59 protein-coding genes, 1 tRNA gene and 2 riboswitches (2 of these 62 only partly in view) are annotated in these 54,667 nt (G+C 61.8%); of the genes, 28 read left to right on the forward strand and 32 right to left on the reverse strand.

Features of this window, described 5'->3' with window-relative positions; all coding sequences use genetic code 11:
- A protein-coding gene (gene ade, locus ACMHLQ_RS10590) for an adenine deaminase (protein ID WP_415404747.1) crosses the window boundary here: on the reverse strand, window positions 1–303 show its 5' end (the start). The gene continues 1,500 nt to the left of window position 1, outside the view; 303 of the gene's 1,803 nt are visible here — the first part of the coding sequence; the start codon lies at window positions 301–303; the stop codon falls past the left edge of the window.
- A 115-nt stretch (window positions 304–418) separates the two neighbouring features.
- Between ade and ACMHLQ_RS10595 the strand changes: the two genes are divergently transcribed.
- The gene (locus tag ACMHLQ_RS10595) at window positions 419–850 is read left to right on the forward strand and encodes a glyoxalase (RefSeq protein ID WP_415404748.1); all 432 of its coding nucleotides are present in this window, start codon (window positions 419–421) and stop codon (window positions 848–850) included.
- 142 nt (window positions 851–992) lie between these two features.
- Window positions 993–1,721, forward strand: coding sequence for a class II aldolase and adducin N-terminal domain-containing protein (locus ACMHLQ_RS10600; RefSeq protein WP_415405268.1), 729 nt, complete (start codon window positions 993–995; stop codon window positions 1,719–1,721).
- A gap of 39 nt (window positions 1,722–1,760) precedes the next feature.
- On the opposite strand, the gene ACMHLQ_RS10605 is transcribed toward ACMHLQ_RS10600, so the two are convergent.
- On the reverse strand, window positions 1,761–2,387 hold the full coding sequence (locus ACMHLQ_RS10605) for a class I SAM-dependent DNA methyltransferase (RefSeq protein WP_415404749.1): 627 nt from the start codon (window positions 2,385–2,387) through the stop codon (window positions 1,761–1,763).
- Window positions 2,388–2,462: 75 nt separating this feature from the next.
- On the opposite strand from ACMHLQ_RS10605, the gene ACMHLQ_RS10610 reads away from it, so the two are divergent.
- Both ACMHLQ_RS10610 and ACMHLQ_RS10615 read left to right on the forward strand, forming a co-directional pair.
- Entirely contained in the window at window positions 2,463–3,314 is an 852-nt protein-coding gene (locus tag ACMHLQ_RS10610; RefSeq protein WP_415404750.1) for an SDR family oxidoreductase, read from the forward strand.
- On the forward strand, window positions 3,301–3,891 hold the full coding sequence (locus tag ACMHLQ_RS10615) for an exopolysaccharide biosynthesis protein (RefSeq protein ID WP_415404751.1): 591 nt from the start codon (window positions 3,301–3,303) through the stop codon (window positions 3,889–3,891). The genes ACMHLQ_RS10610 and ACMHLQ_RS10615 overlap by 14 nt, the downstream gene beginning before the upstream one ends.
- On the opposite strand, the gene ACMHLQ_RS10620 is transcribed toward ACMHLQ_RS10615, so the two are convergent.
- The 7 genes from ACMHLQ_RS10620 to ACMHLQ_RS10650 form a co-directional block, all read right to left on the reverse strand.
- Window positions 3,879–4,535, reverse strand: coding sequence for a hypothetical protein (locus tag ACMHLQ_RS10620; protein WP_415404752.1), 657 nt, complete (start codon window positions 4,533–4,535; stop codon window positions 3,879–3,881). The genes ACMHLQ_RS10615 and ACMHLQ_RS10620 overlap by 13 nt on opposite strands.
- Before the next feature lie 73 nt (window positions 4,536–4,608).
- Complete coding sequence (dxs, locus tag ACMHLQ_RS10625) at window positions 4,609–6,537, reverse strand: 1-deoxy-D-xylulose-5-phosphate synthase (protein WP_415404753.1); 1,929 nt, start codon at window positions 6,535–6,537, stop codon at window positions 4,609–4,611.
- Between the two features lie 7 nt (window positions 6,538–6,544).
- Window positions 6,545–7,411, reverse strand: a complete 867-nt coding sequence (locus tag ACMHLQ_RS10630) for a polyprenyl synthetase family protein (RefSeq protein WP_415404754.1) — start codon at window positions 7,409–7,411, stop codon at window positions 6,545–6,547.
- Window positions 7,412–7,413: 2 nt separating this feature from the next.
- Window positions 7,414–7,656, reverse strand: coding sequence for an exodeoxyribonuclease VII small subunit (locus ACMHLQ_RS10635; RefSeq protein WP_415404755.1), 243 nt, complete (start codon window positions 7,654–7,656; stop codon window positions 7,414–7,416).
- Window positions 7,653–8,591 (reverse strand): histone deacetylase family protein, encoded by a 939-nt coding sequence (locus ACMHLQ_RS10640; RefSeq protein WP_415404756.1) that lies wholly within the window; start codon window positions 8,589–8,591, stop codon window positions 7,653–7,655. The genes ACMHLQ_RS10635 and ACMHLQ_RS10640 overlap by 4 nt, the downstream gene beginning before the upstream one ends.
- Before the next feature lie 37 nt (window positions 8,592–8,628).
- The gene (locus tag ACMHLQ_RS10645; RefSeq protein WP_415404757.1) at window positions 8,629–9,330 is read right to left on the reverse strand and encodes a response regulator; all 702 of its coding nucleotides are present in this window, start codon (window positions 9,328–9,330) and stop codon (window positions 8,629–8,631) included.
- Window positions 9,327–9,839, reverse strand: coding sequence for a MarR family winged helix-turn-helix transcriptional regulator (locus ACMHLQ_RS10650; RefSeq protein WP_415404758.1), 513 nt, complete (start codon window positions 9,837–9,839; stop codon window positions 9,327–9,329). The genes ACMHLQ_RS10645 and ACMHLQ_RS10650 overlap by 4 nt, the downstream gene beginning before the upstream one ends.
- A 149-nt stretch (window positions 9,840–9,988) precedes the next feature.
- Here ACMHLQ_RS10650 and ACMHLQ_RS10655 point away from each other — a divergent pair, with 149 nt between their 5' ends.
- The 3 genes from ACMHLQ_RS10655 to ACMHLQ_RS10665 all read left to right on the forward strand — a co-directional run bounded on the left by ACMHLQ_RS10655 (window position 9,989) and on the right by ACMHLQ_RS10665 (window position 12,872).
- Entirely contained in the window at window positions 9,989–10,855 is an 867-nt protein-coding gene (locus ACMHLQ_RS10655) for a branched-chain amino acid aminotransferase (RefSeq protein WP_415404759.1), read from the forward strand.
- Between the two features lies 1 nt (window position 10,856).
- The gene (locus tag ACMHLQ_RS10660; RefSeq protein WP_415404760.1) at window positions 10,857–11,204 is read left to right on the forward strand and encodes a nuclear transport factor 2 family protein; all 348 of its coding nucleotides are present in this window, start codon (window positions 10,857–10,859) and stop codon (window positions 11,202–11,204) included.
- A 111-nt stretch (window positions 11,205–11,315) separates the two neighbouring features.
- Window positions 11,316–12,872 (forward strand): alkaline phosphatase D family protein, encoded by a 1,557-nt coding sequence (locus tag ACMHLQ_RS10665; protein WP_415404761.1) that lies wholly within the window; start codon window positions 11,316–11,318, stop codon window positions 12,870–12,872.
- A 31-nt stretch (window positions 12,873–12,903) separates the two neighbouring features.
- Here ACMHLQ_RS10665 and ACMHLQ_RS10670 read toward each other — a convergent pair whose 3' ends face one another.
- On the reverse strand, window positions 12,904–13,839 hold the full coding sequence (locus tag ACMHLQ_RS10670; RefSeq protein WP_415404762.1) for a DMT family transporter: 936 nt from the start codon (window positions 13,837–13,839) through the stop codon (window positions 12,904–12,906).
- Window positions 13,840–13,881: 42 nt separating this feature from the next.
- Entirely contained in the window at window positions 13,882–14,277 is a 396-nt protein-coding gene (locus tag ACMHLQ_RS10675) for a DM13 domain-containing protein (RefSeq protein ID WP_415404763.1), read from the reverse strand.
- 187 nt (window positions 14,278–14,464) lie between these two features.
- Here ACMHLQ_RS10675 and ACMHLQ_RS10680 point away from each other — a divergent pair, with 187 nt between their 5' ends.
- A complete protein-coding gene (locus ACMHLQ_RS10680; RefSeq protein ID WP_415404764.1) occupies window positions 14,465–14,998 on the forward strand; it encodes a TetR/AcrR family transcriptional regulator in 534 nt (177 codons plus the stop codon).
- On the opposite strand, the gene aroC is transcribed toward ACMHLQ_RS10680, so the two are convergent.
- Window positions 14,995–16,095: a chorismate synthase gene (gene aroC, locus ACMHLQ_RS10685; RefSeq protein WP_415404766.1), complete on the reverse strand. Its 1,101-nt coding sequence runs from the start codon at window positions 16,093–16,095 to the stop codon at window positions 14,995–14,997. The two genes, ACMHLQ_RS10680 and aroC, sit on opposite strands and share 4 nt — an antisense overlap.
- 54 nt (window positions 16,096–16,149) lie before the next feature.
- Complete coding sequence (locus tag ACMHLQ_RS10690; protein ID WP_415404767.1) at window positions 16,150–16,533, reverse strand: VOC family protein; 384 nt, start codon at window positions 16,531–16,533, stop codon at window positions 16,150–16,152.
- A gap of 86 nt (window positions 16,534–16,619) precedes the next feature.
- Window positions 16,620–16,720, forward strand: a riboswitch (TPP riboswitch).
- 40 nt (window positions 16,721–16,760) lie between these two features.
- Between ACMHLQ_RS10690 and ACMHLQ_RS10695 the strand changes: the two genes are divergently transcribed.
- The 3 genes from ACMHLQ_RS10695 to ACMHLQ_RS10705 are packed head-to-tail and all read left to right on the forward strand — an operon-like array spanning window position 16,761 to window position 19,952.
- Window positions 16,761–17,741, forward strand: a complete 981-nt coding sequence (locus ACMHLQ_RS10695; protein ID WP_415404768.1) for a thiamine ABC transporter substrate-binding protein — start codon at window positions 16,761–16,763, stop codon at window positions 17,739–17,741.
- Window positions 17,717–19,273, forward strand: a complete 1,557-nt coding sequence (locus tag ACMHLQ_RS10700) for a thiamine/thiamine pyrophosphate ABC transporter permease ThiP (protein ID WP_415404769.1) — start codon at window positions 17,717–17,719, stop codon at window positions 19,271–19,273. Before ACMHLQ_RS10695 ends, ACMHLQ_RS10700 begins: the two co-directional genes overlap by 25 nt.
- The gene (locus tag ACMHLQ_RS10705; protein WP_415404770.1) at window positions 19,260–19,952 is read left to right on the forward strand and encodes an ATP-binding cassette domain-containing protein; all 693 of its coding nucleotides are present in this window, start codon (window positions 19,260–19,262) and stop codon (window positions 19,950–19,952) included. Before ACMHLQ_RS10700 ends, ACMHLQ_RS10705 begins: the two co-directional genes overlap by 14 nt.
- Here ACMHLQ_RS10705 and ACMHLQ_RS10710 read toward each other — a convergent pair.
- The gene (locus ACMHLQ_RS10710) at window positions 19,941–20,381 is read right to left on the reverse strand and encodes a 6,7-dimethyl-8-ribityllumazine synthase (protein WP_415404772.1); all 441 of its coding nucleotides are present in this window, start codon (window positions 20,379–20,381) and stop codon (window positions 19,941–19,943) included. The genes ACMHLQ_RS10705 and ACMHLQ_RS10710 overlap by 12 nt on opposite strands.
- A 78-nt stretch (window positions 20,382–20,459) precedes the next feature.
- A riboswitch (FMN riboswitch) is annotated at window positions 20,460–20,606 on the reverse strand.
- Between the two features lie 66 nt (window positions 20,607–20,672).
- Between ACMHLQ_RS10710 and ACMHLQ_RS10715 the strand changes: the two genes are divergently transcribed.
- From ACMHLQ_RS10715 to ACMHLQ_RS10740, 6 genes are all read left to right on the forward strand, one after another.
- The gene (locus ACMHLQ_RS10715) at window positions 20,673–21,287 is read left to right on the forward strand and encodes an FMN-binding negative transcriptional regulator (protein ID WP_415404773.1); all 615 of its coding nucleotides are present in this window, start codon (window positions 20,673–20,675) and stop codon (window positions 21,285–21,287) included.
- 30 nt (window positions 21,288–21,317) lie between these two features.
- Window positions 21,318–21,920 (forward strand): glutathione S-transferase, encoded by a 603-nt coding sequence (locus ACMHLQ_RS10720; protein WP_415404774.1) that lies wholly within the window; start codon window positions 21,318–21,320, stop codon window positions 21,918–21,920.
- A gap of 332 nt (window positions 21,921–22,252) precedes the next feature.
- Complete coding sequence (gene petA, locus ACMHLQ_RS10725; protein WP_415404775.1) at window positions 22,253–22,816, forward strand: ubiquinol-cytochrome c reductase iron-sulfur subunit; 564 nt, start codon at window positions 22,253–22,255, stop codon at window positions 22,814–22,816.
- A gap of 15 nt (window positions 22,817–22,831) precedes the next feature.
- Window positions 22,832–24,175 (forward strand): cytochrome b, encoded by a 1,344-nt coding sequence (petB, locus tag ACMHLQ_RS10730; RefSeq protein ID WP_415404776.1) that lies wholly within the window; start codon window positions 22,832–22,834, stop codon window positions 24,173–24,175.
- A 13-nt stretch (window positions 24,176–24,188) separates the two neighbouring features.
- The gene (locus ACMHLQ_RS10735) at window positions 24,189–24,980 is read left to right on the forward strand and encodes a cytochrome c1 (protein ID WP_415404777.1); all 792 of its coding nucleotides are present in this window, start codon (window positions 24,189–24,191) and stop codon (window positions 24,978–24,980) included.
- 119 nt (window positions 24,981–25,099) lie between these two features.
- Complete coding sequence (locus ACMHLQ_RS10740) at window positions 25,100–25,468, forward strand: DUF1304 domain-containing protein (RefSeq protein WP_415404778.1); 369 nt, start codon at window positions 25,100–25,102, stop codon at window positions 25,466–25,468.
- Here ACMHLQ_RS10740 and mtaB read toward each other — a convergent pair.
- Window positions 25,465–26,715: a tRNA (N(6)-L-threonylcarbamoyladenosine(37)-C(2))-methylthiotransferase MtaB gene (gene mtaB, locus ACMHLQ_RS10745; RefSeq protein WP_415404779.1), complete on the reverse strand. Its 1,251-nt coding sequence runs from the start codon at window positions 26,713–26,715 to the stop codon at window positions 25,465–25,467. The two genes, ACMHLQ_RS10740 and mtaB, sit on opposite strands and share 4 nt — an antisense overlap.
- Window positions 26,712–27,551: a diaminopimelate epimerase gene (dapF, locus tag ACMHLQ_RS10750; RefSeq protein WP_415404780.1), complete on the reverse strand. Its 840-nt coding sequence runs from the start codon at window positions 27,549–27,551 to the stop codon at window positions 26,712–26,714. The genes mtaB and dapF overlap by 4 nt, the downstream gene beginning before the upstream one ends.
- 97 nt (window positions 27,552–27,648) lie before the next feature.
- On the opposite strand from dapF, the gene ACMHLQ_RS10755 reads away from it, so the two are divergent.
- Window positions 27,649–27,724 (forward strand) — tRNA-Lys (locus ACMHLQ_RS10755).
- Between the two features lie 300 nt (window positions 27,725–28,024).
- Here the strand turns inward: ACMHLQ_RS10755 and ACMHLQ_RS10760 are convergent.
- The 5 genes from ACMHLQ_RS10760 to ACMHLQ_RS10780 form a co-directional block, all read right to left on the reverse strand.
- Window positions 28,025–28,471 (reverse strand): DUF6691 family protein, encoded by a 447-nt coding sequence (locus ACMHLQ_RS10760; RefSeq protein WP_415404781.1) that lies wholly within the window; start codon window positions 28,469–28,471, stop codon window positions 28,025–28,027.
- 3 nt (window positions 28,472–28,474) lie between these two features.
- The gene (locus ACMHLQ_RS10765) at window positions 28,475–28,906 is read right to left on the reverse strand and encodes a YeeE/YedE family protein (RefSeq protein ID WP_415404782.1); all 432 of its coding nucleotides are present in this window, start codon (window positions 28,904–28,906) and stop codon (window positions 28,475–28,477) included.
- Between the two features lie 3 nt (window positions 28,907–28,909).
- Entirely contained in the window at window positions 28,910–29,137 is a 228-nt protein-coding gene (locus ACMHLQ_RS10770) for a DUF2892 domain-containing protein (RefSeq protein WP_415404783.1), read from the reverse strand.
- Between the two features lie 68 nt (window positions 29,138–29,205).
- Window positions 29,206–29,802 carry a Crp/Fnr family transcriptional regulator gene (locus ACMHLQ_RS10775; RefSeq protein ID WP_415404784.1) on the reverse strand — a complete coding sequence of 199 codons (597 nt, stop codon included), beginning with the start codon at window positions 29,800–29,802 and terminating at the stop codon, window positions 29,206–29,208.
- Between the two features lie 817 nt (window positions 29,803–30,619).
- A complete protein-coding gene (locus ACMHLQ_RS10780; protein ID WP_415404785.1) occupies window positions 30,620–31,243 on the reverse strand; it encodes a TetR/AcrR family transcriptional regulator in 624 nt (207 codons plus the stop codon).
- A gap of 68 nt (window positions 31,244–31,311) precedes the next feature.
- Between ACMHLQ_RS10780 and ACMHLQ_RS10785 the strand changes: the two genes are divergently transcribed.
- From ACMHLQ_RS10785 to ACMHLQ_RS10810, 6 genes are all read left to right on the forward strand, one after another.
- Window positions 31,312–32,538, forward strand: a complete 1,227-nt coding sequence (locus ACMHLQ_RS10785; RefSeq protein WP_415404786.1) for an HlyD family efflux transporter periplasmic adaptor subunit — start codon at window positions 31,312–31,314, stop codon at window positions 32,536–32,538.
- Entirely contained in the window at window positions 32,535–33,710 is a 1,176-nt protein-coding gene (gene devC, locus ACMHLQ_RS10790) for an ABC transporter permease DevC (RefSeq protein WP_415404787.1), read from the forward strand. The genes ACMHLQ_RS10785 and devC overlap by 4 nt, the downstream gene beginning before the upstream one ends.
- Window positions 33,710–34,441, forward strand: coding sequence for an ATP-binding cassette domain-containing protein (locus ACMHLQ_RS10795; RefSeq protein WP_415404789.1), 732 nt, complete (start codon window positions 33,710–33,712; stop codon window positions 34,439–34,441). Before devC ends, ACMHLQ_RS10795 begins: the two co-directional genes overlap by 1 nt.
- A gap of 302 nt (window positions 34,442–34,743) precedes the next feature.
- Window positions 34,744–35,463, forward strand: a complete 720-nt coding sequence (locus ACMHLQ_RS10800; protein WP_415404790.1) for a response regulator — start codon at window positions 34,744–34,746, stop codon at window positions 35,461–35,463.
- A complete protein-coding gene (locus ACMHLQ_RS10805) occupies window positions 35,460–36,812 on the forward strand; it encodes an ATP-binding protein (protein WP_415404791.1) in 1,353 nt (450 codons plus the stop codon). The genes ACMHLQ_RS10800 and ACMHLQ_RS10805 overlap by 4 nt, the downstream gene beginning before the upstream one ends.
- Window positions 36,813–36,998: 186 nt before the next feature.
- Window positions 36,999–37,304 (forward strand): hypothetical protein, encoded by a 306-nt coding sequence (locus ACMHLQ_RS10810; protein WP_415404792.1) that lies wholly within the window; start codon window positions 36,999–37,001, stop codon window positions 37,302–37,304.
- 148 nt (window positions 37,305–37,452) lie between these two features.
- On the opposite strand, the gene ACMHLQ_RS10815 is transcribed toward ACMHLQ_RS10810, so the two are convergent.
- The 6 genes from ACMHLQ_RS10815 to ACMHLQ_RS10840 are packed head-to-tail and all read right to left on the reverse strand — an operon-like array spanning window position 37,453 to window position 43,403.
- A complete protein-coding gene (locus ACMHLQ_RS10815; RefSeq protein WP_415404793.1) occupies window positions 37,453–37,842 on the reverse strand; it encodes a Na+/H+ antiporter subunit G in 390 nt (129 codons plus the stop codon).
- Complete coding sequence (locus tag ACMHLQ_RS10820) at window positions 37,839–38,126, reverse strand: K+/H+ antiporter subunit F (RefSeq protein WP_415404794.1); 288 nt, start codon at window positions 38,124–38,126, stop codon at window positions 37,839–37,841. Before ACMHLQ_RS10820 ends, ACMHLQ_RS10815 begins: the two co-directional genes overlap by 4 nt.
- Window positions 38,123–38,623 carry a Na+/H+ antiporter subunit E gene (locus ACMHLQ_RS10825; protein WP_415404795.1) on the reverse strand — a complete coding sequence of 167 codons (501 nt, stop codon included), beginning with the start codon at window positions 38,621–38,623 and terminating at the stop codon, window positions 38,123–38,125. Before ACMHLQ_RS10825 ends, ACMHLQ_RS10820 begins: the two co-directional genes overlap by 4 nt.
- A gap of 1 nt (window position 38,624) precedes the next feature.
- Window positions 38,625–40,175 carry a monovalent cation/H+ antiporter subunit D gene (locus ACMHLQ_RS10830; protein ID WP_415404796.1) on the reverse strand — a complete coding sequence of 517 codons (1,551 nt, stop codon included), beginning with the start codon at window positions 40,173–40,175 and terminating at the stop codon, window positions 38,625–38,627.
- On the reverse strand, window positions 40,172–40,528 hold the full coding sequence (locus ACMHLQ_RS10835) for a Na+/H+ antiporter subunit C (RefSeq protein WP_415404797.1): 357 nt from the start codon (window positions 40,526–40,528) through the stop codon (window positions 40,172–40,174). Before ACMHLQ_RS10835 ends, ACMHLQ_RS10830 begins: the two co-directional genes overlap by 4 nt.
- 1 nt (window position 40,529) lies before the next feature.
- On the reverse strand, window positions 40,530–43,403 hold the full coding sequence (locus tag ACMHLQ_RS10840; protein WP_415404798.1) for a monovalent cation/H+ antiporter subunit A: 2,874 nt from the start codon (window positions 43,401–43,403) through the stop codon (window positions 40,530–40,532).
- 303 nt (window positions 43,404–43,706) lie between these two features.
- On the opposite strand from ACMHLQ_RS10840, the gene gltS reads away from it, so the two are divergent.
- Window positions 43,707–44,912 (forward strand): sodium/glutamate symporter, encoded by a 1,206-nt coding sequence (gene gltS, locus ACMHLQ_RS10845; protein ID WP_415404799.1) that lies wholly within the window; start codon window positions 43,707–43,709, stop codon window positions 44,910–44,912.
- Here gltS and ACMHLQ_RS10850 read toward each other — a convergent pair.
- The 3 genes from ACMHLQ_RS10850 to ACMHLQ_RS10860 all read right to left on the reverse strand — a co-directional run bounded on the left by ACMHLQ_RS10850 (window position 44,909) and on the right by ACMHLQ_RS10860 (window position 49,587).
- Window positions 44,909–47,950, reverse strand: coding sequence for an efflux RND transporter permease subunit (locus tag ACMHLQ_RS10850; protein ID WP_415404800.1), 3,042 nt, complete (start codon window positions 47,948–47,950; stop codon window positions 44,909–44,911). The genes gltS and ACMHLQ_RS10850 overlap by 4 nt on opposite strands.
- Window positions 47,951–47,953: 3 nt before the next feature.
- Window positions 47,954–49,105, reverse strand: a complete 1,152-nt coding sequence (locus tag ACMHLQ_RS10855) for an efflux RND transporter periplasmic adaptor subunit (protein ID WP_415404801.1) — start codon at window positions 49,103–49,105, stop codon at window positions 47,954–47,956.
- Between the two features lie 113 nt (window positions 49,106–49,218).
- The gene (locus ACMHLQ_RS10860; protein WP_415404802.1) at window positions 49,219–49,587 is read right to left on the reverse strand and encodes a hypothetical protein; all 369 of its coding nucleotides are present in this window, start codon (window positions 49,585–49,587) and stop codon (window positions 49,219–49,221) included.
- Between the two features lie 230 nt (window positions 49,588–49,817).
- Between ACMHLQ_RS10860 and ACMHLQ_RS10865 the strand changes: the two genes are divergently transcribed.
- The 3 genes from ACMHLQ_RS10865 to cueR all read left to right on the forward strand — a co-directional run bounded on the left by ACMHLQ_RS10865 (window position 49,818) and on the right by cueR (window position 53,100).
- On the forward strand, window positions 49,818–50,294 hold the full coding sequence (locus tag ACMHLQ_RS10865; RefSeq protein WP_415405269.1) for a L,D-transpeptidase: 477 nt from the start codon (window positions 49,818–49,820) through the stop codon (window positions 50,292–50,294).
- A 107-nt stretch (window positions 50,295–50,401) separates the two neighbouring features.
- Window positions 50,402–52,696, forward strand: coding sequence for a heavy metal translocating P-type ATPase (locus ACMHLQ_RS10870; protein WP_415404803.1), 2,295 nt, complete (start codon window positions 50,402–50,404; stop codon window positions 52,694–52,696).
- Window positions 52,697–52,707: 11 nt separating this feature from the next.
- Window positions 52,708–53,100 carry a Cu(I)-responsive transcriptional regulator gene (gene cueR / locus ACMHLQ_RS10875; protein WP_415404804.1) on the forward strand — a complete coding sequence of 131 codons (393 nt, stop codon included), beginning with the start codon at window positions 52,708–52,710 and terminating at the stop codon, window positions 53,098–53,100.
- Here cueR and pobA read toward each other — a convergent pair.
- Window positions 53,094–54,263 carry a 4-hydroxybenzoate 3-monooxygenase gene (pobA, locus tag ACMHLQ_RS10880; protein WP_415404805.1) on the reverse strand — a complete coding sequence of 390 codons (1,170 nt, stop codon included), beginning with the start codon at window positions 54,261–54,263 and terminating at the stop codon, window positions 53,094–53,096. The genes cueR and pobA overlap by 7 nt on opposite strands.
- Before the next feature lie 85 nt (window positions 54,264–54,348).
- A protein-coding gene (locus tag ACMHLQ_RS10885; protein WP_415404806.1) for a TetR/AcrR family transcriptional regulator crosses the window boundary here: on the reverse strand, window positions 54,349–54,667 show its end. The gene runs 341 nt beyond the window's last position; only the last 319 of its 660 coding nucleotides appear in the window; the start codon falls outside the window, past its right edge — the gene reads right to left on this strand; its stop codon occupies window positions 54,349–54,351.

The raw sequence follows: 54,667 nt of genomic DNA on the forward strand, positions 1-54,667 counted from the left end.
TTCCGCCGGGGTCAACATGCCGGATTCGATATGCATGTGACCATCACACAGGCCGGGAATCATGTAGCGCCCATCGGCTTCGATCACCTCGGTATCGGGGCCGATGCAATGGCTGGCATCCGGCACAACGCAGGCGATACGGCCCTGTTTGATGGCGATGTCGTGGTCTGGCAGCGCTTCGCGCGTGTGCACATTCACCCAGATTCCACCGCGAACAACGGTGTCGGCTAACGCGCGACCCGCGGCAACATTCACAAGATCTGGGGCAACATCGGGCCAGGACGGGAAAAGGTCATGTTCCATGTCCCGTTGGATCAAGTTTCGCGGGAAGGTGCAAGAGGGCGCATTGGCATGTCGTGAAACTGTCACCTTATCCGCCGAACTTGACGGATGCGAATAGATCAGCAAGGCTGACCTTATGGATTACGAAACAATAGACGCAGACAGTTTTGGCCGTGCCCTTCGGGGGATCGGGTTGAACCTGTTGGTGCGGGATGTCGCGGCCGAGGTCGCCTTTCTTAAAAATGTCTTTGAAATGAAGGCACACCAGCCGACCGCGGATTTCGCAATCATGACCTATGGCGATCAGGTGTTTCAGTTGCACAGCGACGGGACGTACCATTCACACCCGCTTTTGGGACTGTTGCCCGAGAACCCGCCGCGCGGTGCCGGGCTGGAGATTCACCTGTATGACACCGACCCGGATGAGGCGGTCAAACGTGCGACGGCACAGGGTGCCACCATCCTCGCCGAACCGTTGGACAAGCCGCACGGCCTGCGCGAAGCCTACATTCTGTGCGAAAACGGCTATGCATGGGTGCCCTCGCGGGCAAAGGACGCCATCGGTTAGTGTGCGGTCATGGTGTCCGGTTTGCCTGAGCGACCTGATACCGCGTCATGGTTTTGAGTTGATCAGACGACAGGATCGCAGGCAGACTGTGCAGGACAGCAGGGAGCCCGCATCATGTCCGTCACCGAGATCTCGCCCAAACATCGACCATTGGCAGGAACGTGTCGACTTGGCAGCAGCCTTTCGCTGGACCGTGCGGCTGAACATGCACGAGGCGGTGGCCAATCACTTTTCCCTCGCCATCAACGATGACGGCACTCAGTTTCTCATGAACCCGAACCAGATGCATTTTTCGCGCATCAAGGCGTCGGACCTGATCGTGGTCGATGCCAACGACCCGGCCAGCATGGAAGGCCCCGATGCGCCCGACCCGACCGCGTGGGGACTGCATGGCGGAATGCACAAATTCTGCGCCCATGCCCGCTGCGCAATGCATGTGCATTCGCCTTATGCGACGGCGCTTGCGGCGCTGGCCGACAGCCGGTTGCCACCTGTGGATCAGAATGGCTGCATGTTCTTTGACCGCGTCGTCGTTGATGAAAATTACGGCGGTCTGGCCTTCGAGGAAGAGGGCGAACGCTGTGCCAAGCTGTTCGACGACCCCCGCAAGAAGGTCATGGTGATGGGCAACCACGGCATCATGGTGCTGGGCGACACCGTGGCCGATACGTTCAACCGGATGTTCTATTTTGAACGGGCGTGCCAGACCTACCTGCTGGCGCTGCAAAGCGGCAAACCCTTGCGCCTAATCCCGGATGATGTCGCGGAAAAGACGGCGCGGGAAATCGAGGAGTATCCCGAGCAGGACGAGCGGCATTTGTCAGAGCTGAAGGCGATCCTGGATGAAGAAGGGTCAAACTACGCCAGCTGATGCAGATTTCTACCTGTCTGCGCGACGCGTTCTCGGGGATCAAGCCTTGCGAAATGCCAACAGCAGCGCGGTGTCTTGGGCGTGGGGGCCCTGCGCGTCGGGGCCATAGATCGCCACCTCGGTCTGGCTGACATCGGTTATCTCACCGTCCAGTTGCGCAACCCTGTCGGCAAATCCTGCCGCTTGGTGGTGCGCTGCGTTCACGGACAAGACGATCCAGCCGCCCGGTCGCACAGCGTCCATAACCGGATCAATGCCGCCCGGGCCGACATGCCCGTGCGTGAAAGTCCCCGAACTCACCAGCCCCTGATAGGGGCCGTCGGGCAAGGTTAGCCCATCGAGCAGGTTGCCGGGAAAGAGGTGACGGTAGGCGGCCTTGCCTTTGGCGACCGACAGCATTTCGGGCGAGATATCGGTGCCATCGACGGGCTCAATGCCCCGCGCCCTGAGGGCTATGCCGCACAATCCCGTGCCCGCACCAACATCCAGCACCGGGCCAAAGCCGCCCATCGTTACGTAGTGGCGCGCCACCTCTTCGTGCAGGACGTAGCCAGACGCATCGGCAAAATCGGCGTCATAGCTCTGCGCCCAGTCACGATAGAGGCGCACAGAGTCTTCGGGCGTCTTGAGCGCGTAGGCGCTGTCCAGATCAGGATCGTTGCTCATGTGCGGATTAGGCAAGGACGCGGCAAAGTTGGCAAGGCTCTTGTCCCGCCGCGCGGCAAGGTTCACCTATAGCGCATGAGCAAAACACTTCTTTCTTTCGGGCATGGATACTCCGCGAAAGCGCTGAGCGCGCTGTTGCTGCCGCAGGGGTGGCGCATCATCGGCACCACGCGCAGCGCGGAAAAGGCTGCAACCCTTGCCGAGACCGGGATCGAACCGCTGGTCTTTCCCGGCACCGATCTGTCGCAGGCCATTGATGCGGCGACACATCTGCTGATCTCGGCCGGGCCGGATGCGGACGGCGATCCGGTTCTGCGCGCCGTGGGCGACCAGATCGCACGCAGTACGTTCGAATGGGCCGGGTATCTGTCAACGACGGGCGTGTATGGCGACCATCAAGGCGGGTGGGTCGATGAGGACAGTGCCCTCACCCCCTCGACCCGCCGGGGCCAATGGCGGGTCGAGGCCGAGGCCGCGTGGCAAGCCATCCCTGATTTGCCGCTGCATATCTTTCGCCTTGCGGGCATCTACGGGCCCGGGCGCGGCCCCTTTGCCAAGGTGCGCGCAGGAACCGCGCGGCGGATCATCAAGGAAGGTCAGGTGTTTTCCCGCATCCATGTCGAGGATATTGGACAGATCGTTGCCGCCTCAATCGCGCGGCCCAATCCCGGGGCCGTTTACAATCTGTGCGACGACGACCCGGCCCCGCCACAGGATGTGATTGGCCACGCAGCCGAGTTGCTGGGGCTGCCCCTGCCCCCAGCCGAGGATTTCGAAAGCGCCGACATGACCCCGATGGCCCGCAGCTTTTATGCCGAAAGCAAGCGGGTCAGAAACGACCGCATCAAGGACGAGTTGGGCGTCACACTGCTTTACCCCTCTTACCGGGACGGGCTGGCCGCCCTCTTGGCCGATGACCACGACTGAACCGAACAGCCTGGGCGATCTGCTCGATAGTCTCGAGGCCGCCGCCAAAGCGGACACGGTCACGGTGCAGGGTGTGCTGGATGAGATCGGGGATCGCTCCATCACGCCCATCGTGCTGGCCATATCGCTGATCCTGGTCTCGCCCCTCTCGGGGATACCCGGTTTGCCCACCCTGTCCGCCGCGATCATCCTGCTGATTATGGCGCAGGCCTTCTTGCCAAACCGACACCTGTGGTTGCCCGCCTTGCTGCGCAACCGATCGGTCCGGTCGGATCGGTTGCAAAGGGCGGTCGCTCGGATGCGCCGCCCCGCCGCCTGGATCGACCGTCATTCACATCCGCGCTTGCGCATCCTCACGTCCGGGCCGCTGCGGTGGCTGACATTGCTGGCCTGCCTGCTTGTGCCGATGGTCTGGCCGTTTCTCGAACTGTTGCCCTTTGTCACATCCATTGGCGCGGGCGCGGTGGCGCTCATGTCGTTCGGACTGCTGACGCGCGACGGGCTGTACGTCTTGTTCGGCTATGGGGTGATCGGCGGCATGGCTGCGTTGATCCTGTGGCTGGTTCAGGCGACCTGAGGGCGCATCACCCGGTATAGAACAGCGCCAATGACCCCAAACACGACCAACAGGCCAAGCGCCGTGCCCGCGTTGATCGCGTAGAAAACGGCCCGTTCGGGCCATTCCATCGAATTCAGGAACGGGTATGGCAACCCGCTGGTCACGTTGCCCGTCGGCTTGTCATTGAACCGCTGCACGAACAATTCGGCCCAGACCACATAGGCCCCTATGATCAGCATCAGCGGCGCGATGCCGCGCCACACGCGGCGGAACACACGCCCGACAAACAGGGCGTCGATGATCTGCAGCGCCGGTCCCAATCCGTGCAGATAGTATTCTAGGTACCAGATGATCTGGCCATTGCCGTTCACCAGTTTCGGATCGGTAAAATAGAGCCGCCAGTAGAGGAACACGACCATCACGTTCAGCACCGCCGCGCACATGGCCGTCACCTCGTGCCTGCGGGTGATGCGGTGTTCGGTCAGGGCGAGCATGCGGCTGGCGGCATAGAACGACAGGAACAACGCCCAGACGGTCAGATAGCGAAATGGCCCGCCGGGTCCTCCCCAATTGCCAAACAGCATCTGGTAGAGGCAATAGCCCGCGGCCAGCAGGAACACGGCCCAGCGATAGATGTGGATCGGGCGGCTGTGGATGTTCATCGCGGGATCACCGGTGTTGCGCGCGCTACAGTCATCCCCGCAACCTGTCGCACCCTTGGCCCTGACACAAGCGTTACGCGCGGGCCTCGCCCAATGACGCAATGCCAAGCACGTTCAGCACCTTGGCCTCGATATGTTCGGCGTTCATGCCTGCAACCGCGTACATGTCCGCCGGGTTGGCTTGGTCGATGAAGATGTCTGGCAGGACCATGGAGCGGTATTTGAGCCCGGTATCGAACACGCCTTCCTCGGCCAGCAGTTGTGCGACATGGCTGCCAAAGCCGCCGATGGCGCCCTCTTCGATGGTGATCAGCGCCTCGTGCCTCGTGGCCAGATCAAGGATCAGATCACGGTCCAGCGGCTTGGCAAAGCGGGCATCAGCGATGGTGGGTGTAATCCCCTTGGCGGCCAGGTTTTCGGCCGCCTTTTGCACCTCGCTCAACCGGGTGCCAAAGCTGAGGATGGCCACGCCCTTGCCCTCCTGGATCATGCGCCCCTTGCCGATCTCAAGCGGGGTGCCGCGTTCCGGCATCTCGACGCCCGTGCCCTCGCCACGTGGGAAACGGAATGCGATGGGGCCGCTATCATGCGCCGCAGCCGTCGCAACCATGTGGACCAGCTCAGCCTCGTCCGCCGCGGCCATGACCGTGAAACCGGGCAGGTTGGACAAGTACGCCACATCAAACGCGCCCGCATGTGTCGCCCCATCCGCCCCCACCAATCCGGCGCGGTCGATGGCAAAGCGCACGGGCAACCGCTGGATGGCCACATCGTGCACAACCTGGTCATAGCCGCGCTGAAGGAAGGTTGAGTACATCGTGCAGAACGGTTTCATCCCGCCCGCCGCCAGCGCGGCAGAAAAGGTCACGCCATGCTGTTCGGCGATGCCCACATCAAAACAGCGGCTGGGGTAGCGTTCGGCGAACATGTTGAGGCCCGTGCCGTCCGGCATCGCCGCCGTCACCGCGCAAATCTTGTCATCCGCCTGTGCCTGCTTGATCAACGCCTCGGCAAAGACCTTGGTGTAGCTGGGCGCGTTCGAGGGGGCCTTCTTCTGCTCGCCCGTGATCACGTCGAACTTGGCCGTTGCGTGCCCCTTGTCGCGGGCGCTCTCGGCGGGTGCGTAGCCTTTGCCCTTTTTCGTCAGGACGTGGATCAGGATTGGGCCGGTCGCGCGTTCCTTAACGGTGCGCAAAACAGGAAGCAACTGGGTCATGTCATGCCCGTCGATGGGGCCGAGATAGGAAAACCCCAACTCTTCGAACAGGGTGCCGCCCACAGCCATGCCTTTCAGCATTTCCTTGGCCCGCTTGGCCCCTTCGCGGAAGGGTTCAGGCAGCAGGCTGACCGCGCCCTTGGCGGCGGCCTTGAAATCCTGGAACGGGTTTTGCGCATAGAGGCGCGACAGGTAGGACGACATCGCGCCCACAGGCGGGGCAATCGACATCTCGTTGTCGTTCAGGATCACGATCAGGCGCTTGCCAAGGTGACCGGCATTGTTCATCGCCTCATAGGCCATGCCCGCACTCATCGATCCGTCACCGATCACGGCAATCGCATCGCCCGCACCGACCGGGTCGGCTCCACCCAGATCGCGGGCCACGGCAAAGCCAAGCGCGGCACTGATCGAGGTCGAGGAATGTGCCGCGCCAAACGGGTCGTAGGGCGACTCGCTGCGCTTGGTGAACCCGCTCAGCCCGTCCTTCATCCGCAGGGTGCGGATGCGGTCGCGCCGTTCGGTCAGGATCTTGTGGGGGTAGCACTGGTGACCGACATCCCAGACCAGCTTGTCCCGGGGCGTGTCAAAGACTGCGTGCAGCGCCACAGTCAGTTCCACCACACCCAGACCAGCGCCCAGATGCCCGCCCGTGACGGAAACGGCTGACACCGTTTCGGCCCGCACCTCATCCGCGATTTGCCGCAGTTGTGCATCTGAAAACCGTTTCAGATCGGCGGGGCGCTGGACCGTATCCAGCAGCGGGGTTTTGGGGCGATCACTCATGGCAGTCTCACGTCTTGCGGGCGACGACAAAACGGGCGGCATCCCGCAAAACGTCTGCCTCGGCTCCGTATACATGTAAGGCATCGCAGGCCTCGGTCACCAGCGCATCTGCGCGGCGTTTCGCCTCGTCCAGCCCCAGAAGGGAGACAAAGGTGGCCTTGCCCGCCTCTGCATCCTTGCCCGTGGCCTTGCCCATCGTGGCGGCATCGCTGGTCACATCCAGCACGTCGTCGGCAATCTGGAAGGCAAGGCCGAGCGCGCGCGCATAGGTTTGGAGCGGGCTGATATCGGCCTGCGCCATGCGCGCACCGGCCGTGGCCGACCATTCGATCAGCGCGCCGGTCTTGCCCCGTTGCAGGGTGGTGATTTCATCGAGGGTCAGGGGTGCATCCGCCGTTTCCGCGGCGATGTCGAGGGCCTGGCCCAGCACCATGCCCTGCGCGCCGGAGGCAATGGCAAGCGATGCGGCAAGGTCGGCCCGCACATCGCCCGATCCGACCTCGGGCCGCGTCACCAGCTCGAACGCGAGCGTTTGCAGCGCATCCCCGGCCAGAACGGCAGTCGCCTCATCCCATTTCACGTGCACGGTGGGTTCGCCGCGCCGCAGATCGTCGTCATCCATGCACGGCAGATCGTCGTGGACCAGCGAATAGGCATGCAGCGCCTCGATCCCCGTCGCTGGCCAGATGGCGGCCTGCCCGTCGATCCCGTGCAGCCGCGCGCCCATCAGAACCATGAACCCGCGCAGGCGTTTGCCGCCCCGGGTCGCGTGCGCCATCGCCTGCACCACCGGCAACGGATCGCGTGCGCCCAGCACGGCATCAAACTGCGCCTGAATGGCGCGGCCTGCGTCCTTCAGTCGGTCATGGAACACGTTCAGAGATCGCCCGTCGCTTTCAACCCGGTCGGGTTGCCATCGCTGTCCGTAGTGATCGCGGCGACCTTTTCCTCGGCCTCGCGCAGCTTGGTCTCGCAGCGGGTCTTGAGCGCGGCACCGCGTTCATAGAGCGTGATGGAGGCATCCAGCGCCACGTCGCCCCGCTCCAACTGGCCCAGCACCTGTTCCAGCTCGGCCATCGCTTCTTCAAAGCTCATCTCGTCAACGGGGCGGTCAGTCATGGGGCGGCCTTTATCAGCGATTGCACGTGGGCGCGGGCACACAGCGCCAGCGCGTCCAGATCATAGCCGCCTTCCAGCACCGATACCACCCGGCCTTTGCACAGCGTTTGTGCAGTTTCGGTGATGAGATCGGTGAGGCGGGTATAGGTGTCGACCGTCCAGTTCAACTGCGCCAGCGGGTCGTCCTGATGGGCGTCGAAGCCAGCGGAGACGAGGATAAGGTTGGGCTGATGTTTGATGAGCGCAGGGATCACCTCGCGCTCGTATGCGGCGATTGCATGATCCCCGTCGGTGCCGGGTGCCAAGGGCAGGTTCAGCACTGTACCGTGTGGCCCACGATCCGTCGCCGCGCCCGTGCCGGGCCAAAGCGGCATCTGCTGGCTGGTCACCACCAGCGCACGGGGGTCGTCTTGCAACAGCGCCTGGGTGCCGTTGCCGTGATGCACGTCGAAATCGACCACGGCGACACGTTCCAGCCCGTGCACCTCGAGCGCGTGCTTGGCCGCGATGGCGACGTTGCCAAAGATACAGAACCCCATGGGCAGGGACTGTTCTGCGTGATGTCCGGGCGGGCGCATGGCGACAAAGGCGTTGGTCACTTCCTCGTCCAGCACCATGTCCACGGCTTTGACCGCGCCCCCGGCAGCGCGCCATATGGCATTGTAAGAGGTGGGCGAGAGGAAGGTTTCAGCGTCGGTTTCCCGGTCGAGACCGGCAAAGCCATCACTCGGGATCTTGGAGCGAACGAAATCAATGTAGTCCTGCGGGTGGCACAGCGCGATCGACGCGTCATCAGCCAAGGGCGGATCGACGCGGACCAAATCGAGGTCCGCCAGCGCGCGCTGGATATAGTCAAGCCGCGCGACCTGTTCCGGCATACCGTGCGGCGTGACGTGCAAGAGGCCGTCGGCGTGGGTCAGCAGGGCGGTGCTCATGGCTTCATTGTTCCAAAAATATGCAAATTCCGAAGGGTCAGTCAGGCGCCAGCATGTATCCGGCACCCCGCACCGTTTGCAGATAGCGCGGCTGTTTGGGGTCGCTTTCGATCTTGCGCCGCAGGCGGGTGATCTGGACATCCACGGCGCGTTCCTGCGCTTGCCCACGGTCCCGGCCCAGATCCTCGACCAATTGCGCCCGGCTGATGGCCTCGCCGGGCTTGGCGGAAAACAGCTTCATCAACTGCATCTCGGTCGCAGTCAGGCGGACAAGATCGGGGCCTTGCCACATCTCGCCCCGCTCCATGTCATAGCGGATGGGACCGAGGGTCAGGATTTTCGGCGCGGCCTCGTCTGCGGCGACATCCGGCACACGGCGCAGGATCGCGTTGATGCGCAACAGCAGTTCCTTGGGCTCGAACGGTTTGGGCAGGTAGTCGTCAGCGCCCGCCTCCAGCCCCTCGATCCGGTTTTCGGTGTCGCCCTTGGCCGTCAGCAGCAGGATCGGGGTGGAATGTGTTTCGCGCAAGGACCGGCACAGGCTCAGCCCATCCTCGCCCGGCATCATCACATCCAGCACGATCATATCGAAATCGAGGCCCGCAAGGATACGGCGCGCGTGTTCGGCATCGCGGCCAGCCGTCACCAGAAACCCGTTCCGCATCAGGAACTTCTGCAACAACGTACGGATGCGTTCATCGTCATCGACGATCAACAGATGGGCATCAAAGTCACTCATGCGCCGCTCTCCTTCAGTCTTGTGTAGGTGCGTTGCATTTCCGTGTCCATCATCGCCTCGAGCACAGTGCGAAAGCCCGCCACGGCCTCGGGGCCTGCATCGCGGAACGCGGCGCGCATGCGGGCGCGTTGCGCATCCGACAACCGCCCTTCGAGCGCGCGTCCATCTTCGGTCAGGTACAGGTGACGTTCGCGCTTGTCCGTTTGGCCGACGCGCGATTCGACCAGCCCGTCCTCGATCAGCGTCCTTAGCACGCGGTTGAGCGACTGTTTGGTCACGCCCAGAATGTTGAGCAGGTTGTTCACCGTCGTGCCCGGAGCGCGGTTGATGAAGTGGATGGCACGGTGATGCGCGCGCCCATAGGCCATGTCAGACAGGATGCGATCAGGATCGGCCGTGAATCCGCGATAGGCGAAAAACATCGCCTCGATCCCCTGGCGCAATTGCTCGTCCGTGAGAAACAGCAGGTTTTCCCCGCTGATCGCGGCACTTGGGCGTCCGTCAGCCATACTGTCCTCGTATCAACTCTTGTTTTGACGCCAGTTTATGTCAGCCTTGTTGACATTCCAAGGGCGAAGGGCTATCGAATCGCAGGTTTTGCGCAACTTTATGTCCGCATCGGACATATTCACGCAATAAATGTAAAATGGAGGGCGCCATGGCTGGCTATGATGATCGCAATGGGAAAATCTGGATGGACGGCCAGATGGTCGACTGGCGCAGTGCGAATGTCCACATTCTGTCCCACGCCATGCACTATGCCTCGTCCGTGTTCGAGGGCGAGCGGGCCTATAACGGCAAGATCTTCCTCAGCCGTAAACACTCCGAGCGCTTGCATTTTTCCGCCAGCCAGCTCGACTTTGACATCCCCTACACCGTGGATGAGATCGAAGCCGCCAAGCAGCAGGTGCTGACCGCCAATGGCCACACTGACGCCTATGTGCGCGCGGTGGCATGGCGCGGCGCGGGCGAAGACATGGGTGTCGCCGCCGCGCGCAACCCGGTGCATCTGGCCATCGCGGCCTGGGAATGGGGCAGCTATTACGGCGATGCCAAGTTCCAGGGTGCCAAGCTGGATATCGCCAAGTGGAAACGCCCCAGCCCCGAAACCATCCCCGTGCATGCCAAGGCGGCGGGTCTGTACATGATCTGCACCACGTCCAAGCACGCGGCTGAGGCCAAAGGCTGTTCGGACGCGCTGTTCATGGACTATCGTGGCTATGTCGCCGAAGCGACCAGTGCCAACATCTTTTTCGTCAAGGACGGCGAGGTGCACACACCCAAGGCCGACGCCTTCCTCAATGGGCTGACACGCCAGACGGTGATCGGCATGCTTGAGGACCGTCAGATCAAGGTGCATGAGCGCGTGATCATGCCCGAAGAGCTGGAGGGGTTCGAGCAGTGCTGGCTGACCGGCACCGCCGCCGAGGTGACACCCGTGGGCGAGATCGCGGATTACAATTTCGAAGTTGGCGCCATCACGCGCGAGATCGCGGAAAGCTACGACAAGATGGTGCGCGCCTGACGTGGATTTCGACGCATTCGCCGTCGAGTGGGAGGCCGCCTGGAACTCGCACGACATTGATCGCATCCTTGCGCATTACAGCGAGGATGTGACCTTTCGCTCGGCCAAGGCGATGCGTCTGGTCGGGCACGGAGAGTTGCGTGGCAAGGCCGCCTTGCGCGACTATTGGGCCCGCGCCCTTGCGGCACAGCCAGAGCTGTCCTTTGTCGTTGTCGACGTGCTGCACGGCCACGGCATGCTGGTGATCACCTACCGCAATCAGCGCGACGTGCTGGCGGCAGAGACGTTGCGGTTTGGTCCCGATGGTCTGGTGGTCGAGGCCTCGGCCTGCCATTTGCCGCAGCGCTGATCGGCGCCTTCCCGCCCGTCACAAAACCTTGGCTGCCCTGTTACACCGCTGCCAAGCAAACGTTACCCACGCCCTGTTCTCTGACCCCATTCAGACAACAGGGAGCTTTTGATGCCACTTATCCGTCCGACCCGCCGCGCCTTTCTCGCAACCACGACCGCCTTTCTTGCCGCGCCGGCGATCAGCCGCGCGTCTGGCCGACCGACCTTTACCCACGGGGTGCAGTCTGGCGATGTCGACACGACATCCGGCATGATCTGGACCCGCACGGATCGCCCCGCGCGGATCGAGATGGAGGTGGCCACCACCGAAAGCTTTGCCAACGCCCGCCGTCTCGCACCGATGGATGCGATCCCGAACGGCGATATGGCAATCAAGCGTCTGGTCGATGGGCTGCCCTCGGATCAGGACATCTTTTACCGCTTCACCGCCACCGACCTGTCGGACGTCAACGCCTCGTCCGAACCGCTGGTTGGCCGCTTTCGCACCGCCCCCATGTCGCGCCGCAACATCCGCTTTGCGTGGTCGGGTGACACCGCGGGTCAGGGCTGGGGCATTGATGACGAGGGCATGCTGACTTACGCCACTATGGCCCGCCACACGCCTGACTTTTTCATCCACTCCGGCGACACGGTCTATGCCGATGGCCCGATGGAGGACACGGTGGAAAAGGACGGGTCCGTCATCTGGCAGAACACCACCCTGATCGACGCCAAGCGCAAGGTGGCCGAGAGCCTGCAAGAGTTCCGCGACCAGTGGAAATACAACATGATGGACACCCACGTGCAGGCACTGAACGCATCCGTGCCGACCTTCATGCAGTGGGACGATCACGAGGTCACCAACAACTGGTCCGACAGCAAGGATCTGATGGGCGACGACCGCTATACCGAGAAGTCGGTGCATGTGTTGCAGGCCCACGCCACGCGCGCCTTTCACGAGATGACCCCGCTGCGCATCACCCCGTCCGAGCCAAACCGCGTCTATCGCAAGATCAACTATGGCCCCATGCTGGATGTCTTCTTTCTCGATCTGCGCAGTTATCGCGGGCCGAACACGGCCACTCAGGGCGACGTGCTGGATGACAGCACCCGCGTGATCGGGGCCGAGCAGATGGCCTGGCTGAAGCGCGAGTTGGCCGGCAGCACAGCCACGTGGAAGGTCATTGCCTCGGATCAACCGATCGGCCTGATCGTATGGGACAATTTCCGCGAACAGGCGGGCTCCGAAGGGATTGCGGACGGCACAGATGCGGGCGCCAAGGGGCGCGAGTTGGAGGTGGCCGAACTGCTCCGCTTTATCAAGACTGCGAATGTGGCCAACACCGTCTGGTTCACGGCCGATGTCCACTACACCGCCGCGCATTACTACGATCCGAACAACGCACAGTTCAGCGATTTCGAACCGTTCTGGGAGTTTGTGTCCGGCCCGCTGCACGCTGGCACCTTTGGCCCCAATGCGCTGGACGCGACCTTTGGCCCCGAGGTCAGGTACGTAAAGGCCCCAACCGAAGAGCAAGGGGTGAACCTGCCGCCCAGCGCCGGTTTGCAGTTCTTTGGTCTTGTCGACATTGACGGGGCAACACAGGAGATGACGGTGCGCCTGATGGATCGGGGCGATACCGAATTGTACCGCGTCACCCTCGAGCCGAAGGGCACGAGCATCTGAACCGATTGCGCACCGGTCCTGCCGGTGCGCGTCACCCTTTGGGGTCGGTCACGGACCGGGCGCGCCGCCGCTCTAGCCCCAATTGGCGTTCGCGCCAGATGATCAGAACGCCGCCCAGCACGACAAGCGATGCGCCCGTGACCGTGGCAAGCGTCGGTAGCTCGGCAAAGATCACATAGCCGATCAGGGCAGCAAAGATCAGTGACGCGTAGTCGAATGGGGCAAGCATCGACGCCCCGCCAAAGCGGTAGCTGGTGGTGACGAGGATCTGGGCGATGCCCCCCACCAGCCCGGAACAGATCAGCAAGGTCAGATCACGCGGGTCCGGAATGACCCAGCCAAAGGGCAGGCTGAGAAGGCTGAGCACAGTGGCCGTCAGCGAGAAGTAGAATACGATGGCGGCGGTGTGTTCCGTCTTGACCAGCGTGCGAATGTGGATCTGGACAAAGGCACGCAGGATCGACGCGCCCAGCACGAGGATCGCCCCGATGCTGCCTGCCGTGCCCAGAGCCTCCAGCGAGAGTTGCGGCCAGATCACGATCATCACACCGACAAGACCCAAGGCCACCGCACTAATGCGGAACAGACGCACACGCTCGCCCAGCATGAGCGCCGCAAGAATGACGGTGAACATGGGCGTGGCATAGCCGATGGCCGTCACTTCGGGCAGCGGCAACAGGCCAAGCCCGGCAAAGGTCAGCGCCATGGCGGCGGTGCCAAACAACCCGCGCCAGATGTGGCCCATGAGGTTGACGGGGATCAGCGCCTCGCGCAGCTCTCCCTTTTGCCAGATCCAGCCGACGATGATCGGCAGGGCAAAGAGCGAGCGGAAGAATACCGCCTGCCCGGAGGGGACGTTCTGCGTCGCCGCCTTGATCATTGCGGCCATCACCATGAACAGAAACACCGCCATCAGCTTGAGTGCGATGGCGGTGCCCGGTTTGTTCTGGGTGGCGGGTGCTTGCATGTCCCCCGACCCATGTCGGGTTACGCCGCCAATGGCAAGCGGTCAGTTCAGCGCGGCAACGCCCAACGGCACGCTGAACTTCAGGCACCAGATGTAGACCTCGTTATAGTCGGCGGGGTCGACGCCAGCGGGCACTGTAAAGGTCTGCTTGCCGTTTAGCGATTTCAGCAGGCCCATGCCGGTGGCCAGATCATACTTGCCGTCCTTGCCAAAGCCCACGCGCGGATCGGGCGCGCCATCCAGGCTGAAGTCGTCGCCAAGGATCACGGTGTGCGACCCGTCGGCATTCTTGACCACTTCAACACCGCCGGTGGTGATGTGATCAGAGGCGCCGGTGAACGTACCAGTGGCGACTGTGCCAGCGTCAGCAGAAACTGCGGCGAAAGAAATGAAGCCCGCCAGGGCGACAGCGAGGAGCGTTTGCAGGGTTTTGAACATCTTGTGATCCTTTGCAGGGTTTGGGGTTGGTCTGACCCTCACCTATCATTCGGAACCGAACGGTACAAAACACGATGACGTGAGTTCTGGACTATTTGGTTCCCAACCTATATTAGAGACGGAAACCGGAGAGATGCGTATGGCCCGCCCAAGATCGTTTGACACAGATGTTGCCGTTGAAAAGGCAATGCAGGTCTTTTGGACCCACGGCTACGAAGGTGCGTCGCTGCCCGATCTGCTCGACGGCATGGGCCTAACCCGTGGCAGCCTGTACAAGGCGTTCACGGACAAGAAGACGCTGTTTCTGCGTGTTCTCGAACATTACGAGGGCAAGGCCGTGCAAGCGGGTGTGGATCTGCTGACCGACCCCGCGATCCCCAACGGGGCCGAACGCATCATGACCATGTTCACCAATTCATACCGCGCCGTGACCGCAGGCGATCAGCGTGGCTGTTTGCTGTGCACGGCCGCCGCCGGGCCCAGCACCTATGATGACGAGATTGCAGCCGCCGTGTCCCAGGGCCTGGGTGCCTTGCGTGACGGTATGTACGAGGCATTGAAGGCTTCGCCAAAGCACGCCGCCAAATCGGATGAAGACCGCGGCGCCCTGGCCGACATGCTGATTGCCCAGTACATGGGCCTGCGCACCATGGCACGTGCCCGGATCGACACTGATACATTGCGCAACGCGGTGCGGTCGGTAGGTGTGATGCTGGCCTAGCCGATGGGGCCGCGCACGCCGCCGGTCTGACCGCGATCCAGTAGCAGGTGATCAAGGATCACGCAGGCCATCATCGCCTCGCCCACCGGCACCGCGCGGATGCCGACGCAGGGATCGTGGCGGCCCTTGGTGATGATCTCGGCCTCTTGCCCGGACTTGGTGATCGTCTTGCGCGTTTGCAGGATCGAAGATGTCGGTTTGACCGCAAAGCGCACAACGATGTCCTGCCCGGTCGAGATGCCGCCAAGGATGCCGCCCGCGTGGTTCGACGAATATTCCGGGCCATCGGGCCCCATGCTGATCTCGTCCGCGTTCAATTCACCCGTCAGCATGGCAGCGGACATGCCTTCGCCGATCTCAACACCTTTGACGGCGTTGATGGACATCATCCCGGCGGCGAGGTCGGTGTCCAGCTTGCCATAGACCGGCGCGCCAAGGCCTGCGGGCACGCCGCGTGCCACCACTTCGATGACCGCGCCGACGCTGCTGCCGGATTTGCGCAGACCATCGAGGTAGTCGGCCCATGTGTCAGCCGCCTGGGCGTCGGGCACCCAGAACGGGTTCTGGTCGATCTGGTCCCAGTCGAACCGGTCGCGGTCGATCTCGTGCGTACCCATACGGGTCATGTAGCCCTTGATCTCGATCCCCGGCACCAGTTTGGCCAATGCGGCGCGCGCCAGCCCACCAGCCGCTACACGAGAAGCTGTTTCGCGGGCCGACGACCGGCCTCCGCCGCGATAGTCACGGATGCCGTATTTCTGCCAATAGGTGATGTCAGCGTGGCCGGGGCGAAACTTCTCGGCGATATCGCCATAATCCTTGGAGCGCTGATCGGTGTTCTCGATCATCAACTGGATCGGTGTGCCAGTTGTCACCCCCTCGAACACACCGGACAGGATACGCACCTCATCCGCTTCGCGCCGCTGGGTGGTGTATTTGTTCTGACCGGGTTTGCGCTTGTCCAGCCACTGCTGGATCATGGCTTCGTCAATCTCGACACCCGGAGGGCAACCATCGACGGTGGCCCCGAGTGCAGGCCCGTGGCTTTCGCCCCATGTGGTGACGCGAAAAAGATGGCCAAAGCTGTTGATCGACATGAGGCGGCTCCAAGTTGCTGGCGAGAGATACAAAGCCCATGCGCAAATTGGAAGTCATTGCCGTCGCCCATCCAGACGCCAGGGTGGAAAGCGGCGGTTGGTGCCTGCGTAAAAGATGCAGATGCGGTTGCCTGACGGGTCATGCAAATGGGCTTCGGTCCACAGCCAGCGCATGCGATCGGGTGGGGCATCGACGTCCAGGCCTTTGGCGCGCAGGTCCGTCACCTTTTGCGCGACATCGCTTACTTCGAAGTAGACAGTCGTTTTCGATGGTGCCGCATCCGGGTCTGTCGAGATCGACAGCGTCTCGCCTGTTTCCGTTTCGAACCGGGCGTACCCATGGTCTGTTGCAACGATCTGGAGCAAGCCCAGGCGGGTGTAAAACTCGACCGCGCTCGCATAGTCCCGGACTGTCAGGGTGATCTGATTCATTCTCATGGCGCTCTCCTTTTTCGATACTGTCCGGCCTCAACCCCGCTTGAGGTCAAGCGGCCTTGTGGACCGGGAAAGAGCGCACTAATGTCCGCCTCACCTCGGGGTGCCTGAAAGGGCTGAGATGCAATGATGCGAACCCGTAGAACCTGAACCGGTTAACACCGGCGGAGGGAAGGTTTGGATCATCCCAAGACCCTTATCCCGCCGCCTCTGTCACTTTGGAGGACGCGATGAAATTTGCACTGACTTTGGCGGCCAGCCTGGCTGCAACTTCGGCCTTGGCCGACACACCCGTACTGACGGTCTATGCGGGCGATTACTTTACCTCGGAATGGGGCCCCGGCCCGATCATCGAGACCGAATTCGAAAAGGTCTGCGAATGCGATCTGGAATGGTCGACGGGCGATCTGGTGCCCCGCCTGCTGCTGGAGGGCGAGCGGACAAAGGCGGATGTGGTGATCGGCCTCACCTCGGACGTGACCGCCAAGGCACGCGCGACCGGCTTGTTTGCGCCCCATGGGCAAGACAACAGCGCGCTGACGCTGCCCATCGACTGGACCGACGACACCTTCCTGCCCTTCAACTACGGGCACACGGCGTTCATCTATAACGAAACGACGATGGACAGCCCGCCCGCCAGCTTCGACGCCCTGCTGGACCTGCCCGATGACGTCAAGATTGTCATTCAGGATCCGCGCACCTCGATCTCTGGCCTCGCGCTCGTTCTGTGGGTACAGGCCGTTTACGGCGACAAGTCGGCCGAGGTGTGGGAAGCGCTGTCGGACAACATCCTGACCGTGACCAAGGATTGGTCTGCCTCTTACGGTCTGTTCACGGATGGTGAGGCCGACATGGTCCTCAGCTACACCACCTCGCCCGCCTACCACATGTTTGCCGAAGAGGATTTCACCAAGAAAGCCGCGATCTTCCCCGAGGGGCACTATTTCATGGTCGAAACCGTGGGCAAGATTGCAGGCACCGATCAGCCCGAGCTGGCGGATCAATTCCTGGCCTATGTGATGTCGCGTGACTTCCAGACCATCATCCCGACCGCCAACTGGTCGCTGCCCTCGGCGCTGCCGCAGGCCGACTGGCCCGAAGGCTGGTCGCAACTGCCCCTGCCCGAGAAGGTGCTGTTCTATTCCGAAACCGAAGCGGCAGATTTGCAAGCAAGCGCGATCGAGACATGGCGCGCAGCGCTGTCCAAGTAAGCCCCTGGCCGGGCATCGCCGCGACAGGGGTTCTTGTCGCGGCGATATTGGCCGCCTTCGTGGCGATTGGTTTGCGGGTCGAGCCGGGCACTGGTCTGCGCGTGGCCGAGTGGCAGGCCATTCGGTTCACACTGTTTCAGGCATTCCTCTCTGCCCTTTTCTCGGTTGTTCTGGCTGTACCCGTGGCGCGCGCATTGGCCCGGCGCAAGGTTCCGGGACATGCGCTGCTGGTCACCTTGCTGGGTGCCCCATTTATCCTGCCCGTCATCGTTGCTGTGCTGGGCATCCTCGCGATCTTCGGGCGTAGCGGCTGGGTCAATCTGGCGCTAGACGCAGCGGGGTTGCCGGAGGTGTCGATCTACGGCGCGCATGGCGTGATCCTCGCGCATGTCTTCTTTAACATGCCACTGGCGACGCGGCTGATCCTGCAAGGCTGGCAGGCCATCCCGGCAGAGCAGTTTCGGCTGGTGGGCCAGTTGGGCCTGGCGCCGGGTGCCGTGTTTCGCACGCTGGAATGGCCGGTGCTGCGGCAGGTGGTACCGGGGGCGTTCGCCCTGATCCTTGTCATTTGCCTGACCAGTTTTGCCGTGGCGCTGACGTTGGGGGGCGGGCCCCGTGCCACGACCATTGAGCTCGCGATCTATCAGGCCTTCCGCTTTGATTTCGATCTGGGGCGCGCGGCGGTGCTGAGCCTCTTGCAACTGGCTGTTGCGGGTGTCGCGGCGGTGATTGCGCTGTGGATATTGCCACCTTTGGTGTTGCAAAGCGGACGTGACCGCGTGCAGCGGCGGTGGGACCGCACGGGGCGGCTGCCGCGTTTGCTCGACGGGTTCTGGATCATTGCGGCGACCCTGTTCCTGCTGTTGCCGTTGCTGAGCGTGGTTCTGTCAGGGCTTGCGGGGCTGGTGCAATTGCCCGCCTCGATCTGGCCCGCGACATTGACGTCGATCTGGGTGGCCGTGGTCAGTGCCGCCCTGTTGATGGCGATGGCCCTGCCCATTGCCGCCTGGCTGGCGCAGGCACGCTGGGGCGGGGCGGAAACGCTGACGCTGCTTGGCCTTGTCGCCTCGCCGCTGATGATCGGCACCGGGTGGTTCATCCTGATCTTTCCCTGGGCTTCGCCTGTCGCCTTTGCCCTGCCGGTCACGGCCTTTGTCAACGCGATGATGGCGCTGCCCTTTGCGGTGCGTATCCTGTTGCCCGCAACGCGGCAGGTGTTCACCGACTACGGGCGGTTGAGCGCCGGGCTGGGCCTGCGCGGCTGGCCGTTTTGGCGCATCGTGTTGCTGCCGCGCCTGCGCCCGCAGATGGGCTTTGCCGCCGGGTTGGCAGCGGCCTTGTCCGTGGGGGATTTGGGCGTGATCACCCTGTTTGCCGACCCCGAGGTCGCGACCCTGCCCTTGCAGATGTACCGGCTGATGGGCAGCTATCGGACCGAGGCAGCGGCGGGCGCGGCGCTGCTGTTGCTGGCGCTGGCCTTCGGGATGTTCTGGATATGCGACATGTGGGGGCGGCGGCATGCTGAAGGTTGAGGGGCTGATCGTGCAGCAGGGCGATTTTGCCCTGTCCGCGGATTTCGAGGTCGAGGCAGGCCAGCGCGTGGCCGTCATCGGCCCCTCGGGCGCGGGCAAGTCCACGCTACTGGGCGCTTTGGGCGGTTATGTGCCCTGCATGGGGCGCGTTCTGCTGGACGGTGTGGATGTCAGCGACGCGGCCCCGGATCAGCGGGGCATCGCGATGTTGTTTCAGGACGGCAATCTGTTTCCGCATCTGACTTTGGCGCAGAATGTGGGCCTGGGCCTGCGGCCCGTCCTGCGCTTGCGCCCCGAGGAGCGGGAGAGGGTGATGGCCGCATTGGCCCGCGTGGGACTGGCCGATTTTGCGGATCGAAAGCCGGGGGATGTGTCGGGCGGTCAACAAAGCCGTGCGGCGCTGGCGCGGGTGCTGGTGCAGGACAAGCCGTTGTTGTTGCTGGATGAACCCTTTGCCGCGCTGGGGCCTGCCTTGCGCGCCGAGATGCTGGACCTGACCTCGGACGTGGCGCGCGACACCGGCGCGACGGTGCTGATGATTACCCATGCGCCCGAGGATGCCGAGCGGGCCGCCGATCAGGTGATCTTTGTCGATGCGGGCCGGGTCGAGACACCCCGGGCGGTGGCCGACATCATGGCCAACCCGCCCGAAGCGTTGCGCGCCTATCTAGGCCGCTGAGCGCAGGGACGTGCGGGCATCGAGAATGCCAAGCGCCGCCTGCGCCGCCTCGCGCCCCTTGGTCACGAAGTGGTCGGCGTAGATCGACATGTGATGCGCGGTCTCTTGAAAATGATGCGGCGTCAGCGACACCGACAGCACCGGCACACCGGTCTTGAGGCCGACCTGCATCAACCCATCCACCACGGCGGCGGCGACAAAGTCATGGCGGTAGATACCCCCGTCCACGACAAGAGCCGCGCAGGCAATGGCGTCATAACGCCCTGTTTCGGCGAGGGTCTGGGCCATCAGCGGCATCTCGAATGCGCCAGGCACGTCATAGGTGTCGACCTGTGCAGGCAGGATCAGTTCGGTGAACCCCTGATAGGCACGATCGACGATATCCGCGTGCCAGCGGGCTTTTACGAATGCGAAGCGGGTGTGTGTCATGGCAAATCTCCTTTAGGTTCAGACACGTCACCCAAGGCGATTGCGCACAGCACCAGACGCCATCGCTGGCGCGGCCCTGCGCGTTCTCTTTCATCCGGACTGTGACCGTCGGCTCAGGCCTCTCACCTGATCTGCTGGACCCTCGCCGAAACGAGGCGCTCGCGGGCTCGTGGATCGGTTCCACATACCGCCGGTGGGGAATTCCGCCCCGCCCTGAGAACGCGCACAGGTTGCCAAGGCCCGCGCGCAGAGGCAAGAGGGACGCAGCGTAGTGAAAGGTTTTTCTGTTCCATGCATCCGAACCCGATTTTCCATACCGAGTCAGCCGAGCGGAACCTGGCCTTTGTCCGTGAACGCGCGTTTGGCGTTTTGGCCGTGAATGGTGCGGACGGGCCGGTGATGGCGCATATCCCCTTCCTGATTGATGAGGACGGCGCAGAACTGCATCTGCATCTTGTCCGCTCCAACCCGATTGCCCGCGCGCTGAAAGAGCCGATGCAGGCCCGGATCGCAGTGAGCGGGGCCGACGGATACATATCGCCCGACTGGTATGGCGTGCCCGATCAGGTGCCCACCTGGAACTATGTGGCCGTGCACATCACCGGCGTTCTCGAACTGCGCCCACAGGATGAGATGCGTGATTTGCTGGACCGGCAGTCCAAGCATTTCGAAGATCAGTTGGTGCCCAAGCCGCCATGGGTGACCGACAAGATGACGCCGGAGGTGCTGGAAAAGATGATGCGCCAGATCGTGCCCTGCCGAATGCGGATCGAGGGTGTCGATGGCACCTGGAAGCTGAACCAGAACAAGCCCGACGCGGTGCGCCTGCAAGCCGCCGATCACGTGGATGCCTACGGGATGGGGATCGAGACGCGCCTGCTTGCTGCCCTGATGTGCGGGGCCTAGGCTGCGCCCGAACCTTCACGGAGAATCGTCATGAAGCTGCTTCACTCACCCGCCTCCCCCTTTGTGCGCAAGGTTGTTGTTTTACTTCATGAATTGGAGAAGACAGATGCAGTCGAGCTGATCACAATCACTACCAATGCCTTTGACTCACATGCCGGTCTGAAGGCGGCAAACCCGCTCGGCAAGATACCGGCCTTGCAGCGGGATGACGGCATTACCCTCTATGACAGTCGGGTGATCACGGCCTTTCTGGATGATCTGTGGGCAGGTGGGCTCTATCCAGCCAGTAGCGGGCGCTGGGAGACGTTGACGCTGGAGGCGACGGGCGACGGGATCATGGATTGTGCCGTGTCGATGGCCTACGAGGTGCGCTTGCGCGACGCATCCCAGCAATCACCCGAATGGGTCGAGGCGCAATGGGCCAAGATCGAGCGGACCCTGGACGCATTGAACGCACGCTGGATGAGCCATCTGACCGGACCTGTGGGCATGGGCCACATCTCGGTCGCCTGTGCGCTGGGTTATCTGGATCTGCGCCATGACGCCCGGGGCTGGCGGAGTGGCCGCGGGGCCTTGGCCACGTGGCACGAAACTTTTGCCGCACGCCCATCGATGCAGGCCACAACGCCCTGAGCACCCCTCGCTTGGCGCCCCATTTCGCGGCCCGCGCCGAAAACACGGGGTAATGTCACAGGAACAAGAGGAAAAGGGCTGCCACATGCGTACACTTTCCATGCACCGGCTATGCCGCATTTGCGTGGTTCACGCATCGAATGGTCGTTGAGTCTTATCAACGGGTTAATCAGGCCCCGCCTTACAAGCCCCTGCGACCACGTGTGCCAGTTTGCGTGCTGGACGTGAGGGCATCACCCCGCTAGATAGCCAGCTAGAAGTGGCTGTGCCTTTGGTGCCGCCCGTTTTGATATTGGCCCCATCGGGGTCGTTGGAAACTGGAGTAGTCCCCCGTGTCCCACGCAGAAGAAGACCACGACGGCACCCGGCGCGATTTCCTGTACTACGCCACCGGTGGCGCTGGTGCGGTTGTCGCGGGTGCCGCTGTTTGGCCACTGGTCAACCAGATGAACCCATCCGCCGACGTTCTGGCCCTGGCGTCGATCCGTGTCGATGTCAGCACGCTTGAGCCGGGCACGCAGATGACCGTGAAGTGGCTGGGCAAGCCCGTGTTCATCCGTCGCCGTACGGAAGAAGAAATTCAGGCCGCGCGCGACGTGTCGCTGTCCGACCTGCCCGACCAGGGTGCCGAGAACGCCAATGCCCCCAACGGCGCGGACGCCTCGGACGAAAACCGCACGCTGGACGAAGCGGGCGAGTGGCTGGTGATGATGGGCGTGTGTACGCACCTGGGCTGTGTGCCGTTGGGTGATGCGGGTGACTTTGGCGGCTGGTTCTGCCCCTGCCACGGCTCGCACTACGACACTGCTGGCCGTATCCGTCGCGGGCCTGCACCGACAAACCTGCCGGTGCCTGTCGCTGAATTCGTGGACGAAACCACGATCCAACTCGGTTAAGGGAGAGAACGAACCATGGGTGGAATTCCTCACGACCATTACGAACCAAAGGCGGCCTGGGAAAAGGGCCTAGCCAAGCGGTTGCCGATTGTTGGCCTGCTCTATGACACGCTGATGATCCCCACGCCCAAGAACCTCAACTGGATGTGGATCTGGGGCATCGTGCTGACCTTCTGTCTGGCGCTGCAAATCATCACCGGCATCGTGCTGGTCATGCATTACACGCCGCATGTCGACTACGCCTTTGCGTCGGTCGAACACATCATGCGCAACGTGAATGGCGGCCACATGCTGCGTTACCTGCACATGAACGGCGCCTCGCTGTTCTTTGTTGCGGTCTATGCCCACATCTTCCGTGGTCTCTACTATGGGTCCTACAAGGCCCCGCGCGAGATCACGTGGATCATCGGCATGCTGATCTACTTGCTGATGATGGGCACCGCCTTCATGGGCTACGTTCTGCCCTGGGGCCAGATGTCCTTCTGGGGTGCGACCGTGATCACCGGCCTGTTTGGTGCGATCCCCTTCGTGGGTGAGGCGCTGCAAACATGGCTGCTGGGCGGGCCTGCCGTGGACAATGCCACGCTGAACCGCTTCTTCTCGCTGCACTACCTCTTGCCCTTCGTGATTGCGGGCCTCGTGATCGTGCATATCTGGGCCTTCCACACCACGGGCAACAACAACCCGACCGGTGTCGAAGTGCGCCGTGGCAGCAAGGAAGAGGCCGAGAAAGACACCCTGCCCTTCTGGCCCTATTTCGTGATCAAGGACCTGTTTGCGCTGGCCGTGATCCTGGTGGTGTTCTTTGCCATCGTGGGCTTCATGCCGAACTATCTGGGCCACCCCGATAACTACATCGAGGCGAACCCGCTGGCGACGCCGGCGCACATCGTGCCGGAATGGTACTTCCTGCCCTTCTACGCGATCCTGCGTGCCTTTACCGCGGACGTCTGGGTGGTGATCATTGCCGAGACGCTGACAGGCGGCATCATTGACGCCAAGTTCTTTGGTGTGATGGCGATGTTCGGTGCGATTGCCGTGATGGCGCTGGCCCCATGGCTCGACACATCGTCGGTCCGGTCCGGTCGCTATCGCCCGATGCTGAAATGGTGGTTCTGGCTGCTGGTCGTCGACTTCTTTGCCCTGATGTGGCTGGGTGCGATGCCTGCGGAAGAGCCCTATGCGACCCTGTCGCTGATCGCCTCGGCCTACTGGTTTGCCTACTTCCTGGTGATTCTGCCCCTCTTGGGCGTGATCGAGAAACCGGAAACGCCGCCAGCGACCATCGAAGAAGACTTTGCCGCACATGTTGGTGGTGGTGATGCGGGCGCGGCCCCATCGTCGCAACCTGCGGAATAAGGAGAGACTGCAAATGTTCAAGAAACTTGCAGCAAGCGCGGTGGCGGCAGTGATGCTGACCACCGGCGCCTTCGCCGCTGGCGAGGCAACCGGTCATGTGGAAAACATCGACTTTTCCTTTGACGGCCCGTTCGGGTCCTATGACCAGAACCAGTTGCAGCGTGGCTTGCAGGTCTACACCGAGATCTGCGCAGCTTGCCACGGCTTGCAATATGTGCCGATCCGCACCCTGGGCGACGAAGGTGGCCCGGACCTGCCCGAAGATCAGGTACGTGCCTATGCCGAGTTCTACGAAGTGTTCGACCCCGAGCTGGATGATTTCCGCACGGCGACCGAAAACGATCACTTCCCCGGCAGCAACCTGGAAAACGCGCCCGACCTGACCATGATGGCCAAGGCGCGTGCGGGATTCCACGGCCCCTATGGTCTTGGCATCAACCAGTTGATGAAAGGCATGGGCGGACCCGAGTACATCACGGCCCTTTTGCTGGGATACACGGGCGAAGAGAAAGAGGAGGCCGGTGCGGTTCTCTACGAAAACACCATCTTCCCCGGTGGCTGGATCGCCATGGCGCCCCCGCTTTACGGCGAGGACGTGGAGTATGCAGATGGCCACGCCAACGACCTGCATCACATCGCCGAGGATGTCTCGGCCTTCCTGATGTGGACGGCCGAGCCCAAGCTGGTGGCACGCAAGCAGGCTGGCTTTGTCGGCGTTGTGTTCCTGACCATCCTGTCGGTGCTGCTGTACCTGACCAACAAGCGCCTCTGGGCGCCGGTCAAGGCCCGCTACAAGAAGAAGTAACAGACCTTTCGGTTTGAACGAAAAGCCCCGCCTTGGCGGGGTTTTTTTTGGGCCCGTCGCCCCTTGCCCCGGCAGTCTCAGCAAGTCACACTCGCGTGCAGTGTTGCGAGGAGCCTGCCATGAGCGTCATTTCCAAAGTATTGATCGGCGTGATCGCCCTGGCCCATATCTATTTCTGCTATATCGAGATGTTCGCCTGGGAGAGCCGGGGGCCCGACGTCTTTACCTTTATGGACCCTGAACTGTTCCCGCCCACGGCGGGGATGGCGGCGAACCAGGGCCTCTACAATCTGTTCCTTGCCGGGGGCTTGATCTGGGCTTTGCTGATCCGCACACAGGACTGGCAGCGCAATGTCGCTATGTACTTCCTATTCTGCGTGCTGGCGGCGGGCCTCTATGGCGCGCTCATCCTGCCGACGACGTTGTACGTACAGGCCATCCCGGCGGCTTTGGCCCTTGCCAGCCTGTTTGCGTTTCGCAAGGCCTAGGCAGCGACCAGCTGGCCGTTCCTGATCCCTGAAATCTGGGCTGTGACAATCTGGCCTTCGGGTTGGGCGCTGTCGAACTGCACCTCGGCAAATTGCGCCGTGCGGCCCATGGTCGGGCTTTCCATCAGCACCTGATGGGTGCGGCCCATTTGCGCCTGCTGGTGGCGCGTGACGGCCTCTGCCCCTGCGGCGCGCAGCCGCGCGGCCCGTTCCTTGATCGCCGCGCCATTGACTTGTGGCATTCGCGCGGCGGGCGTGCCTGCGCGGGGCGAGTAGGGAAAGACGTGGAGCCAGGTCAGATCGCACTCCTCGACCAGCTTCAGCGCGTTTTCGAAATGCGCCTCGGTCTCGGTTGGGAAGCCTGCGATGATGTCAGCCCCAAAGGTCATGTCGGGCCGCAGCCGCCGCGCCTCTTGCGCGAACTGGATGGCATCGTCGCGCAGGTGCCGACGCTTCATCCGTTTGAGGATCATGTCGTCGCCGTGCTGCAGGGACAGGTGCAGATGCGGCATCAGCCGAGGCTCTGTCGCGATGGCCTGCATCAGCACCCCGTCCACCTCGATCGAGTCGATGGAGCTGATCCGCAAACGCGGCAAGTCAGGCACCAGCTTGAGGATGCGCAACACCAGATCGCCAAGGCGCGGTTCGGACGGCAGATCGGCGCCCCATGAGGTGAGGTCAACGCCGGTCAGCACCACTTCGTTAAAGCCGCGATCCACAAGCCGTTTGATCTGGTCCACCACGACGCCTGCCGGGACCGACCGGGAATTGCCGCGCCCGTAAGGGATTATGCAGAAGGTGCAGCGGTGATCACACCCGTTCTGGACCTGCACATAGGCCCGTGACCGCGTGCCAAAGCCGTCAATCAGGTGGCCTGCCGTTTCGGTGACAGACATGATGTCATCGACCTGCACAGGCTCGGTGCCGAAGTCGCCAGCCAGGGCGGCCCACGTGCCAGCTTGCATCTTTTCGGTGTTGCCGATGACCACATCGACCTCGTCCATATTGGCAAAGGTGTCCGGTTCGGTCTGTGCCGCACAACCCGTCACGATCAGCTTGGCATCCGGGTGGGTCCTGCGCAGCTTGCGGATGTCCTGGCGCGCCTTGCGCACCGCCTCTGCCGTCACGGCGCAGGTGTTCACGACAACCGCGTTTTCGATGCCCGCACCGCTTGCCAGCTCTTCCATCGCCTTGGTCTCATAGGCGTTCAGGCGGCAGCCGTGATTGGAGAAGACAGGCGCGCTCATAAGCTGTCGAGAAAATCTTGCGTCAGCACACCGTCAAAGACATGCGCGGTGGGCCCGGACATCCAGACACCATCGTCGCGCCAGTCGATATGCAGCGTGCCGCCGTCGAGGTCGATCTGGGCCTTGCGCCCGGTCAACCCCTTGCGGTGTGCGGCCACAGCCGTGGCGCAAGAAGACGAACCAGAGGCCAGCGTGATCCCGGTGCCGCGTTCCCAGACCCGCATCCGAATGTGATCGGGGCCGATGATTTGCGCGAACTGGACATTGGTACGTTCGGGATAGAGCGGATGATGTTCAATTTGCGGGCCGATCCGGGCCAGGTCGATGGCGTCCACATCCTCCACAAAGAAGGTGCAGTGCGGGTTGCCCATGCCGGTGGCGACCGGGGCACCATCGATGGGCAGCGCCAGCGTGTCGACGTCTTGCGCCAGGGGGATGTCCTGCCAATCCGTCTGTGGTTGACCCATGTTTACGGCAGTGACGCCCGCCGCGTCGCGCACAGCGGTCAAGCCGCCACGCCCCGTCACCGTGATGGCGAGCTTATCGGCCCCGGTCAGGCCCATCTCCCGCGCTGCGATACAGCGGGTGGCATTGCCGCAGGCCGACGAATGCGAACCGTCAGCATTGTAGAAGGTGATCGTCAGATCGTCGCCGTCCGAGATCACGGCCAACTGGTCAAATCCCACGCCACGGTGGCGGTCCGCCAAGCCCTGCACCAGAGGCACATCCAGAGCCACCGGCTGCGCGCGCGCATCCACAACAACGAAATCGTTGCCAAGCCCATGCATCTTCATGAAGGGCCAACGGGTGGGTCGGTTCTGTTGCATCCGGCGCATATAACGCCCGGGTTTTGAGGAATCCAGTATGTCGCAGAAAAACATCTCAGAATCGGCTTGACCCTATCGCCCGCCCTTTCTAGATAGGCCGCCTAGTGGGCCGTTAGCTCAGTTGGTAGAGCAACTGACTTTTAATCAGTGGGTCGCAGGTTCGAACCCTGCACGGCTCACCACTAAACCCCGTCTGACGGATGACACCTGATCGTTCCTTTGCGACGGTTTTCCTTCCTTTTTTGGCTAGACTTCCGACAGCCAGATTGCCGTCAACCTCAAGGGCACATTCAACACCCTGCGCGAAAAGGAACTCAGCACCGCATCGAAACGCGCAACGCGCGCAAGCCTGCCGATGCAAAAAAATACACCGCCAGAGACAGCGTTAATCTACGGACCTTATAGATGGATGGCGCGGAAGTGGTAAATGGCATGGCGCCCCGGTCTGGACATCATGTCGATCATCGGGACGTCCTGGGCCGTCAGCTGACAAACTCCGAGCCCCGCGCTTGGGCCGCCGCTCGGTCCAGCAAAAACCGTGTGCCGAGCATCCCCACAACGAGTGCGGCCACAAAGATAATCACACGACTGTCGAGTGTCCCCAAAGCGGGAAGCGCGCCACCGGGGCAGAACCCGGCGATCCCCCAACCGACACCAAAGATACCTGCCCCTGCCAGCAACCTTGTATCGAGCGTCCGTTTTTGTGGGATATCGAATGTTGGTTCAAACACCGGGGCAGATCTGCGGAGCACAAGGCGATAGCCGATCCAGGTGGTGACAACTGCGCCCCCCATGACAAATGCCAGACTTGGATCCCATGTGCCGAAGACGTCAAAGAAGTTTATGACTTTGGCGGGGTTTGCCATGCCGGACAGTGCGATCCCGGTGCCGAACAACACGCCGACTAAAAAAGTATAGAACGTGCGCATCGCTTACGCTCCCCAGATGTGCCTCAAGGCGTAGACGGTCAGCCCTGTTGTCAGCATGAATGTTCCGGTCGCAGCGAAGGACCGCGGGGACAGCCGCGCCATCCCACACACACCGTGCCCGGATGTGCAGCCACTACCAAGCGTGACACCGACCCCGACAAGCAATCCGCCGACGATAAGGAGCGGCATTGATGCAGGCACAACTATGGTGGGCAATTGGCCTGCAAACACGAAAAACACCCAAGGGCCGACCAGCATCCCGCAAAGCAGAGCAGCGCGCCACGTCCAGTCATAGAGGCTCGCAGGCAGAAGTGCGCCTGCCAGAATGCCCGTCGCCCCCATGATGCGACCGCGTAACGCCATCAGACTGACGGCCGCGAGGCCGATCAGAACGCCGCCCGCAAGGGATGCAAGAGGTGTAAACTCAGTGACCATGGATCAGAGCTTGCATGTCGACAGGCCCAGCGCGCGGTACAGCGGGCAAAAACGGAACAGAGCCGTCAGTACCAACACAAGACCGACGGCCATGCTGCCATAGGCAAAACCTGCGCTGGACCAGATCGCCGGCATGTTCACAAGCGGCATGACAATCAGCAGCACCCCAAGCAGAACACGGATCAAGCGATCGACGTTTCCCAAATTGGCAATCATCGTATTTCCTTTCATAAGTTCAGGATCAGCTTGCCAGAGCATTTTGGAACAGTCGGTGACTAAGTCACACGCCAACTCAAACTTCAGGGTGAGTGGGCGAGACGCTCTATGGCTCCGATATCACGCAGCTCGATCTCTCCCCTGTTCAGAACCAGCCACCCGCGACGCTCGAATTCCTTCAACTGCCGGGAAATCACTTCGCGGGCAGTGCCGAGTTCGACAGCAAGCTGCTGATGGGTAAAGTGCAGGGTGCTGGCCGCGTCTTTCAACTCGAGCAGCTTTTGCGCAACGCGAATGTCCATCCGTTTGAACGCGATTTCCTCGATCACCAGGAACAGGTCAGTGATACGCTTTGAATATGCCTCGAACACAAAGGCACGGAATTCCTTCGAACGCCCCATCATCTCGTCAAAGGCATCGCGCGGGATCATGACCGCTTCTATATCCGTCTCGGCAACGCCTTCTGCCGAATAGTCTTCGAAGGCAAGCAGGCAGGCCGTTGTCAGTACACAGCTTTCGCCTGCGTGGACGCGGTAAAGGACAATCTCGCGCCCGGCTTCGGACAGCTGCTGAACCCGCACAGTGCCCGAGATCAGCAACAGAAGGTTCTCTGCAGGTTTGCCCGGCCCAAAGATGACGGTGCCTTGCTGGAAGTCTGCGATCTGCGCGCGTTTGTCCAACAGACTGTCAACAGTCGGGGACAACCCGGACAGACCGGGAAAACTTTCTCTCCAAGAAGGGTGTTTCAGCATCGTTCTTTTCCTGTGCTTTGTCTTACTACCCCTGCCCGGCACGCCCGCGTTGATTTTGATCAACCTGCCCTGCCAACACAACGCGTAAACAGATGTTGGATGAGAGAGGTTTCCATGGGAAAGGCCACGTCAGGCACAGGCATCGTCTGCTACTCTCGTTCCGGGCATTCAGAACGATTGGCCAAACGCCTGGCCGTCGACCTGGGTGGTGAGCTTTTGGAACTGCGCGCCCCTGCATATGACCCCCCATTTATTGGATATGCGCGTGCGGCATACGACAGTCTGCGACAACGCGACATGCCGGTGTCCGGGCCCATGCCATCCGTGGCGGGATTTGCGCGGATCGTTTTGTGCGGTCCCGTCTGGACCTCCTATCCCGCCGTGCCGTTGCGCACTTTCTTGCGCGGACGTTCTCAGCAGCCCGAGCCGATTGCGCTATTCTTGACAAGTGGTGGTCATTCCCCTGCACACAAAGCCTTTGCCTCAGCCGCAGGTGACCTCAATCGACCCCTTGCAGCCACGTCTATCTTGCCCAACGCCGCCGAAGGCACAGACAAGGAAGATCGCAGTATCGCAGCCTTTCTTGTCGATTTGGAACGCGCAGCGCCCTTGTCCGACGTGGATTGTGGTCACTCGACACTGCCCGTCTGATGGCTTGCTTCGCCCCAGGCAGTGCTCATGCCCATCATGTTGCCCAGACCCGCCTTGTGGAAACGGGCAAAAGCACTGATTGCAGGATGAATGGTCATGCAGGTCCGGGTACCAACAGGCCGGACGTCAAGAGATCGACGTGGTTCTCGACAAGGCGCTGCATGTCCAAGGGTGCAATCTCCTCGAAGGTCAGCCTCCAGATCGCGGCCATGATGATGGGCGCCATGATCAGTTTCGGATCGTAATCCAGCGCCTCCGGGCGGACCTCTCCGCGCGCGACACCATCTGCGAGCAACCTGGACATGGTGTCCTGTGCGACCGTCAAAATCGTATCGTGATAAAACTGCGTAAGCTCTGGAAACTGGCGCCCTTCGGCGATCAAAACCCGCAGCAACACGATCGTATCCTTGTCCACAAGCCGCGCGTACATCTTGCCGAGCATGTGTGACAGGACGTCCGCAAAGGGCTGATCGGCAGCTGCGCCAGACGGTCGTGCATCCGTCACAACATTCCCGACGCGCACGCGAAACGCCTCCTTGATCAGCGCCTCCTTGTCTTCGAAGTAAAGGTACACGGTGGACCTCGCGATCCGAGCCCGCGCTGCAATCGAACCGATCGTTGTCGCTGAGTATCCCTTGATCCCGAATTCCTGCACGGCGGCATCAATGATGTCTGTCGGGCGCATGTCCTTGCGCCGTCTGCGCTTGGTTTGTGTCATTTTGTGTCTCGTGTTGAAACGCCAATCACTAATGACATATGTGTCATTAGTACTCTCAAGGATGAGAAATGGCCAATCCTGATCGATCCCAATCTGCTGATCTACCACTCACGGATAATGGGCTTGAGGCGCCAGCACCAGAAGGCATCAAGCAGACACAGCCACGCAGGCCAGTGCTTGGATTGGTGCCGCTGGTGCTGGCATCGATGTTTGTGGGTGGCGTTATCGGCCTGTATTTCCAGCCTCCTGCCTTGCGGGCGTTCTTTGAAACCACGGGGCTGACACCGGGCGCGGGGACGGACACACCCATTGCCGTCGCTCTTGCCAAAGTCAGCACACAGGAAGAGGTCGCGGTCGTCAGCGAAGGGGATATCGTGGCTTTGGGGCGCATCTTGCCCGCTGGCGATGTGATCCGGATCGCGACGCCATTCGGCGCCAGCGACGCCCGCATACACGCGCTGACCGTGGCAGTGGGAGACACTGTCGCGCAAGGGGACCTGTTGGCAATTCTCGACAATCGGCCTGATCTGGAAAGCGGCGTTGAAATTGCCGCCGCCACGGTCAAGGTCCGTGAGGCGACCCTGATGCAGTCCCGAGAAACAGTCCGCGCCAGCCGCGAGGAAGCGGCCGCCAATCTGGAGCGGGCCGAGGTGACCGCGAAACAGGCGCAAACAGAACTGGCCCGGGCCACATCGCTGTTGGATCGCGGCGTCACCACCCGCGCCGACTTTGACGAGGTTGTTGCGCGCGCCACCGAGGCGGCCCGCGACGTGGAACGAAATCGCGCCACTCTGTCCCGATACAACACGCTGTCCGGGTCAGTGCAGGCCGACATCGCCGTGGCCGAAGCGAACCTGGAAGCAGCCCGCGTCGATCTGCGCCGTGCCGAAAGAGACCTAGAGCGCAGTGTGGTCCGCGCGCCACAAAATGGCACCGTTCTGGACATCAATGTGCAGGTCGGAGAACGCCCGGACACGGACGGCATCCTGAATCTGGGCAACATCGGGCAAATGACGGTCGAGGCGGAAGTCTACCAGACCCTGATCGGGCGTGTGTCCATTGGTGATCCGGTTACCGTGACAGCCGCAGCCCTCGATGGTGTGCTGAACGGCACCGTGCAGGCCATTGGGCTGGAAATCGGTCGCCAGTCGATCACCTCGGACGACCCGGCGGCCAATACGGATGCACGGGTGGTAGACGTGATTGTCAAGCTCGACCCGGACTCTTCGGACAGGGCCAAACGCTATACCAACCTTGAAACCATCGTGCGCATTGATACGGCGCGATCCGAATGAGCAGGCTGTTGCAGCGACTGTTCGGGCGCCTGCCAATCGGGTGGTTGCAGCTGTCACACAGCAAGACCCGGTTTGCAGCGGCGCTGGCGGGCGTCGCCTTTGCGACGCTCTTGGTGTTCATGCAGTTGGGTATGCTGGGCGCCCTCAACAGTTCCACCATAGCGCCCTACAGTTTTTTTGAAGCGGACATCATAATTTCATCTGAAGACGCCAACACCCTCACCGACGGCAGCAACGTCGCGCGCAGCCGCCTGTTTCAGGCGTTGGGCGTGGCCGGGGTCGCATCCGGCACGCCCCTTTACATCGGCAATCTCGACTTTCAATTGGATGGGGGCAGCACGGCGAGCTTGCAGACATATGCGCTCGGCGGCCAAGGGCGGGCCTTTGTCAGCCCTGAAATCGCGAACCAGTTCAACCGCTTGATCCCTGAAAACACCGCACTGATCGACACGGCGACGCGCGGCGTTCCCGCAAGCGCGTTTGACGAGTTGCGCGCGGGTCAGCCCTTTTGGTTCGAGATCAACGGCAAGACCCTGACAGCCGTGGGGACGTTGGCCGTGGGCGGCGGGTTCAGCGCGGACGGCACCCTGTTTGTGTCCGATCAGACATTTCTGCGGTTCTTTAGTGGGCGCAGCAGCGGCGCGCCCAATCACATCCTGCTCAACGTGGCGGATGGCGCGGAACCCCGCGACGTTGTTGCCCGCCTGCGTGCGATTTTGCCTGTAGAGTCGGTCAAGGTGCAAACGCTTGAAGAGGCAGCCAATGCCGATCTAGCCTATCAGACGACAGAGCGTCCCACAGGCATCATCTTTGGCTTTGGCGTGTTGATCGGGATCATTGTCGGCATCGTGATCGTCTACCAGGTGTTGTCGACAGACGTGGCGGATCACCTCAGTGAATATGCCACGTTCAAGGCGATGGGGTATGGGCAGTCGTTTTTCCTCGGGATCGTGTTCGAAGAGGCGATTGTATTGGCCGTCTTCGGTTTCATTCCCGGCTTGCTCACGTCCGTGCTGCTGTACATGGGGATGAGCGCGGCCACCGGGCTTCCCGTGGAAATGGGCTTTGACCGGATCCTTGCTGTTTTTGTCGGGACGCTGGTCGCTTGCTGTATATCAGGTGCGATTGCCACACGGCGGCTGGCAGGCGCGGATCCGGCGGATCTGTTCTGATGACGGATACATCCCCCATCATCACCTCTGGCCTCGACCACTTTTTCGGCACAGGCGAGGCGCGCAAACAAGCCATCTGGGATGTAAACCTCGAGATAGCACCGGGCAAGCTCACCGTTTTGATGGGACCATCCGGATCCGGCAAGACCACGCTTCTGACGCTGATGGGATGCTTGCGCGACGTCAAGGACGGCAGTGTCAAACTGCTGGGCACCGAACTCAACGGGGCGCCCGAAACACAGCTGGTCGCCTTGCGGCGCAAACTCGGCTTCATATTCCAGGCGCACAATCTGCACGAAAGCCTGACGGCAACGCAGAATGTCATGATGGGGCTGCAAGTGCACGGGCGCGGCGACCCGGTCAAACAACGCGCTGCGGCACATCACATACTGGGTTTGGTTGGCCTGGCCGATCGCCGTGACTACCTGCCCGGCAACCTGTCTGGTGGGCAAAAACAACGGGTCGCGATTGCGCGGGCGTTGGTTTCAAATCCCGAGGTCGTGTTTGCCGATGAGCCCACGGCAGCGCTGGACAAGGTGTCGGGGCGCACCATCGTGGAAATGCTCAAGGCGCTTGGCATTCAACGCAAGACAACCACTGTCATGGTGACGCATGACAACCGCATCCTCGAGATGGCTGACCGCATCATAACGCTGGAAGAAGGCCGGGTGGTCAAAGATGTCCTTCAACCTGTCCCACCCTTGCACCTTGTCGAATTGAACGAGAGCTGAGCCGTTGGTCAGTTTGAACAGCCACATACGGATGCCGGACCGCCGCAGACTGGTCTGTCCGGCACCAGCGCGCTCGCTCACGGCCTGCGCCTTCGATCCCAGAGCACGCCTTTTTCAGCGACACATGCGGCGGCTCTTTTCAGACGGCAACGCGCACGGCGTCATTCGGGGAAATCCACGCTCAAAGCCATTCAGCTACAGACCGGATGGGCCACAATTCGTCACAGAGAAGACAATGAAATGCGGTCTGAAATGTGGTCCAGTTCCCAAAACCGCGACTTGAAACGCAGAAACGACAGGCGATGGCACCAGATCGAAAACACATCCTGATTGTCGAGGACGATGTCGAGATTGCAGACATGGTCGGCAAAGCCCTTGGGGACGCCGGATACTACGTGTCGGCCGTCATGACGTCGGACGAAGTGCAGATCATCTTTGCAAATGATCCGCCCGATCTGGTTCTGCTCGACATCATGCTGCCCGGTGACAATGGCATCGACATCATACGTCGAATTCGCCTCAACCGCACAACGCCCGTGATCATGCTCACTGCGCTCAGCGAAACCGGTGACAAGGTCAACGCCCTGCGCCTAGGGGCGGATGACTACGTGTCAAAGCCGTTCCATTCTCAGGAGCTGCTGGCCCGGATCGAGGCGGTGTTGCGCCGGGTCGCAGCGTCACCGAAACAGGCGCGGGACGTGTATCTGGAATTTGACGGATGGCGGCTCGACACCCGGTCGCGCGACTTTGTGGCACCGGATGGATCGCTGGTCTTGCTGACCAGCGCCGAGTTCGATCTGTTGCGCGTGCTCTGCGAGCACGCCGGTCAAGTCCTGAGCCGCGACAAACTGGTGCTGATGACCCAGCGGCGTCACGTCGAACCCTATGATCGCAGCGTTGATACACTGATCAGCCGCATCCGGCAAAAAACGGAATCCGACCCCACACACCCGACGATCATCAAGACGGTGCGCAATGGCGGATATGTCTTTGCCCCCAAGGTACAGGAGATCATGCCGTGATCGCACGACTGCACCATTGGATCGGAACATTCGGGATCAGGGCGCAGATCGGAACGCTGTTGGTCGGCACACAACTGCTTGCCCATGCGGTGACCTTTGGTGTCATGCTGTTTCTGTCCAGTGAACTGGATCGCAAATCCGAAGTCATTCTGGATCTGTCCGATCCGATGCTGAGCGTATTGCGCGTATTGGGCGACGACCCCGACAAACTGGATGCACTGGTCGATCAGGATCGCCGTTTTACGCTTGTTGACCGGGCACCGCGTGAAGCAGGCCTGCCGGAAGCGGACGCCGTGGTGGCCGAGGCAATTGCGTCGAGTTCCATCAACGGTGTCACGGCTTTCTCCTTGCCAGAGAATGCGGAATGGCCACCGGCGCCGCGTGTTCAGCCCTTTGGCCTTGCCAGCATGGCACCAGACGGGCGCTGGCTGGTTTTCACGCCGCGACCGGACATCATCACGCGCACGGTGCCCCGTGTTGCCAGCATTTTGGCGCTCAGCCTGCTCGCCCTGCCGTTGATGTTGTTGTCGGTTTGGGCGGGGGCGTGGTTGGTCGCACCCATTGCCCGCTTGTCAGCGGCCACAAACGCCTTTGCCCGGGACATTCAAGCGCCCGACATGGCTGTCGAGGGCGCGCTGGAGGTGCGTCGCGCCATCGTCTCCTTCAACCATATGCAACACAAGCTGCGTAGGCTGATCGACGACCGGGCCAATACACTTGCCTCCATCGGGCATGACATGCGTACACCGCTGACCCGTCTACGCCTGCGCCTTGAAACAGCCAACTTGGGCGCAGCGAAAGCACTGTTGGATCGGGACGTATCGGTGCTGGAAAACATGATTGACGATGCCTTGCGGTTCATGCGCGACGATCAACAAAAGGTTGACCTGCAAAACATTGATCTAACCGCGCTTTGCCAGACGGCAGTCGATGCTATGCGGGATCAGGGTCACGACGTTGTTATGTCCAGCAGGGCGCGCGTTGTCGCAGTCGGTGATCTGAACCTGACGATACGGGCGCTAGACAACATTCTGAACAATGCAGTCACGCATGCAGAAGCGGCCGAGGTTGCGGTGGAAAGTAATCCAACGTCTTCCACTGCGCAGATCGTCATCACAGACACTGGCCCTGGTATCCCTGACCACCTTATCTCATTCGTACAGCAACCCTTTGACCGACTGCCGACCATGGCAGCAGGGGACAAGGGCGACAAAACCGGCTTTGGACTTGGCCTTGCCATCGCAAGTGATCTGATGACGCGCCAATCCGGCGCATTGGAGCTCGCGGCAAACACACCACGTGGGCTCAGGGTAACCCTGACCCTCAATGCGCGACGGGATGGCGCATGACCCGGGAACCACCCCCAAGACCCCCGATGGGCAGATCGGAGGTGTGGATCATCGTCGCGCTTCTGATCCTTGCTGCCCTGTCGGGCATCTACGCAGCACGCGTCTTGATGTTTTGATGCGGGCTGTTCCTTCCACTCCAACCGAAAGGACCCAGACGTGAAACGCACAACGCTTTCCCTACTTCCCTTGACACTCGCGGCACTGTCACTGGTCACAGTGGCCCACGCCGATGTCGACCGGCTGGCAGATGGCCAACCCTGGAACGCTGACAATGGCGAAGGCCGGTCCATGACATTGACCCTCGCACCGGATGGGACCGGCCGCATGAAAATGGGGATCATGTCGCGCAAGGTTGCGTGGCGCAATGTCGATGGCGCGCTGTGCCTGAACGGCCTGCCGGGCAGTGGTGAACGCTGCATGGCCTTGAACCCCGTCCAAGGCGGATACCGGGCCGAGGCAAGCGACGGCACCGTTCTGATCCTGACCCGCTGACCCAAGCGAAAGAACTGGTGCTCACCAGGTTGAGCAACCCGCCTGACCCCGGCGCAATCCACTTTCGGCCAGCCGTCCTCAGACGATTGGAAAGCGGCTATGTCACAGTCGTCCGCAGCCGGGGTCAAAGAGCCCGGCATCGCACGCGTTAGTCGATCTTGCCGTTCTCAATTTCAAGATCGGCCTCGGGCACGTTCAGCGTTGACCAGGTTTCGTCGCGCGGCGGCGTCGGGGGCGTGTCGCAGGCGCGGCGGTGGATGTTCACCTTGGCGATGAAGTTCGCGGAAATCGGGGCGGTGACAAACAGGAACGCCATGATCAGCAACTCGTGCATCGAGGTTTCGCCAAGCGTGGTCGAGTGAAAGATCGAGGCCACCAACAAGGCACCGATGCCCACCGTCCCCACCTTGGTCGGGGCATGCAGGCGCGTCATCGAGTCGTTGAACTTGAGCAGCCCAAGCACGCCGACCAGGGCAAAGCCCGCACCGATCAGCAAAAACACGGCCACTGCATATGTTGCGATAATCTGACCCGTCATTCGATAATATCCCCCCTCAACACGAACCGCGCCAGCGCCACTGTAGAGACAAAGCCCAGCATGGCGATCAGCAGCGACACTTCGAAGTAAATCTGGACGCCCTGGCTGATGCCCATCAACACCACCAGACCCAGCGCGTTGATGACCATCGTATCCAGCGCAAGGATGCGGTCGCCCGTTGTCGGCCCCAGCACCAGCCGCACCATGGACAGCACCTGCGCCAGTGCAATCACGGCAAAGGCAATGATCAGCGCGATGTTCATCAGATCGGTTGCGAGCGTCATGTGAAAATCTCCATCAGCCGCGCCTCGTAGCGCGTCTTGATCTCGTCGCGCTCGGCATCCGGGTCGTCGGTGTGCAAGACATGGACCAGCAGGCTGTGCCCCTCGTCCGACAGATCGGCGGACACGGTGCCCGGCGTCAAGGTGATCGTCCCGGCCAGCACCGTGATCGCCTCGGGCTGGCGCAGGTCCAGCGGGATCACAATCCACGCCGGTTTCAGCTTGGAATTGGGGACGGTCAGCACGATCCAGGCCACCTGTACATTGGCGACCATGATGTCCCAGATGACGATCATGCAATAGCTGAGCATCTTGCCCAAACGGAACCCGGTGGGTGTGTCCGGCCACCAGGCCGATGTGCCCCAGGGGATGATGATACCCAGGATCACCCCAAACACGGCCATGCCCGCCGTCACCTCGTTTTGCAGGACGATCCAGACCACCGCCAGCAGCAGGGTCAGAAACGGATGCGGCAACAGCCATCGAAATGCGCGCGCCATGTCAGTGATCCTCCGTCTTTGCATCTGGTGTGCTGAGCTTGCCCGGTGTGTCCACCACAGTTGCTATATAGGGCTGCGGCGCAAAAAGCTGCGCGGCCATGGTGGTCGTATATCCGTGCACCTGCCCCGCAAACACCGTATGCGACGCCAGGAGGGTGATCAGACCACCCACCGCGACGTAGGACAGTGCCGAAGGGCGTTCCATCGGCGCGGCTTCCTCTTCAACCTCGATGCTTTGCGCTTTCCAGAACAGGATACTCCCCGCGCGCGCAAAGCCCAAGATGCTGATCAGGCTAGAGATCAGCACGATGGCCCAGACCCACACCACCAGATCGGTTTCAAAGGCGGCATTCAGCACCAACAGCTTGCCCAGGAACCCGGACAAGGGCGGCAGCCCCGCCATGGCAATCGCCCCGACAAAGAACAGGGCCGCCGTCAGCGCAGCCCCCGCAACGGGTATCTGTGCAGTCAGGTTCAGGTTGTCCCGCCCCGTGCGCACAAGGTCGGCAATCAGGAACAGCGCAGCCCCGGCAAGGGTCGAGTGCACGATGTAGTAGAGCGCCGCGGCAATCCCGATAGGCGTGAACATGGCGATCGAGATCATCACCATGCCCATCGACCCGATGATCGAAAACGCCACAAGCCGATCAAGCCGCTTGGCCGCCAGCACACCGATCATCCCGATGGCCAACGACACGAGGGCCGCAGGCAGCAGCCATGTGTCGTGCAATCCGGCGGTCACACCCAGTTCGGGCGGAAAGACCATCGTATAGACCCGAATAATGGCATAGGCCCCCACTTTGGTCATGATCGCAAAGAGTGCGGCAACGGGTGCGGGCGCTTCGGCATAGCTGGAGGGCAACCAGAAGTGCAGCGGCACGAGCGCCGCTTTGATCGCAAAAACCAGCAGCAGCAACACGGCGGCGACCCGGATGCCTACGGTTTCTTCGGGCCCGATCAGCGTGACACGCTCGGCCAGGTCGGCCATGTTCAGCGTCCCCGTCTCGGCATAGATCGCGCCGAGGGCAAACAGAAACAGCGTCGATCCGATCAGGTTGAACAGAACGTACTGCACGCCAGCCCGCAGACGCGCATTGCCGCCCGAATGGATCATCAGGCCGTAGGACGCGATCAGCAGCACTTCAAAGAAGACGAACAGGTTGAACAAGTCCCCGGTCAGGAACGCGCCCATGATCCCCATCAACTGGAACTGGAACAGCGCGTGAAAGTGCCGCCCGCGATCATCCCAGCCCGAGCCAATGGCATAAAGCAGAACAAACAGCGCCAGCACGGCCGTCAGCAGCACCATCATGGTCGACAGCCGGTCACCGACCAGCACGATCCCAAAGGGCGCAGCCCAGTCCCCCAGCTGGTACAGCATGATCGTCCCGTCAGAGGACTGCCACGCCAGACCCGCAGCGATCGCGATCAGTGCGAGCACACCGACAACGGAAAACACCCGCTGGATGCCGATATGATAGCGTGCGGCCAGCACGATGAACGGGGCCAATAGGGCAGGCAGAACGACGGGGGCAATGATCCAATGTGTCATGGCTGGCCCTCCGCCTGCGTGTCATCGCCCTCGGGCTGATCATCCACGTGGTCGTCGTCCGATCCAAGGTACGCGCCTAGCCCGATCATCACGACAACCGCCGTCATCCCGAACGAGATCACGATGGCCGTCAGCACGAGGGCCTGCGGCAACGGATCGGTATATACACTCACATCGTCGCGCAGGATGGGCGGTGCGCCCACGGTCAGGCGCCCCGACGCAAAGAGGAAAACGTTCACCGCATAGGTCAGCAGCGAGATGCCGAGGATCACCGGGAACGTCCGCAAACGCAGAACCAGATAAATCCCGGCAGCGGTGAGGATGCCAATGGCGGATGCAACGAGCAGTTCCATGTCACACACCCTCCTTCACGGCAGCATCTCCGGGCGGATCGTTCCGGGAGGGGTCAATATCCATCGGGTATTCACTGTCCGGCACATGCGCGCGGCGCGCCAGTCGCGAGAAGCTTTCCAGCGAAAGCATCACGGCGCCCACAACAGCCAGGAACACGCCCAGATCGAACAGGGCGGCGGTGGCCAATTCAAACTTTTCGAACGGCGGGATGCGCACATAGGTGAAATCCGAGGTAAGGAAAGGTTTGCTCACGAACCACGACCCGATGCCGGTCAGCCCGGCGATCAGAACGCCCGCGCCGATGATCCCATGATAGGGATAGCGCAGCCGTGCCGAGGCCCAGCTGAACCCGCTGGCCATGTACTGCATCACCACGGCAATCGACACGATCAGACCAGCGATAAAGCCGCCGCCCGGCTCATTGTGACCGCGCAGGAAGATGTAGAAACCGACCATCAGCACAAGCGGCATGATAACCCGCGTCAGCACCACCATCATCATCGGATGCTGCCCCCCGGCCCGCGCGATGTCGGGCTTGCGGTTCAAGAGCCGTGCGCGCACGGGACCGCTGAGCAAGGTTTCGGTCAGCGCATAGATCAACAGGGCCGCGATGCCGAGCACGATGATTTCACCGTAAGTGTCAAAGCCCCGGAAATCGACAAGGATCACGTTGACCACATTGGTACCGCCGCCGCCTTTGTAGGAATTGGCGAGGTGGAACTCCGAGATCGGCGTGCTCACCGCGTCACGCAGTAGATAGTGATAGGCCAGCGCAAAGGCCGCAAGGCCGCCAGCCACGCCCACGCCTGTGTCACGCACCCGGCGCAGAACCGAGCTTTCCACCGGGGTGGATTTCGGCAGGAAGTTCAGGGCCAGCAGCAACAGGATGATCGTCACCACCTCGACCGTGAACTGTGTCATCGCAAGATCGGGCGCGCTGAAGAACACGAACCCGATCGAGACCATGAGACCGACAATGCCCAGCAGCACCAGCGACAAAAGCCGGTTGCGGTGCAAAAGCACCAGGCCAAGCGTGGCCGCCACCAGCATGATCCATCCCGCGATGGGCACGGCGCCCGCGCTTTGCATCGTCCGCGTCGGCGCACCGACTGTGCCCGTGGTCCACGCGTAAAACCCAGCAGCCACAATCGCCACCGACCCGATGGCCGCGTAGCGGGTAAAGGCCCCGTTGTGCAGCGGCAGGATCAGTACCTGGGCAAGCCGCGCCGCCACTTCGACAATTGCCTCGAAAATGACCTTGGCCTCGGGACGCGGGGTTGTTTCCCAAATCCTCAGGCTCGGCTTGAAAATGACCAGCATCAGCAAGCCACCCACGACTGCCGCGATGGACATGAACAGGGCGGGCACCAGCCCGTGCCAAATCTTGAAATACGCCTTGGGCACTTCGGCCTCACCACCCAGAACAGAGGCTGTGACCAGCTTGACAAACGGCTCGGCCAGGAACGGGGCGACACCGATCATCACGACCAACACCACCAGCAGCGCGGGCGGCATCCACATACCTGCGGGCGGATCATGCGGCTTGGCCGGATAGTCGTCGCGCACAGGCCCGAGGAAGACGTGACCGATCAGCCGGAAACAGTAGGCGGCGGAAAAGAGCGAGCCGACAACGGCAAGCGTCGGAACCAGCCAATGCGCACCGAAAAGCACGGTGTGATACGCCTCTTCCAGCATCATTTCCTTGGACAGAAACCCGTTGAGCAGCGGTATACCCGCCATCGACAGCGCCGCGAGCGTAGCAATCACAAAGGTCACCGGCATCAAGGTGCGCAGGCCGCCCAAGCGGCGGATGTCGCGCGTATGCGCCTCGTGATCGATGATACCGGCGGACATGAACAAGGCGGCCTTGAACGTGGCGTGGTTGAGGATGTGGAACACCGCCGCCATCGCGCCAAAGGCCGTTCCCGTGCCCAAAAGCATCGTGATCAGCCCCAGATGGCTGACCGTCGAAAAGGCCAAAAGCGCCTTGAGGTCATGTTTGAACAGCGCGATGATTGCGCCGATCACCATGGTCACCAAACCGGCAGTGGTCACGATCGCGAACCATTCCGGTGTACCCGACAGCACCGGCCACATGCGCGCCATCAAGAAAATCCCCGCCTTCACCATCGTGGCAGAGTGCAGGTAGGCCGAGACCGGCGTCGGAGCCGCCATCGCGTGCGGCAGCCAGAAGTGGAACGGGAACTGCGCGGACTTGGTAAAGCACCCCAGCAGGATCAGGATCAGCGCCGGTACATAAAGCGGGTCGGCCTGGATCAACTCGCGGTTCTGAAGGATGACGCTGAGGTCATAGCTGCCCACGATCTGGCCCAGGATCAGCATGCCACCGATCATGGCAAGGCCACCCATGCCCGTCACCGTCAAGGCCATGCGCGCGCCTTGTCGCCCTTCGGGCAGGTGTTTCCAATAGCCGATCAACAGGAAGGATGACAGCGATGTCAGCTCCCAGAAAACAAGCAAAAGCAGGATGTTATCGCTGAGGACAATGCCGACCATCGCGCCCTGGAACAGCAGCAGATAGGTGAAAAACTCGCCCATATTGTCGTTGCGGCTGAGGTATTGGCGGGCATAGGCGATGATCAACAGCCCGATGCCAAGGATCAGCAGGGCAAAGAAAAAGCCCAGACCATCCAGCATCAGCGTGAAATTCAGCCCAAGCACGGGCATCCAGTCGACCCGCGCCATCACGACCTCGCCCGCAAGCACGGTGGGCAGGTTGGTCAGCAACCCGATGAACGCGGCCAGTGACACGGTGAACGTGACGCCCGCACAGGCAGAGCGACCGGCGGAATTCATCAGACCTGGAAGCAGCGCGCCAAAGAAGGGTAAAGCGACGATAAAGAAGAGGGACACGCGAACTCCTGATCCAAATATTTTATCAATTCGCTCTAACTTGTTTTCGTTTTCCGAAAGCGCAAGAGTAAGCGACAGATTTAGTCAAGAACCGTTGTTATTAGTCCCTCACAATGGTTTACCCAAACCGTCTGACCTTGGCAAACATAGCCGTCCTGCCGACGGATGCAGCCCCACAAAGTCCCCCATCGGCGGAGTGATGCACACGCACCGGCACCCGGCATGCAAAGCGGTTGATGGTGTGCGGCAAATACCGCAGACAGCCCGAAAACACGCCACGGTCACGGTGTTCTGAGGCAAGCCATGGAAATCGTCGTTCCCGCATTCATCTCGGTCACCCTCGGCATGATCGTGTTCTTCCTTGGCGCGTTCCTGACACGCGGGGTGAGGTTTCTGCGCGACTACAACATCCCCGAACCTGTGTCCGGTGGCATCGCGATGGCGCTGCTGACCTGGGCCTACTTTCGGCTCACGGATACGCAGATCGTCTTTGATCTGCAGGTGCGGGATTACCTGCTGGTCCTGTTCTTTGCCACGATCGGGCTGAACGCGCGGATTGCGGACCTGCTGCGTGGCGGATCGCTGCTGGGCATTCTCTTGGTGATCACGATTGTCTTCATGGTCCTGCAGAATGCGGTGGGGCTGGCGGGCACGCTAGTCTTTGATCTGCCGACACCTGTGGCCGTGCTCCTCGGGTCGGCCTCTCTGATCGGTGGGCACGGGACGGCCATCGCCTGGGGCCCGCAGATCGAAGAGGTGACAGGCTTTGCCGCCGCAGATGAAGTGGGCATTGCCACCGCGACGCTGGGCCTTGTGACGGCGGCCCTGATCGGCGGACCCATCGCCAAGCGCCTGATTGATCGCAACGCCCTCGAGGGGCGGCAGAACGCACCGCCCGTGGTCGGGCTGGAATACGAAGAACGGGGTGAGCCCACCGAGGCCGTCAATCACATCAGCCTGATGCGCGCGACCCTCGCGGCCCATGTCGCGATCTTTTTCGGCTACGCCGCTAACATCACGATTGCCGAGATGGGCGTGATGCTGCCGCTGTTCGTGCCCTGCCTGCTGGTCGGCATCATCATGTCCAACACGGTGCCTTACCTGGTGCCACGCATGACCTGGCCTGCGGGCAGTCGGGCGCTGGCGGTCATATCCGACTACAGCCTGTCCATCTTCCTCGCCATGTCACTGATGAGCATGCAGTTGTGGACGCTGAACGAACTGGGCAGCACCCTTCTGGCCGTGTTGGCGATGCAGGTTGTGATGACGGTGGGTTTTGTGACCTTTGTCGTATTTCGTGTGCTTGGGCGCGACTACACCGCCGCCGTGCTGTGCAGCGGCTTTGCCGGATTTGCGCTGGGGGCCACGCCCACGGCGATTGCCAACATGACATCCGTGACCAAACGGTACGGCGCCGCGCCGCTGGCCTTTATCGTGTTGCCACTGGTGTCAGCCTTCTTTGTCGATCTGGCGAATGCGCTGATCATACGGTTGTTTGTCGGGGCCTAGGCTGTTTCATCCCCAGACACCTTGAAGAACACGGCATAAAGCGTCGGCACCACGATCAGTGTCAGCACCGTCGCAAAGCTGAGACCGCAGATGATGACCACAGCAAGGGATTGAAAGAACGGATCCCATAGCAGCGGCACAACACCCAGCACAGTCGTCAACACACCCAAGGCAACGGGCCTGACCCGGCTGACCGCGGCATCGACAACGGCCGCCATGCGCGCCTTGCCATCCGCGATCTGGCTGTCGGTCTCGTCAATCAGGACAATCGCGTTCTTGATCAGCATCCCCGTCAACGACAGGATACCCAGGATCGCCATGAACTCGAGCGGGGTTTGCGAGGCCGCAAGCCCCCAGATCACCCCGATCAAGGCCAAGGGAACCGTCAGCCAGATGATCAGCGGCTGGCGCACCGCGTTGAAGAGGAAGATCACCACCAGCACCATCGCCCCAAAGCCGAGCGGCATGGTCGAGGCAAGCCCGGCATTCGCCTCGGCAGAGTTGCCGAACTCCCCCTTCCATTCCAGCGAATAGCCGGGGGGCAGGTCAATCGCCTCTATTGGGCCGCGCACCTCGTCAAACAGATCGCCCGACAAGACACCGGTCGCATTGTCCGATTGCGCCGTAATGGTCAGGGCCCGATCAATGCGGCGTAGATTGCCCGCCTCAAAGGCGAGGTCGAACCGGTCCACCACTTGTCCAATGGGGATGTATCCCCCCGCAACCGTGCTGAACACCTGGATGTCGCGCAGGCGGGCCACATCGGTGCGATCCGCCTCGAACGGGCGCATCACGATATCGCGCAGCTCATCCCCCTCGCGGTAAACACCCAGGGTCGCGCCATTGAGGTGGCTGTAAAGCGCATTGGCAATCTCGCCCTGCGTCAACCCGAGGCGCCGGGCGTTTTGCGTATCGATGATGGGGCGAATGACCTGCACCTGTTCACGCCAGTCATCCTTGATCGCGATGGCCCCGGCACCTGACATGATGGCCTTGGCCTGCTGCGCAAGGTCACGCAACACAACGGCATCCGGCCCGGAAAACCGTGCCTCGATCTTCGATCCGCCGCCGGGCCCAAGCACGAATTTCCACACCTTGGCCGTGGCTTCGGGATAGGCCTCATCAATCCAGTCCTGCAACGCGAGCCGCAGATCGTCGATCTGATCATAGCTTTCCACATCGACAAGGATTTGACCGTAGGCCGAGTTCTGGTTTTCGCTCTCGTAGATCAGCATGAACCGCAAGTGTCCGCTGCCGACCGACATGTTCGTGCTGGTCACCCCGTCCAGTCCGCGCACATGGGCGTCAATCTCCATCAGATCGCTTTGGGTCTGCGTGATGTCCGTGCCTTGCGGCAGGAAATAGTCGATCACGAACTGCTCGCGGGTCGAAGAGGGGAAGAACCCCGGCGGCACAAGGCTAAAGCTCGCAATGGCCGAGGCAAACAGGGCCACGATGATCGCGATTGTCACGTAACGCGCACGGATCGCGCGGGCCAGAATACCGCGATACCAGCGCAGCACTGCATTCTCCGATTTTTCCGGCGCCGTGTTCGGTTTGAGCAGAAGGGTGCAGTAGTAGGGCGTCAGCCAGATCGCGACAAGCCAGGAAAACAGCAGGGCGATGGAAATCGTCCAGAACAGGCTGCCTGCATATTCACCCGTGTTGTCCGGCGAAAAACCCACCGGCGAAAAGGCGAGAAAGCCCACGATTGTCCCGCCAAGCAGGGGCCACTTGGTCTGACTGACCACCGATTGCGCCGCAGTTGAGGCGCTTTCGCCTTTTTGGACGCGTACCAATGTGCCCTCGACCACCACGATGGCATTGTCGACCAGCATCCCCAGCGCGATGATGAGCGCCCCAAGGGAAATTCGCTGCATGTCGAGCCCATAGATATACATCCCGAACAGGGTGCCCGCGACGGTGACCAGCAGAATGCCCCCCATCAGGATGCCCGACCGCAGGCCCATGAATATCAGCAGCGTGCCCACGACGATGGCCAGCGCCAGCACCACGTTCATGACAAAGTCATTGACCGACGCCTTGACCGTGGCCGACTGGTCCGAGATGGGCAAAACCTCGATCCCGATGGGACGCTCACCAATCAGCGCATCGATGCGCGCCTTGGCCGCTTCGCCCATGTTCACGACGTTGCCGCCGATGTTGTTGGAAATGCCGATGCCGATAGCCGGGCGGCCATCGCGAAACAGCAGATGGGTGGCCGGGTCCTTGTACCCGCGGGTAACCGTCGCAATGTCGGACAGGCGGAAAGACGCGCCGTTTTGCGGATTGGTGATCAACAGATCCCCAATCGCATCAATGGATGTCACCGCATTGGTCGGGCGCAGTTCAAGGCGGACCTGGCCTGCGCGGATCGACCCCGCAGGCGTGACCAGGTTCTGCCCCTCCAGGATGTCGCCGATCTCTTGCGGCGACAGGCCCAGCGCAACAAGGCGTGCGGGCGAGTATTCGACATAGATCACCTGATCCTGCACACCGTTCAGCACAACCTTGGACACGCCATCGACGGTCACCAGCTCGCGCTGCAAATCCTTGGCGTATTCGTGCAACTCACCCAGTGAATACCCATCCCCAACGACGGCAAAATAGACGGAATAGACGTCGCCAAAGTCGTCAAACACGATGCTGCTGAGGGCATTGGGCGGCAGGTCGCCCTGCGCGTCGTCCACCTTTGCACGCATCTGCGCGAACCGCTCGTAGAGCTCCGTATAGCCCTTGGTCGACTGGATCGTGAATTCCACCGTAACGGTGCTGAGACCCGGCGAAGAGACAGAGCGGACCTCGTCCACTCCGATCAGCTGTTGCAGCGCATTTTCGACAACCTCGGTGACCTCTTCGGCCACTTCCTCGGCGCTGGCACCGGGATAGGGCGTGATGATCTGCGCCTGTCGGATGACGAATTCGGGGTCTTCGAACCGGGGCAGGTTCACATAGGCAAAGTAGCCTGCAACCAGAATAAGCAGGGTCGAGACAGCCGAAATCAGCCGCTTTTCGATCGCGAAACGGGCCAAATCCATGTCTTAGCCCCCGATCTGCGTCACGGGCCGGATTTGCATCCCGTCAATGATGTGGCTGACCCCGGCGGCCACGATCCTCTGATCGGCGCTCAGCCCGTCCGTGACGGCAACCGATCCGTTCTTCACATCACCCAGGGTCACCGCCTGTTTGGACACGCGATCACCTTCGCCCACGATCCAGACAAAGGGGGCGCCGTCGCTTTCGGATGCGATGGCCGTCAGCGGCACCGACATGGCCTGCGCCTGACCCGGGGCCGACGAGGTCACGCGGCCCACCATGCCGGGCAAGATCAACGATTCTTCGGGGATTTCAACGGCGACACGGCCGCGATAGGTCTGTGTCGCGCTGTCGGCCTGAACCGAGAATTCAACGACTTCGGCATCGAACGCTTCGCCGGGCAACGCATCGAAAAACGCGATGTTGGTGATCTCTTCGCGTCCGTTGGCCAGCAGGGCCGTGACGTCCGGGCCGGGGATGTCAAAGGTCAGGTGCACCGTGGCCAGCGCTTGCAGCAACACAACGTCCTGACCGGCCTGCACATTGGTGAAATTGTCGATGTCACGGCGCGCAATGATCCCGTCAAAAGGGGCGCGCAAGGTGGTGTAATCCAGATTGTTCCGCGCTGATTGCAGCTGCGCCTCGAGCCCACGAATGGCCGCCTCTGCCGCTTCGATGTCTTCGGCACGCCCACCCGATTGGCCAATGACCAGCTGTTCCGTCTGCGCGCGCAGATTGGCTTCGGCGACGCGCAGGTTGGCCTCGTCCTCGTCCAGCCGCGCCGTCGCCACGACACCGCGTTCCGCCAATTCACGCGACCGCAACACTTGCTCTAGCGCCTGATCGACCTGCGCCTGCGCGGAATCAACGGCGGCCTCCAAGGCCACGATCTCTTCTGACCGGGCCCCGCTGCGCAATGCGCTCAACTCGGCCATGGCCTGATCGCGCTGGCTTTCCAGCTGGGCGACCTGTGTTTCGAAATCCGAAGGATCAAGGCGGGCGATCACGTCCCCTTCCTCGACCTGATTGGCCGCGCGTGCAGGCAGATCGATCACCCGACCGCTGACACGAAAGGTCAGCTGCACCTCGCGAGAGGGCTGGACCAGCGCGGGATAGGTGCGCTCAACAGTCGTGGGCGCCACGGAAACGGTAAACACTTTGGCCGGACGAACAGGTGCATCAACATCCTGCGCATGTGTTTGAACCGGTATAGCGAATGCGCCCGCACAAAAAAGCGCTGCACCTATCAAAGTCTTCATCCGGTCCCTCATCATTTCCGCGTCTTTGGCCGAAGCGTCGCAATGCAGCACGGAAATGTAAACTGATAAGGCGCGCCACCACCTGCATGGTTTCGCAGGTATCGGTGGGCAGTACCGTAGTGATGCAATGTACGTTGACGCATGCTGCCATCATCGCCGGTGGAAATCCGCCTGTTCTGCACGTCGTACCGGGCGCGACGCCCCATCACGTTGGTTTGGTTGGCGTTCTGCCCATCGCGCTTACGCTCTGGATTTGCATGCACGGATGATCGCCTGCCGCTCACCCGCCGGACCTGGCCAAAGGAATCGCCAGCGACCCGAGCGGCGCTATCGCGGCAGAGCACCCAAATGCGCGCGAACATCACGTTCTCGAAATACATGCGCGTATGGGCTTGGCCTATGGGCATCGTATTGTATCATCGCGTTCCAAAGTGGGTGCTTGCCCGCCTCATTGCCTTAACCAGTCCAAACGTCAAAGGAACCAACAGTGCAGCGCAGAACATTCCTGGCAGGCTCCGCCGCTGCCATCGCCACCACGGCCCCGGTGATCGTGCACGCAAATGCCGACTACGATGCGCAGATTGTCCCCGCCACCCTGGCCGAGGACAAGATGCCGCGCGAGGTCAAGATCAAGAACGATCTGGCACCCTACGAAATCCACGTCGATCCCGGCCAGTACGCGCTGTACTGGACACTGCCCAAGCGCATGGCGATCCGCTACTCCGTCGGCATCGGCCGCCCCGGCCTTTACGAGTCGGGCGAGTTCTATGTGGCCGTGAAGAAGAAGTGGCCCAGCTGGACCCCGACACCAGACATGATCGAGCGGCAGCCACAGCTCTACAAACGCCACGAGAACGGGATGCCCGGCGGGCCGAACAATCCGCTTGGCGCGCGTGCGCTGTACCTGTTCCAGCCCGGTCGCGGCGACACGTTCCTGCGCATCCACGGCACCAATCGCCCGGACACCATTGGTTACAGCGTGTCCAATGGCTGCGCGCGGCTGGTGAATGATCAGATTGTCGACCTGTACAACCGCGTTCCCATCGACACGCGCGTGGTGCTTTATCCGGCGTCTTACGGCAGCTGACGGTCTCGCCTGATCAGCTGGCCCGGAAAAAATTCGGATTGCATCTTGAGCTTCCAGTGACTGGAATGCCTATCTAGGTCGTAACGCAGCCAAACCCGTGTGATCCGATGAGCCAATCAATTTCAGTTTCCCTGACTGTCGAGGGAATGTCCTGCGCCTCTTGCGTGGGGCGTGTGGACAGGGCCTTGCAGGCCGTACCGGGTGTGCAAAGCGTGGCCGTGAACCTTGCCGCCGAGACTGCAACAGTGACCTATGCCGAGGGGGCGACAACCCCACAAGCCATCGCAGCCGCCAGCACGGATGCGGGGTACGCCGCCCAGATTGCACAGGCCACCGCCAGCCAAGACAGGGCAGCGCGCAAGATCGAAGAGGCCCACGCTCAGTCGCGCCGGATGCTGTTTGCCGCAGCCCTTGCCCTGCCCGTCATCGTGCTTGAGATGGGCGCGCACATGATCCCCGCCTTTCACATGCTGATCGAACGCAGCATCGGCACCCAGACGTCCTGGCTGATCCAGTTTGCACTGACCACGGTCATCCTGTTCGGCCCCGGGCGCCAGTTCTTTGCCAAGGGGGTGCCGGCATTGGCCAAGGGCGCGCCGGACATGAACAGCCTCGTCGCCCTGGGTACAGGTGCGGCCTGGAGCTATTCGGTCGTGGCGACCTTTATCCCGGCGCTCTTGCCCGACGGTGTGCGCGCCGTCTACTTCGAGGCTGCCGCCGTCATCGTGGTTCTGATCCTGCTGGGCCGCTGGCTTGAGGCGGGTGCCAAGGGGCGCACAGGCGCGGCCATTCAGACGCTGATGGGCTTGCAGGTGCGCACGGCGCGCGTGCTGCGTGAAGGCGAACCCGTGGATGTCGACATTGATGCCTTGCGCGTCGGCGACATCGTGATGGTGCGTCCCGGCGAACGCATCCCGGTCGACGGCGTCGTCACGGATGGCAACAGCAATGTTGACGAAAGCATGATGACCGGAGAGCCGCTGGCCGTGACCAAAAGCGACGGCGATACCGTCACGGGCGGCACCGTGAACGGCACCGGCAGCCTGACCCTGCGTGCAACACGCATCGGCGCCGACACGACGCTGGCCCAGATCATCCGCATGGTCGAGGACGCACAAGGCGCGAAACTGCCCATTCAGGGCATGGTCGACCGCGTGACCATGTGGTTCGTACCGGCCGTGCTGGGGCTGGCGCTGCTGACAGTGGTGACATGGCTGGTCGTGGGGCCGGATCCGGCCCTGACACTGGCCCTCGTTGCCGGTGTGTCTGTCCTGATCATCGCCTGCCCCTGCGCCATGGGGCTCGCCACGCCGACCTCGATCATGGTGGGCACGGGCCGCGGGGCCGAAATGGGCGTGCTGTTTCGCAAGGGCGACGCCCTGCAAGAGCTGAGCGACGTGCAGATCGTGGCCCTCGACAAGACCGGGACGGTCACAGCGGGTGCACCCACCCTGACAGATGTCGTGCTGGTAGATGGGTTTGAACGGGGCGAGGTGCTGCGCCTTGTTGCGTCGGTCGAAGACCAGTCCGAGCATCCCATCGCCGAGGCCATCGTGCGCGGCGCAAGGGCCGAAGGCGCAGCGATCGGGCCAGTAACGGCATTCACCTCGGTCACCGGGTTCGGTGTGTCCGGCAATGTCGAGGGCAGGAACGTGGTGATTGGCGCGGACCGCCTGATGGCCCGTCACAGCGTGGATATCGGCCCGCTTGCCCAGTCCGAGGGCATGCTGGCTGCGCGGGGACGCACCGCCTTGTTCGCGGCCATCGACGGCCAGATCGCCGCCGTGATTGCCGTCGCCGATCCGGTCAAGCCAACCAGCGCGGCCGCCATTGCCGCCCTTCAGGCACAGGGGCTGGCCGTCGCCATGATCTCGGGCGACAAGGAGGAAACGGCGCAGGCCATCGCCCGCGAGGTCGGGATCGACCACGTGATCGCAGGCGTCTTGCCCGATGGAAAAGTCGCCGCACTCGACCAATTGCGGGCGGACGGCAAGGTCGTTTTTGTCGGGGACGGGATCAACGACGCGCCCGCACTCGCACATGCAGATGTCGGCATCGCCATCGGTACAGGCACGGATGTGGCCATCGAAAGCGCGGATGTGGTGCTGATGTCGGGTGACTTGCGCGGTGTGGTCAACGCCGCCTCTGTCAGCCGCGCAACAATGCGCAACATCCGTCAGAACCTCGTCTGGGCTTTTGGGTACAATGCCGCGCTGATCCCCGTCGCTGCCGGTGTACTCTACCCAGCGTTTGGTCTGTTGCTGTCGCCCATGTTCGCCGCCGGTGCCATGGCGCTGTCTTCCGTCTCCGTGCTCAGCAACGCCTTGCGACTGCGGCGGCTGCACCCCGTCATGGACGAACAGACGCCCCCGCAAACCGGCGCCGCCCAACCCGCAGAATAGGACATGTGCGCATGAATATCGGAGAAGTGGCCGAACGGTCCGGCCTGCCGCCCAAGACAATCCGTTACTACGAAGACATCGGCCTGATCCGCCCGCAGCGCAGCGCCAACGGCTACCGCGCCTTTCGCGAACAGGACTTGCACAAGCTCGCCTTTCTGGGCCGCGCACGGGCTTTGGGATTTTCGATTGAGGACTGCCGCACCCTCATGGCGCTGTACGAGGACGAGAGTCGCGAAAGCGCGCAAGTCAAGGCCATCGCGCAGGGTCACTTGCAGCAAATCGACGGCAAGATTGCGCAACTGCAATCCATGCGCGACACCCTCGCCCATCTGGTACAGGCCTGCCACGGGGATGATCGCCCCGATTGCCCGATCCTCAAGGACCTGTCGGACCTTCGTCAGTAGGGCAGGCCGACGTAGTTAAGCGCCATGGCCGCCTGCGCCTCGGGACTGTCGCGCAGAAAGGCCAATTCGGCCAGTTGCATCTTTTTGTCGAACTCGGTCTGGCCGGGATAGTGGTGCATCAGGTTCGAAAACCACCAGCTGAACCGTTCGGTCTTCCACACCCGGGCAAGGGCGCGTTCGGAGTAACGGTCAATACCGTGGGTGTCCCCATCGCTGTAGAACTGGCGCAGACCCTGGTTGAGGTAATGCACATCCGAGGCGGCGGTGTTCAGCCCCTTGGCCCCGGTCGGCGGCACGATATGGGCCGCATCACCGCACAGAAACAGGCGCCCCCAGCGCATCGGCTCGGTCACGAAACTGCGCAGGGGCGCGATGGACTTTTCAATGCTCGGGCCCGTCACCAACACCTCGGCCGCCGCGGGCGGAATGCGGCGGCGCAACTCGTCCCAGAACGCATCATCGCTCCAGTTCTCGGGGCTGTCGGACGTGTCACACTGGATGTAGTAGCGGCTAAGATTGGCATTGCGCATCGAGCACAAGGCAAAGCCGCGATCCGAGTTGGCATAGATCAACTCGTCATTCACCGGCGGCGTTTCCGACAGGATGCCCAGCCAGCCGAACGGGTACACTTTTTCATAGTCGCGACGCACCGCTTCGGGGATGCTCTGGCGGCTGACCCCGTGAAAGCCGTCACACCCGGCGATGAAATCGCAGTCTATGCGATGCGGTGTGCCGTGCTGGCTGTAGGTGACAAAGGGGGTATCGGTATCCGCCCCTTCGATCACCACGTTTTCAACTTCGAAATGCGTGACGCCGCCGGTTGCATCGCGCGCATCATAAAGGTCGCGGGTCACTTCGGTCTGGCCATAGACCATGACAGTCGCATCCGTATGTTTTGCGAAATCGAGGCGAAACATATCGCCATCATAAGCCAGCAAGGTGCCGTCATGGGCAAAGCCTTCGGCCTTCAGCCGGGTATCCACACCGGCCTCGCCCATCAGGCCGACAAGGCCGCGTTCCAGCACACCCGCACGAATGCGCCCCAGCACGTATTCGCGGGATTTGCGCTCAAGAACGACGGCGTCGATTCCGGCGCAGTACAGCAGTTGACCCAGCAGCAGGCCCGACGGCCCACCACCCACGATCACGACTTGTGTGCGCATGCGCGCCCTCCCCTTTTCGCGATGCGGGGCACCGCGCTTGAGCCATGATTGCGGCGATCAGATGCGCCGGTCAAGCATTGGAGGACTATCCTGCAACCGACCTTGCAAAAGCGTTGAAGGCGGCGATTTCCGCTTCAGAGGCCGCCTTGCCGGTAAAGGCGACAAGGTAACCCGGCACCATCGCCAACCGTTCCTCTATCGTTTCGCCGAGGTTCGCGTCGTCATAACCAAGCTGCATGTAGTAGATCACCCGCGCCCGCGCCGTCGCCTCGAGCGTGGGATAGCCAAACCGCGCGAACATCTTGGTAAGCGCGGCAAGGCGCGCGTCATCGCCCGCCTTGAGCACCTTGTTCACCGGTTCCGACCGGCGGGCCCAGTCGCGCACCGCAAAGTCGAGGCGGTTG

The organism is Tateyamaria algicola (assembly GCF_047715485.1).
GTDB lineage: Bacteria > Pseudomonadota > Alphaproteobacteria > Rhodobacterales > Rhodobacteraceae > Tateyamaria.

Coding starts and splice junctions, on each gene's coding strand:
- ACMHLQ_RS10595 (WP_415404748.1), top strand. CDS start 419: ATGGATTACGAAACAATAGACGCAGACAGTTTTGGCCGTGCCCTTCGG.
- ACMHLQ_RS10605 (WP_415404749.1), bottom strand. CDS start 2,387: ATGAGCAACGATCCTGATCTGGACAGCGCCTACGCGCTCAAGACGCCC.
- ACMHLQ_RS10610 (WP_415404750.1), top strand. CDS start 2,463: ATGAGCAAAACACTTCTTTCTTTCGGGCATGGATACTCCGCGAAAGCG.
- ACMHLQ_RS10615 (WP_415404751.1), top strand. CDS start 3,301: ATGACCACGACTGAACCGAACAGCCTGGGCGATCTGCTCGATAGTCTC.
- ACMHLQ_RS10620 (WP_415404752.1), bottom strand. CDS start 4,535: ATGAACATCCACAGCCGCCCGATCCACATCTATCGCTGGGCCGTGTTC.
- dxs (WP_415404753.1), bottom strand. CDS start 6,537: ATGAGTGATCGCCCCAAAACCCCGCTGCTGGATACGGTCCAGCGCCCC.
- ACMHLQ_RS10635 (WP_415404755.1), bottom strand. CDS start 7,656: ATGACTGACCGCCCCGTTGACGAGATGAGCTTTGAAGAAGCGATGGCC.
- ACMHLQ_RS10640 (WP_415404756.1), bottom strand. CDS start 8,591: ATGAGCACCGCCCTGCTGACCCACGCCGACGGCCTCTTGCACGTCACG.
- ACMHLQ_RS10645 (WP_415404757.1), bottom strand. CDS start 9,330: ATGAGTGACTTTGATGCCCATCTGTTGATCGTCGATGACGATGAACGC.
- ACMHLQ_RS10650 (WP_415404758.1), bottom strand. CDS start 9,839: ATGGCTGACGGACGCCCAAGTGCCGCGATCAGCGGGGAAAACCTGCTG.
- ACMHLQ_RS10655 (WP_415404759.1), top strand. CDS start 9,989: ATGGCTGGCTATGATGATCGCAATGGGAAAATCTGGATGGACGGCCAG.
- ACMHLQ_RS10665 (WP_415404761.1), top strand. CDS start 11,316: ATGCCACTTATCCGTCCGACCCGCCGCGCCTTTCTCGCAACCACGACC.
- ACMHLQ_RS10670 (WP_415404762.1), bottom strand. CDS start 13,839: ATGCAAGCACCCGCCACCCAGAACAAACCGGGCACCGCCATCGCACTC.
- ACMHLQ_RS10675 (WP_415404763.1), bottom strand. CDS start 14,277: ATGTTCAAAACCCTGCAAACGCTCCTCGCTGTCGCCCTGGCGGGCTTC.
- ACMHLQ_RS10680 (WP_415404764.1), top strand. CDS start 14,465: ATGCAGGTCTTTTGGACCCACGGCTACGAAGGTGCGTCGCTGCCCGAT.
- aroC (WP_415404766.1), bottom strand. CDS start 16,095: ATGTCGATCAACAGCTTTGGCCATCTTTTTCGCGTCACCACATGGGGC.
- ACMHLQ_RS10690 (WP_415404767.1), bottom strand. CDS start 16,533: ATGAGAATGAATCAGATCACCCTGACAGTCCGGGACTATGCGAGCGCG.
- ACMHLQ_RS10695 (WP_415404768.1), top strand. CDS start 16,761: ATGAAATTTGCACTGACTTTGGCGGCCAGCCTGGCTGCAACTTCGGCC.
- ACMHLQ_RS10700 (WP_415404769.1), top strand. CDS start 17,717: ATGGCGCGCAGCGCTGTCCAAGTAAGCCCCTGGCCGGGCATCGCCGCG.
- ACMHLQ_RS10705 (WP_415404770.1), top strand. CDS start 19,260: ATGCTGAAGGTTGAGGGGCTGATCGTGCAGCAGGGCGATTTTGCCCTG.
- ACMHLQ_RS10710 (WP_415404772.1), bottom strand. CDS start 20,381: ATGACACACACCCGCTTCGCATTCGTAAAAGCCCGCTGGCACGCGGAT.
- ACMHLQ_RS10715 (WP_415404773.1), top strand. CDS start 20,673: ATGCATCCGAACCCGATTTTCCATACCGAGTCAGCCGAGCGGAACCTG.
- ACMHLQ_RS10720 (WP_415404774.1), top strand. CDS start 21,318: ATGAAGCTGCTTCACTCACCCGCCTCCCCCTTTGTGCGCAAGGTTGTT.
- petB (WP_415404776.1), top strand. CDS start 22,832: ATGGGTGGAATTCCTCACGACCATTACGAACCAAAGGCGGCCTGGGAA.
- ACMHLQ_RS10735 (WP_415404777.1), top strand. CDS start 24,189: ATGTTCAAGAAACTTGCAGCAAGCGCGGTGGCGGCAGTGATGCTGACC.
- ACMHLQ_RS10740 (WP_415404778.1), top strand. CDS start 25,100: ATGAGCGTCATTTCCAAAGTATTGATCGGCGTGATCGCCCTGGCCCAT.
- mtaB (WP_415404779.1), bottom strand. CDS start 26,715: ATGAGCGCGCCTGTCTTCTCCAATCACGGCTGCCGCCTGAACGCCTAT.
- dapF (WP_415404780.1), bottom strand. CDS start 27,551: ATGCGCCGGATGCAACAGAACCGACCCACCCGTTGGCCCTTCATGAAG.
- ACMHLQ_RS10760 (WP_415404781.1), bottom strand. CDS start 28,471: ATGCGCACGTTCTATACTTTTTTAGTCGGCGTGTTGTTCGGCACCGGG.
- ACMHLQ_RS10765 (WP_415404782.1), bottom strand. CDS start 28,906: ATGGTCACTGAGTTTACACCTCTTGCATCCCTTGCGGGCGGCGTTCTG.
- ACMHLQ_RS10770 (WP_415404783.1), bottom strand. CDS start 29,137: ATGAAAGGAAATACGATGATTGCCAATTTGGGAAACGTCGATCGCTTG.
- ACMHLQ_RS10780 (WP_415404785.1), bottom strand. CDS start 31,243: ATGACACAAACCAAGCGCAGACGGCGCAAGGACATGCGCCCGACAGAC.
- ACMHLQ_RS10785 (WP_415404786.1), top strand. CDS start 31,312: ATGGCCAATCCTGATCGATCCCAATCTGCTGATCTACCACTCACGGAT.
- devC (WP_415404787.1), top strand. CDS start 32,535: ATGAGCAGGCTGTTGCAGCGACTGTTCGGGCGCCTGCCAATCGGGTGG.
- ACMHLQ_RS10795 (WP_415404789.1), top strand. CDS start 33,710: ATGACGGATACATCCCCCATCATCACCTCTGGCCTCGACCACTTTTTC.
- ACMHLQ_RS10800 (WP_415404790.1), top strand. CDS start 34,744: ATGGCACCAGATCGAAAACACATCCTGATTGTCGAGGACGATGTCGAG.
- ACMHLQ_RS10815 (WP_415404793.1), bottom strand. CDS start 37,842: ATGACGGGTCAGATTATCGCAACATATGCAGTGGCCGTGTTTTTGCTG.
- ACMHLQ_RS10820 (WP_415404794.1), bottom strand. CDS start 38,126: ATGACGCTCGCAACCGATCTGATGAACATCGCGCTGATCATTGCCTTT.
- ACMHLQ_RS10825 (WP_415404795.1), bottom strand. CDS start 38,623: ATGGCGCGCGCATTTCGATGGCTGTTGCCGCATCCGTTTCTGACCCTG.
- ACMHLQ_RS10830 (WP_415404796.1), bottom strand. CDS start 40,175: ATGACACATTGGATCATTGCCCCCGTCGTTCTGCCTGCCCTATTGGCC.
- ACMHLQ_RS10835 (WP_415404797.1), bottom strand. CDS start 40,528: ATGGAACTGCTCGTTGCATCCGCCATTGGCATCCTCACCGCTGCCGGG.
- gltS (WP_415404799.1), top strand. CDS start 43,707: ATGGAAATCGTCGTTCCCGCATTCATCTCGGTCACCCTCGGCATGATC.
- ACMHLQ_RS10850 (WP_415404800.1), bottom strand. CDS start 47,950: ATGGATTTGGCCCGTTTCGCGATCGAAAAGCGGCTGATTTCGGCTGTC.
- ACMHLQ_RS10860 (WP_415404802.1), bottom strand. CDS start 49,587: ATGTATTTCGAGAACGTGATGTTCGCGCGCATTTGGGTGCTCTGCCGC.
- ACMHLQ_RS10865 (WP_415405269.1), top strand. CDS start 49,818: ATGCCGCGCGAGGTCAAGATCAAGAACGATCTGGCACCCTACGAAATC.
- ACMHLQ_RS10870 (WP_415404803.1), top strand. CDS start 50,402: ATGAGCCAATCAATTTCAGTTTCCCTGACTGTCGAGGGAATGTCCTGC.
- cueR (WP_415404804.1), top strand. CDS start 52,708: ATGAATATCGGAGAAGTGGCCGAACGGTCCGGCCTGCCGCCCAAGACA.
- pobA (WP_415404805.1), bottom strand. CDS start 54,263: ATGCGCACACAAGTCGTGATCGTGGGTGGTGGGCCGTCGGGCCTGCTG.